The organism is Pseudomonas sp. ICMP 460, from assembly GCF_002723595.1.
Lineage (GTDB): Bacteria > Pseudomonadota > Gammaproteobacteria > Pseudomonadales > Pseudomonadaceae > Aquipseudomonas > Aquipseudomonas kitaguniensis.
In genome coordinates this window covers 1-57,671 of sequence record NZ_LKBR01000016.1, presented here as the reverse complement: position 1 = coordinate 57,671, position 57,671 = coordinate 1, and the positions used below count along the sequence as shown (strand labels likewise).

44 protein-coding genes, 2 tRNA genes and 1 pseudogene (1 of these 47 running past the window's edge) are annotated in these 57,671 nt (G+C 60.4%); 32 read left to right on the top strand and 15 right to left on the bottom strand.

Annotation, left to right across the window (positions count from 1 at the left end; genetic code table 11):
* Both parC and AO240_RS13605 read left to right on the top strand, forming a co-directional pair.
* Positions 1 to 820: the end of a DNA topoisomerase IV subunit A gene (gene parC, locus AO240_RS13610; RefSeq protein ID WP_099236923.1), read on the top strand. 1,445 nt of this gene lie to the left of the window's left edge; 820 of the gene's 2,265 nt are visible here — the last part of the coding sequence; its start codon lies off the left edge, out of view; it ends in the stop codon at positions 818 to 820.
* Positions 821 to 1,052: 232 nt separating this feature from the next.
* Positions 1,053 to 1,760, top strand: a complete 708-nt coding sequence (locus AO240_RS13605; protein WP_099236922.1) for a membrane integrity-associated transporter subunit PqiC — start codon at positions 1,053 to 1,055, stop codon at positions 1,758 to 1,760.
* 316 nt (positions 1,761 to 2,076) lie between these two features.
* On the opposite strand, the gene AO240_RS13600 is transcribed toward AO240_RS13605, so the two are convergent.
* Complete coding sequence (locus AO240_RS13600) at positions 2,077 to 3,609, bottom strand: AhpA/YtjB family protein (protein WP_099236921.1); 1,533 nt, start codon at positions 3,607 to 3,609, stop codon at positions 2,077 to 2,079.
* A gap of 133 nt (positions 3,610 to 3,742) precedes the next feature.
* Here AO240_RS13600 and serB point away from each other — a divergent pair, with 133 nt between their 5' ends.
* Entirely contained in the window at positions 3,743 to 4,957 is a 1,215-nt protein-coding gene (gene serB / locus AO240_RS13595) for a phosphoserine phosphatase SerB (RefSeq protein WP_099236920.1), read from the top strand.
* Positions 4,958 to 5,980: 1,023 nt separating this feature from the next.
* Here serB and asd read toward each other — a convergent pair.
* From asd to AO240_RS13575, 3 genes are read right to left on the bottom strand one after another with little or no spacing between them, the layout of a single operon-like run.
* Positions 5,981 to 6,841 (bottom strand): archaetidylserine decarboxylase, encoded by an 861-nt coding sequence (gene asd / locus AO240_RS13585; protein WP_099236919.1) that lies wholly within the window; start codon positions 6,839 to 6,841, stop codon positions 5,981 to 5,983.
* Positions 6,842 to 6,857: 16 nt separating this feature from the next.
* A complete protein-coding gene (locus AO240_RS13580) occupies positions 6,858 to 7,673 on the bottom strand; it encodes a rhodanese-like domain-containing protein (protein ID WP_099236918.1) in 816 nt (271 codons plus the stop codon).
* Positions 7,674 to 7,730: 57 nt separating this feature from the next.
* Complete coding sequence (locus AO240_RS13575; protein WP_099236917.1) at positions 7,731 to 9,266, bottom strand: HDOD domain-containing protein; 1,536 nt, start codon at positions 9,264 to 9,266, stop codon at positions 7,731 to 7,733.
* A 166-nt stretch (positions 9,267 to 9,432) separates the two neighbouring features.
* Between AO240_RS13575 and motA the strand changes: the two genes are divergently transcribed.
* Both motA and motB read left to right on the top strand, forming a co-directional pair.
* Positions 9,433 to 10,284 carry a flagellar motor stator protein MotA gene (motA, locus tag AO240_RS13570; RefSeq protein ID WP_058411353.1) on the top strand — a complete coding sequence of 284 codons (852 nt, stop codon included), beginning with the start codon at positions 9,433 to 9,435 and terminating at the stop codon, positions 10,282 to 10,284.
* Between the two features lie 3 nt (positions 10,285 to 10,287).
* A complete protein-coding gene (gene motB, locus AO240_RS13565) occupies positions 10,288 to 11,307 on the top strand; it encodes a flagellar motor protein MotB (protein WP_099236916.1) in 1,020 nt (339 codons plus the stop codon).
* Positions 11,308 to 11,359: 52 nt separating this feature from the next.
* Here the strand turns inward: motB and AO240_RS13560 are convergent, their stop codons facing one another.
* From AO240_RS13560 to rsgA, 4 genes are all read right to left on the bottom strand, one after another.
* Positions 11,360 to 11,845, bottom strand: a complete 486-nt coding sequence (locus AO240_RS13560) for a toll/interleukin-1 receptor domain-containing protein (protein WP_099236915.1) — start codon at positions 11,843 to 11,845, stop codon at positions 11,360 to 11,362.
* Entirely contained in the window at positions 11,845 to 12,804 is a 960-nt protein-coding gene (locus AO240_RS13555; RefSeq protein WP_099236914.1) for a caspase family protein, read from the bottom strand. Before AO240_RS13555 ends, AO240_RS13560 begins: the two co-directional genes overlap by 1 nt.
* A 3-nt stretch (positions 12,805 to 12,807) precedes the next feature.
* Positions 12,808 to 13,215, bottom strand: coding sequence for a TIR domain-containing protein (locus tag AO240_RS13550; RefSeq protein ID WP_099236913.1), 408 nt, complete (start codon positions 13,213 to 13,215; stop codon positions 12,808 to 12,810).
* A gap of 242 nt (positions 13,216 to 13,457) precedes the next feature.
* Positions 13,458 to 14,489, bottom strand: a complete 1,032-nt coding sequence (rsgA, locus tag AO240_RS13545; RefSeq protein ID WP_058411348.1) for a small ribosomal subunit biogenesis GTPase RsgA — start codon at positions 14,487 to 14,489, stop codon at positions 13,458 to 13,460.
* 108 nt (positions 14,490 to 14,597) lie between these two features.
* Between rsgA and orn the strand changes: the two genes are divergently transcribed.
* Positions 14,598 to 15,140 carry an oligoribonuclease gene (gene orn, locus AO240_RS13540; RefSeq protein WP_099236912.1) on the top strand — a complete coding sequence of 181 codons (543 nt, stop codon included), beginning with the start codon at positions 14,598 to 14,600 and terminating at the stop codon, positions 15,138 to 15,140.
* 181 nt (positions 15,141 to 15,321) lie between these two features.
* Positions 15,322 to 15,939 (top strand): trimeric intracellular cation channel family protein, encoded by a 618-nt coding sequence (locus AO240_RS13535; protein ID WP_177445822.1) that lies wholly within the window; start codon positions 15,322 to 15,324, stop codon positions 15,937 to 15,939.
* On the opposite strand, the pseudogene queG reads toward AO240_RS13535, so the two are convergent.
* A pseudogene (queG, locus tag AO240_RS13530) lies at positions 15,936 to 17,019 on the bottom strand (tRNA epoxyqueuosine(34) reductase QueG). The gene AO240_RS13535 and the pseudogene queG sit on opposite strands and share 4 nt — an antisense overlap.
* A gap of 44 nt (positions 17,020 to 17,063) precedes the next feature.
* Here queG and AO240_RS13525 point away from each other — a divergent pair.
* The 12 genes from AO240_RS13525 (at position 17,064) to AO240_RS13470 (ending at position 31,418) form a co-directional block, all read left to right on the top strand.
* Positions 17,064 to 17,924, top strand: a complete 861-nt coding sequence (locus tag AO240_RS13525; protein ID WP_099236909.1) for an NAD(P)H-hydrate dehydratase — start codon at positions 17,064 to 17,066, stop codon at positions 17,922 to 17,924.
* Complete coding sequence (gene tsaE / locus AO240_RS13520; protein ID WP_099236908.1) at positions 17,912 to 18,382, top strand: tRNA (adenosine(37)-N6)-threonylcarbamoyltransferase complex ATPase subunit type 1 TsaE; 471 nt, start codon at positions 17,912 to 17,914, stop codon at positions 18,380 to 18,382. Before AO240_RS13525 ends, tsaE begins: the two co-directional genes overlap by 13 nt.
* A 15-nt stretch (positions 18,383 to 18,397) precedes the next feature.
* Positions 18,398 to 19,819 carry an N-acetylmuramoyl-L-alanine amidase gene (locus tag AO240_RS13515; protein WP_099236907.1) on the top strand — a complete coding sequence of 474 codons (1,422 nt, stop codon included), beginning with the start codon at positions 18,398 to 18,400 and terminating at the stop codon, positions 19,817 to 19,819.
* The gene (mutL, locus tag AO240_RS13510; RefSeq protein WP_099236906.1) at positions 19,819 to 21,732 is read left to right on the top strand and encodes a DNA mismatch repair endonuclease MutL; all 1,914 of its coding nucleotides are present in this window, start codon (positions 19,819 to 19,821) and stop codon (positions 21,730 to 21,732) included. Before AO240_RS13515 ends, mutL begins: the two co-directional genes overlap by 1 nt.
* Positions 21,732 to 22,703: a tRNA (adenosine(37)-N6)-dimethylallyltransferase MiaA gene (gene miaA, locus AO240_RS13505; protein WP_099236905.1), complete on the top strand. Its 972-nt coding sequence runs from the start codon at positions 21,732 to 21,734 to the stop codon at positions 22,701 to 22,703. Before mutL ends, miaA begins: the two co-directional genes overlap by 1 nt.
* 93 nt (positions 22,704 to 22,796) lie before the next feature.
* A complete protein-coding gene (gene hfq / locus AO240_RS13500; protein WP_099236904.1) occupies positions 22,797 to 23,057 on the top strand; it encodes an RNA chaperone Hfq in 261 nt (86 codons plus the stop codon).
* A gap of 12 nt (positions 23,058 to 23,069) precedes the next feature.
* Positions 23,070 to 24,371, top strand: coding sequence for a ribosome rescue GTPase HflX (hflX, locus tag AO240_RS13495; protein ID WP_099236903.1), 1,302 nt, complete (start codon positions 23,070 to 23,072; stop codon positions 24,369 to 24,371).
* A 96-nt stretch (positions 24,372 to 24,467) separates the two neighbouring features.
* Positions 24,468 to 25,643, top strand: a complete 1,176-nt coding sequence (gene hflK, locus AO240_RS13490) for an FtsH protease activity modulator HflK (protein ID WP_099236902.1) — start codon at positions 24,468 to 24,470, stop codon at positions 25,641 to 25,643.
* The gene (gene hflC, locus AO240_RS13485; RefSeq protein WP_099236901.1) at positions 25,643 to 26,509 is read left to right on the top strand and encodes a protease modulator HflC; all 867 of its coding nucleotides are present in this window, start codon (positions 25,643 to 25,645) and stop codon (positions 26,507 to 26,509) included. Before hflK ends, hflC begins: the two co-directional genes overlap by 1 nt.
* A 303-nt stretch (positions 26,510 to 26,812) precedes the next feature.
* Positions 26,813 to 28,000, top strand: a complete 1,188-nt coding sequence (locus AO240_RS13480; protein ID WP_099236900.1) for an ATP phosphoribosyltransferase regulatory subunit — start codon at positions 26,813 to 26,815, stop codon at positions 27,998 to 28,000.
* Positions 28,001 to 28,054: 54 nt separating this feature from the next.
* Positions 28,055 to 29,344, top strand: a complete 1,290-nt coding sequence (locus tag AO240_RS13475; RefSeq protein WP_099236899.1) for an adenylosuccinate synthase — start codon at positions 28,055 to 28,057, stop codon at positions 29,342 to 29,344.
* A 139-nt stretch (positions 29,345 to 29,483) separates the two neighbouring features.
* The gene (locus AO240_RS13470; RefSeq protein WP_099236898.1) at positions 29,484 to 31,418 is read left to right on the top strand and encodes a methyl-accepting chemotaxis protein; all 1,935 of its coding nucleotides are present in this window, start codon (positions 29,484 to 29,486) and stop codon (positions 31,416 to 31,418) included.
* Positions 31,419 to 31,493: 75 nt separating this feature from the next.
* Here the strand turns inward: AO240_RS13470 and AO240_RS13465 are convergent.
* Together AO240_RS13465 and AO240_RS13460 are read right to left on the bottom strand one after the other, a co-directional pair.
* Positions 31,494 to 31,580 (bottom strand) — tRNA-Leu (locus AO240_RS13465).
* A gap of 152 nt (positions 31,581 to 31,732) precedes the next feature.
* Positions 31,733 to 31,819 (bottom strand) — tRNA-Leu (locus AO240_RS13460).
* Positions 31,820 to 32,043: 224 nt separating this feature from the next.
* Here AO240_RS13460 and rnr point away from each other — a divergent pair.
* From rnr to dnaB, 7 genes are all read left to right on the top strand, one after another.
* The gene (rnr, locus tag AO240_RS13455) at positions 32,044 to 34,677 is read left to right on the top strand and encodes a ribonuclease R (protein WP_099236897.1); all 2,634 of its coding nucleotides are present in this window, start codon (positions 32,044 to 32,046) and stop codon (positions 34,675 to 34,677) included.
* The gene (rlmB, locus tag AO240_RS13450) at positions 34,674 to 35,435 is read left to right on the top strand and encodes a 23S rRNA (guanosine(2251)-2'-O)-methyltransferase RlmB (protein ID WP_099236896.1); all 762 of its coding nucleotides are present in this window, start codon (positions 34,674 to 34,676) and stop codon (positions 35,433 to 35,435) included. Before rnr ends, rlmB begins: the two co-directional genes overlap by 4 nt.
* Before the next feature lie 314 nt (positions 35,436 to 35,749).
* Positions 35,750 to 36,172, top strand: coding sequence for a 30S ribosomal protein S6 (gene rpsF / locus AO240_RS13445; RefSeq protein ID WP_003217491.1), 423 nt, complete (start codon positions 35,750 to 35,752; stop codon positions 36,170 to 36,172).
* 28 nt (positions 36,173 to 36,200) lie between these two features.
* A complete protein-coding gene (rpsR, locus tag AO240_RS13440; protein WP_002551829.1) occupies positions 36,201 to 36,431 on the top strand; it encodes a 30S ribosomal protein S18 in 231 nt (76 codons plus the stop codon).
* Positions 36,432 to 36,467: 36 nt separating this feature from the next.
* Positions 36,468 to 37,361, top strand: a complete 894-nt coding sequence (locus AO240_RS13435) for a hypothetical protein (RefSeq protein WP_099236895.1) — start codon at positions 36,468 to 36,470, stop codon at positions 37,359 to 37,361.
* Positions 37,362 to 37,379: 18 nt separating this feature from the next.
* Positions 37,380 to 37,826 (top strand): 50S ribosomal protein L9, encoded by a 447-nt coding sequence (rplI, locus tag AO240_RS13430; protein ID WP_010563337.1) that lies wholly within the window; start codon positions 37,380 to 37,382, stop codon positions 37,824 to 37,826.
* 110 nt (positions 37,827 to 37,936) lie between these two features.
* Entirely contained in the window at positions 37,937 to 39,331 is a 1,395-nt protein-coding gene (gene dnaB, locus AO240_RS13425) for a replicative DNA helicase (protein ID WP_058411329.1), read from the top strand.
* A 3-nt stretch (positions 39,332 to 39,334) separates the two neighbouring features.
* Here dnaB and AO240_RS13420 read toward each other — a convergent pair whose 3' ends face one another.
* Positions 39,335 to 43,333, bottom strand: coding sequence for an SET domain-containing protein (locus AO240_RS13420; protein ID WP_256585947.1), 3,999 nt, complete (start codon positions 43,331 to 43,333; stop codon positions 39,335 to 39,337).
* A 216-nt stretch (positions 43,334 to 43,549) separates the two neighbouring features.
* Between AO240_RS13420 and AO240_RS13415 the strand changes: the two genes are divergently transcribed.
* The 5 genes from AO240_RS13415 (at position 43,550) to AO240_RS13395 (ending at position 53,514) form a co-directional block, all read left to right on the top strand.
* Complete coding sequence (locus AO240_RS13415; protein WP_058411388.1) at positions 43,550 to 45,853, top strand: YgiQ family radical SAM protein; 2,304 nt, start codon at positions 43,550 to 43,552, stop codon at positions 45,851 to 45,853.
* 259 nt (positions 45,854 to 46,112) lie between these two features.
* Positions 46,113 to 46,562 (top strand): hypothetical protein, encoded by a 450-nt coding sequence (locus tag AO240_RS13410; protein ID WP_099236893.1) that lies wholly within the window; start codon positions 46,113 to 46,115, stop codon positions 46,560 to 46,562.
* A gap of 187 nt (positions 46,563 to 46,749) precedes the next feature.
* Positions 46,750 to 50,040 carry a DUF2126 domain-containing protein gene (locus AO240_RS13405; protein WP_099236892.1) on the top strand — a complete coding sequence of 1,097 codons (3,291 nt, stop codon included), beginning with the start codon at positions 46,750 to 46,752 and terminating at the stop codon, positions 50,038 to 50,040.
* A 97-nt stretch (positions 50,041 to 50,137) separates the two neighbouring features.
* Positions 50,138 to 52,624, top strand: coding sequence for a circularly permuted type 2 ATP-grasp protein (locus AO240_RS13400; RefSeq protein ID WP_099236891.1), 2,487 nt, complete (start codon positions 50,138 to 50,140; stop codon positions 52,622 to 52,624).
* Positions 52,624 to 53,514 carry a transglutaminase family protein gene (locus tag AO240_RS13395; RefSeq protein ID WP_099236890.1) on the top strand — a complete coding sequence of 297 codons (891 nt, stop codon included), beginning with the start codon at positions 52,624 to 52,626 and terminating at the stop codon, positions 53,512 to 53,514. Before AO240_RS13400 ends, AO240_RS13395 begins: the two co-directional genes overlap by 1 nt.
* A gap of 141 nt (positions 53,515 to 53,655) precedes the next feature.
* On the opposite strand, the gene AO240_RS13390 is transcribed toward AO240_RS13395, so the two are convergent.
* Entirely contained in the window at positions 53,656 to 53,844 is a 189-nt protein-coding gene (locus AO240_RS13390) for a hypothetical protein (RefSeq protein WP_058411323.1), read from the bottom strand.
* Positions 53,845 to 54,177: 333 nt separating this feature from the next.
* On the opposite strand from AO240_RS13390, the gene azu reads away from it, so the two are divergent.
* Entirely contained in the window at positions 54,178 to 54,624 is a 447-nt protein-coding gene (gene azu, locus AO240_RS13385; RefSeq protein ID WP_099236889.1) for an azurin, read from the top strand.
* Between the two features lie 660 nt (positions 54,625 to 55,284).
* Here the strand turns inward: azu and nadE are convergent.
* A complete protein-coding gene (gene nadE / locus AO240_RS13380) occupies positions 55,285 to 56,112 on the bottom strand; it encodes an ammonia-dependent NAD(+) synthetase (RefSeq protein ID WP_058411321.1) in 828 nt (275 codons plus the stop codon).
* Between the two features lie 3 nt (positions 56,113 to 56,115).
* Positions 56,116 to 57,330 carry a nicotinate phosphoribosyltransferase gene (pncB, locus tag AO240_RS13375; protein WP_058411320.1) on the bottom strand — a complete coding sequence of 405 codons (1,215 nt, stop codon included), beginning with the start codon at positions 57,328 to 57,330 and terminating at the stop codon, positions 56,116 to 56,118.
* Positions 57,331 to 57,671 lie beyond the last annotated feature (341 nt).

Here is a 57,671-nt window from a genome sequence, read left to right as displayed (position 1 = left end):
TGATGACCGTCGTTCGCCTATCGTCGAGCGCGCTGAAGCGAAGGCTCTGACAGAAACCGAGCTGCTGCCTAACGAGAAAATTACCGTCGTTCTGTCGGAAAAGGGTTGGGTTCGTTCGGCCAAAGGGCATGATATCGACGCCACCGGCCTCTCGTACAAAGCCGGTGACGGCTTCAAGACCTCTGCGGCCGGGCGTTCCAACCAGTTTGCGGTGTTTATCGACTCTACCGGGCGTAGTTACTCTGTACCCGCTCACACCTTGCCATCCGCGCGCGGGCAGGGCGAGCCGCTGACCGGGCGACTCACGCCGCCACCGGGGGCGAATTTTGAGTGCGTGCTGTTGCCGGACGATGATTCGCTGTACGTGATCGCGTCCGACGCCGGTTACGGTTTTGTGGTCAAGGGTGAAGACCTGCAGGCCAAGAACAAGGCGGGCAAGGCCCTGTTGAGCTTGCCCAACAACGCCAAGGTGATTCTGCCGCGGACGGTGGACGACCGCGAGAGCAATTGGCTGGCGTCGGTGACCACTGAGGGGCGTTTGCTGGTGTTCAAGATCAGCGACTTGCCGCAGTTGGGCAAAGGCAAGGGCAACAAGATTATCGGGATACCTGGCGAGCGGGTGGCCAGTCGTGAAGAGTACGTGACCGACATTGCCGTGATCCCTGAAGGCTCGACGCTGGTGCTACAGGCCGGCAAACGCACGCTGTCGCTGCGCCCTGACGACCTTGAGCATTACAAGGGTGAGCGTGGCCGCCGCGGTAACAAACTGCCGCGAGGTTTTCAGCGAGTGGATGCTTTGTTGGTTGAAACGCCGGTTTAGGGTGTGAAGCAGCGTTCCCAGTGAGTTTGCCCGCCAGGGCGCAAATTCACTGAGAACGCCCCCTGGAGCCCTTGATCTACGATTTAACGCGTAGATCGACGCTTTGGCGCTGGAGTCATGGCGCATATTCACGGATGATATGGCCTTTCCAGCGCCGGCGTGGCCGAGCGTATTTAGGTTATTTTTAGTATTACATTGTGGTTCGCCTTGTGGCAGCCACCTGGATGGGATGATGACTGCTCCACGCCTTCCTCTATTTTTGATGCTCGCTGGCCTTTTGGGGTTGGCGGGTTGCAGCACGCACCAGCCGGTGTCGCTGTACCAGCTGGACAGCGGAAGTCCAGCTCAGCCAGCGCAAACCGCTGGCATGGCCGTATTATTGGGGCCGGTAGTCGTGGCGGATTACCTGCAACGCGAAACCCTGCTGCAACGTCAGAACGACGGCAGCCTGCAAGGTTCCACCGATGGTCGTTGGGCGGGCAGTTTATCGTCCGATATCAACCAGCTGATGTTGCGCCAGGTTGCGGGTCATCTCGACAGCCAGCGTGTGGTGCTTGCGCCCGCGCCAATGGGCTTTACCCCGGACGTGCAGGTGCTGCTGACCATTACCCGGCTCGACTCGGGTACTTCGCAGCCGGCGATCCTTGATGCGCAGTGGCGCTTGATCGACCGTCGTGGCCAAGTGCGCGATAACCGCATCGTGCACTTGCAGGAAGAACACACCGGCACCACCGCCTCTCAGGTTCAGGCCCAGGGCGTGTTATTGCAGCACTTGGCGGAGCAGTTGTCGGTGGCGCTCAAGCCACTGGCCAACCAGCCGCCCATCGCCGAGGCGCCGCGCAAGCAAGCCCCGGCTCAGGCCAAACCGGCAACACCGGAGAAGCCCAAGATGCCGATGGCATCGCCGATTCGCACGGACATGGAAGTGTTCAGGTTCTGACCTGATCGCAGACAAACAAAAGGCCCGCTGAGTAAGCGGGCCTTTTTGTTTGTTCGGGGTTTGAGCTGCGCGGCAGATTAGGTGTGCATCATTCCTGAGTGGTTGGGTCATGTGGGAGCGGGCTTGCTCGCGAATGCGCTGTATCAGTCGATACATCTGGCGACTGACACAATGCCTTCGCGAGCAAGCCCGCCCCCACACAAGCCCGCTCCCACACAAGCCAACTCCCACATAAGCCCGCTCCCACACAAGCCAACTCCCATACAAGCGGGCTCCCGCACACAAGCCTACTGCGCAGTGGGCTTGGCGGTGTTTCTCAGGGCTTGGTGCGGGTTTCGTGCATGCGCGCCAGTTGCCGCTCCAGCATCGACGGGTACGGTTCCATCAACCGTTCCACACAGCTCGCGCCTTCGGGGCTGGCTATCGGGCGGATGCGCGCGCGTTGGCGGATCAGCGTGTCTTCACTGATCTTGCGCTCCACCAGCAACAGGTTGCGGCTGTGTTGCGACAAGGCCAGTGCATCCTGTGCGATCTCGGTCAGCAGCAGATCAATCTGGCTCATGCCAAACAGATCATCACCCACGGTTAAACCCAGCTGTAGTTGCAGCGTGATACCGCTGTCAGCCACTTCGATTTGCAGCGCGTGGCCCAACGCGCGCAGCAGTTCGCCGCAGCAAATAGCGTTGGTCAGGTAGTCTTCGCCGCTGTCTTCGCTGTGGAACAGCATCAGCGTGCTGCCATCGTTCAGGGTGTGCAGTTCGCTCTGGTACAGCGAAGCAGCCTGGTCGAGGCAGTCGCGATAGCGTTCCAGCAACTCCGTCAGGCGCGCGCGGGGCAGGCGGCGCAGTTGGTCCTGAGCGCCCAGTTGCACCGCCAATACGGCGCTGTGCTGAGGCTCGGTGTTTTTTACCGGCACAGGCTTGGGCGTGACGGCAGGGGTGGCGGTCGAGGTGTCGCGCAAATCGGAGAAGGGGTCTTCGTCGTCCACTTCGTCTTCTTCGGCCTTGATCGCCTGACGTGTCGCAGGCTTGAGGCCCGCTACCGGGGTGCTTTCGTCAACGCCCGGGTCACGCAGGTCGCGCACTTCAAACTCAGGTTCGTCGTCGTAATCGGTGTCGTCGTACTCAGGCTCAGGTTCAACCTCGGGCACCACCGGTTCCGGGGCGAAGCTTGTGTGCAACTGGCGGGCGAGATCGCCGATTTCATCCTGACGGTCAGTGGCCGGGGTGTGTTCGTCTATGTCGCGCAGCCAGATGCGCAGTTGCATCAGCGGCGTCGAAATATGCCGGCCCAGGCGCAAGCTCAGCGCCAAGGCCAACGCCAACAGAATCGCGCTCAGAATACCCATGCTTTGCAGGCTGATGGTCATCGGCTGCTGGAATTGCTGCATGTCGAGGCTGATGCGCAGTTGCCCCGCCTTCACATCCTGAAAGGTAATGTTGCTCTGATACAGGCCTTCGGCTTCACCCAACAGGCCGTTTTTCGGGCGTTGCCCGGCTTCGGCCATGATCCGGTTGTCCACGCTGTAGATAGCGGCATGGGCCACCAGCGGGTTCTTGGTCAGGTTGTTGAGCAGCACGTTGAGGCTGAGGATGTCGTTGGACACCAGCAACTCGGTCGCCGACGTGGCGGTTTGAGTCGTCAAGCTCTCGCCTAGGGCGTCGGCTTGCTCGTGCATGGCCTGTTTGAACTGCAAACCCATCACGCAGGCGTAGATCACCAGGGCCAGGGCGACCAGGATCACGTTATGGCTGGCGATGCGTAATGCGATCGGTACACGGCGGTGGCGCAGTGCCCGGAAGATCAGCAGGAAGAAGTTATCGGTTTTTACTGGCGTGGGCCGGTTCACTTGCGCTCGGCTCTTGGTCCGTGAAGTTGACGCGCAGTATAGCGACAGGCCTAGAACCGGCAAAGCGCTGGCTGTGCCCGATGGTCACTGAAAGTGGGTAGAATGCGGTTTTTTTCCAGCCTGGGGGTGCGTCTTGCGCGAAATTGTCCTGATAAACATCACCGGTGAAGACCGCCCGGGTCTCACCGCAGCCATTACCGGTGTTCTGGCCCAGGGTGGTGTGAACATTCTCGACATCGGCCAGGCGGTGATCCACGACACCCTGTCATTCGCACTGTTGGTTGAAATACCGAGCATCGAGCAGGCGTCGTCGGTGCGCGAAGGCATCCTGTTTACGGCGCACAAGCTCGATCAACAGGTGCGTTTTACCCAAGTGTCCGAAGACGACTACCAACACTGGGTGGCCAGTGAGGGCGAAAAACGCCACATCGTCACGCTGCTGACGCGCAAGGTTACTGCCGAACAATTGCAGCGCGTCAGCTCGATCACCGCGCAGTACGGTTTGAATATCGAGCATATCGACCGTCTGTCGGGTCGCATGCCATTGGACGCGCCGTCCGACACGGGCAAGGGCTGCATCGAGTTCTCGGTGCGCGGCGAACCGGCTGATCCGCAGGCCCTGCGCGCCGAGTTCCTCAGCGTGGCGCACGCGCTGAATGTGGACATTGCCTTCCAGGAAGACTCGCTGTTCCGGCGCAATCGTCGCCTGGCCGTGTTCGATATGGACTCCACGCTGATCGAGGCTGAAGTCATCGACGAACTGGCCAAGGCCGCCGGTGTGGGCGAGCAGGTTTCCGCGATTACCGAGCGCGCCATGGCCGGTGAGCTGGATTTTCGTGCGAGCTTCAAGGAGCGCCTGGCGCTGCTCAAAGGCCTGGATGTGAGTGTGCTGGATTCGATCGGGGCGTCGCTGCGCCTGACCGAAGGCGCTGAAACGCTGTTTGCCGAACTCAAGCGCCTCGGTTACAAAACCGCGATTCTGTCGGGTGGTTTCACCTACTTTGCCAAGCAATTGCAGGTGAAGTTGGGTATCGACTATGTGTTCGCCAACGAGCTGGAAGTGGTGGATGGCAAGGTGACGGGTGTGGCGGTCGAGCCTATTGTCGACGCGCAGCGCAAGGCTGATCTGCTGAGAGAGCTGGCCCACAAGGAAGGTTTGCAGTTGGAGCAGACCATTGCGGTCGGCGACGGCGCGAATGATTTGCCGATGCTGGCGATTGCCGGGTTGGGTGTGGCGTTCCGCGCCAAGCCGCTGGTGCGGCAGTCGGCCAAACAGGCGATTTCGACGCTGGGGCTGGATGGGGTGTTGTATTTGCTGGGTTTGCGTGACCGCGATGGTCAGTCGTAGTCCGTTCTAACGGAAGCAGGGGCCACGGCATCTTTGATGTGGCGCTGTGGCGCGGGAAACGGGCTTGGGGTGTTCTTTGGGTTTTCGTGCATATCCGGTATTGAGTTTATGGCTTATATCGGTTTCGCTCTTACAGCGAGTCACTTTTGATAGAGCGCAAAAGTAACCAAAACGCTCTCGCCCCACCACTCGGTGCCTCGCTTAGGCTCGGCATGCCCGCACACAGGCTTGAATCCGTGGGCCGCCGCGATGGGCCATCCTTGGCCCAGCGCGGCTAACCCGGCGTCCTGCCGGGTTACCCACGGATTCAAGCCTGCGTGCGGCCATCGTGGTTAACGGGGCGCTTCTCAGATCAAGATCAAGAGCAAGAGCACGGCGGCCTGAAAGCCGACCTGAGTGGTTGAAGCAGATCAGAAGCAGATCAAAGGCGGGTCTTGCATCCACGGCAGATCTGCTTTTTTTTTGCTTTTTGTGGGAGGGGGCTTGCTCCCGATAGCAGTGTGTCAGTTGAAAAATATTTATCTGACACACTGCTATCGGGAGCAAGCCCCCCTCCCACAGTTGACCGGGTTCTGCTTGAGGGATGATCGTTCCCACGCTCTGCGTGGTAATGCCGCTCAGGACGCTCTGCGTCCCGCTTTTTCAGCCAAAGAATCTCCCACAGTTGACCGCATTCAGCATGTGAGATTGGGTCGGCTTTCAGGCCGCCTGCTTGTGATCTTGATCTAAGGCGCCCCGTTAAACCACGATGGCCGAACGCAGATATTACGGAGCGGGTAAACCGGCAGGACGCCGGTTTAGCCGCGCTGGGCCAAGGATGGCCCATCGCGGCGGCCCGCTCCGTAATATCGGAGGGAGGGCACACCGAGCCTAAGCGAGGTGCCGAGTGGTGGGGCAAGAGCGTTTTGGTTACTTTTGCGCTTTTCAAAAGTGACCCGCTGTAAGAGCGGAACCGATATAAGCCATAAACTCAATACCGGATATACACTCAAAACCCAATCCCACCCCCACAGCTGATTTGCGTCAGGCTTTAGGTGCAGCGATACCCTGGCCCATCTGCACCGGCGTACCTGCCACAAGCGCTTGCGACCACGTAACCTGGCCTGGCCCGAACAGCACAATCGCAGTCGAACCCAGCTTGAAGCGACCCAATTCAGCACCTTTTTCCAGGTGAATCGGCGCACGTGCAGCTTCGTCATAGCGGAAGGTTTTCAGCTCGCGCTTCGGCGGCGTCACCAAACCAGCCCATACGGTTTCAATCGACGCAACGATCATCGCACCGACCAACACCACCGCCATCGGGCCGCGTTCGGTGTCGAACAGGCAGACAACGCGCTCGTTACGTGCAAACAGCTCCGGCACGTTTTCGGCGGTGGTCTGGTTCACCGAAAAAATCCGCCCCGGTACGTAAACCATCTCACGCAGGGTCCCGGCCAGTGGCATGTGCACACGGTGATAGTCTTTGGGCGACAAGTAGATGGTGGCGAAATCGCCGCCCATGAACGGTGCAGCCACCGCCGCATCGCCGCCCAGCAGTTCCAGCACGCTGAAGCTGTGGCCTTTGGCCTGGAACACACGGCCATGCTCGATCGGGCCAAGCTGGCTGACCGCGCCATCGGCTGGGCTGAGTACCGCGCCCGGCGTTGGGTCCAGCGGGCGTACGCCGTCTTTCAAGGCGCGGGTGAAGAAGGCGTTGAAGTGCTCGTAAGCGGTCACGTCTTCCACCAGGGCCTGGGACATGTCCACTTGGTAGCGCTTGGCGAACCACTGGGTGAAGGCGTTTTTGAACCAGCTCACGCGGCACTCGGCAATGCAGCCGGCCAGGCGCGACAGCAAGTGGTGCGGCAGCAAGTATTGGCTGAGGATAAACAACTGCTTTTTCATTAAGTGTCCTTAAACCTTAAATCTCAACGGGGGTGTCGGGGTGGTTGCCCCATTCGCCCCAGGAACCGGCATAACCTTTGACTCGCGGATAACCGAGCGCCTTGGCCACCAGGTAGGTGAAGCCAGAGCGGTGGTGAGTCTGGCAGTGGGTGATGATTTCTTTGTCTTTGGTCAGCCCGAGGCCTTCGAGGATCTGCGGCATGTCGCGGCGGATGCGCAGGCTGCGCGCCTTGTCCATGCCGGCGGTCCATTCGAAGTTGACCGCGCCGGGGATGTGGCCGCCCTTGGCCGCGAGCACCTTTTCACCCGAGTATTCCAGCGGGCCGCGTGCGTCCCAGATGCCCAGGTCGGCAGCGCCCAGTCGGCTTTTCAGGTATTCGCGGGTGGCTGTGGGGCCGTCGTGCAGCGTGAGGCTGACCGGGCCAGCGGCGGCTGCGGGTACTTCGCTGGACAGCGGGTGTTTTTCGTCGATCCACGCCAGCAGGCCGCCGTCAAGGTAGTGGTATTTCTGGTGGCCGATCACGTCGAGCAACCAGATAAAACGCCCGGCCCAGCCGCCGCCTTCGTCGTCGTACACCACGTAGGTGGCGTCGGGCGTGTGGCCCAGCTCGCCGAAGAGTTTTTCAAGATCAGCCTTGTTGGGCAGCAGGCCGGGTGCTGGCGGCTGGCCCAATTGGGTGCGCTTGGGGTCAACGAAATGCGCGCCGGGGAGGTGCCCTTCGGCGTAGCGGGCAGCACTGGTGAGGTCTACCAGAATCAAGTGTTCGGCATCAAGGCGGCCGAGCAGGTCGCTGGGTTCGATCACCAGCGGCAAGCCAGAGAAGTCAGGCATGTGAGGTCTCCTGGGCACAAAGGTTGGCGATTAAGAGCGGCGATTGTAACGCAAGCATCAGGCGCTGCGGTTGGTAAAGCAGTGCAGGGCCTTTTCGATGCATTGGGCGGTTTTGCCGAAGGCTTGCACGGTGGTTTCCGAGAACGGCCCACCGCCCTGGTCGGCCACCATCAGCATCACCACGCGGCCGTTACAGCTCAACGAGCGCAGCAGCAGGTGTTCGCCGGTAAACAGGCGGCGCAGGGTTGGCGGCAACAGTGCCGCGAACTGTGCATGGTTGTCGGGGTTCAGGCGCACTTGCGCGGGCTTTTCGAGTAAACGCTGCAACAGCGTGCTGTTGACCACGTCCAGGCTCAAGTTGGCGGCGGCCTTGGGCAAGCCATCCGCTTGATGCACACGCAAGGTGCTCAAGGCGCGGTCCGCCATGAACAGCAACACCCGCTGCATGCCACTGGCGACCAAGGCTTCTTTGGCGCACGTCGTCAGGTGCATCGCGTTGGCAAAGCGGCTCGGCTCCACCAGCAACTCGGTGCAGCGTTTGCGCCACACGGCGAGAGCTTCGGCAGTCGGCGGGGCTGCCGGCAACAGGCCGCGATGCACCTTCTGCACATGCCACGGCCAGATCAGCGACAACGCCGGGTGCCAAAGGTCAGGCATCAGCGTGGTGCGCGCGCTGGTCACCGCTTGCTGGTGAACCTGTTGCTGCACTTCACTCAGCGGCTGTTGCAGGTACAGCGCGGTGAGGTATTGCCAGCGCTCGGTGTGCGGGCAGGCCCAAGATTCTTGCGCCGACATCGCCAGGCCGTTGGCCAGCAGTACGGTATTCGCCGGCTGGTTCAGCCAGCGGCGCAGGTTGGGTTCGGCGTCGAGCAACTGTTGGTGGCGCAGCGCGTCATCTTCACGGGCGATGTGCAGCGCCTTGACCAGCAAGCGCTGCTCGCTCAGCAGCAGGTTGTAGCCCTGGGAGACCCAAATCGGCAGGTGCCAGCTTTCGGTCAGGCCGATGCACAAGTCGAGCAGGCGCACGCCGAACAACTCCAGCTCGACCTTGCGCGCTGACTCACCTTTATGGATGACCCGCAGTTCCCATTCTTCCAGGAGCTTGGGGTAGGCGACAGCCATCGGCCACAGCGGTGACAAAAACAGCAGGCTGCCCCAATGAATGTCTTGCCACAAACGCGCCAGGCGGCTGGCGAACAAACCGCTGGCTTGCTGGGAGGCGTGCTGGCTTATCAGCAGCAGTTGGCGCAAGGCCACGGGGATGTCTTTTTCCGGCACCGACGGCAGGCGCGCGAGTAATTCCTCGGCGCGTTTGAGGCCAAGCCGGTTAAGCGCCACTTCGAGGTTTTCCGCAGGGTCTGCCAAGCTGCCGTGGGTGTGGCTGTTGGCCTCGCGCATCACGCTGAGCACCAGCGCCGGGCTGTTTTGCATCAGCTCGGCGATGTCGCGTAAGGAGCTTCGGCTATCGCGAATGGCTTTGCACACGCGCTCGTGGCTGGCTTGGGGAACGGGCAGCAGCACGTCGTCCAGGCGCTTGATCCAAGCGGCGATTGTGGTGGGTTTTGCAGTTGGGACTGTCGTTTCAATAGCCATGATTGGGGCGCGATCATCACTTGCGGTCAACACGCCCGTTACGGGCCGAACTGGCTTTTCGCCTTAACGGGCTATAGTCTGGCGCAGTTTTGCCGATAAGTAGAACAAGAGTTTTCAGTTCTTCCAAATATGTCCATGAACCCGACGGCGCAAGTACTCATCCCCTATGGCTAAAATTATCGGCATCATCGTCGTCATCGCAAGTGTGCTTGGTGGCTATGTTCTGTCCCACGGTAAAATTGCAGCGCTGATCCAGCCTTTCGAGGTGCTGATTATCGGCGGTGCCGCGTTTGGCGCATTCTTGCAGGCCAACCCCGGCTACATGACCATGCACGTGATCAAGAAGTCGCTGAGCATGTTCGGCTCGCGCTTCTCCCACACCTTCTATCTGGAAGTGTTGAGCCTGGTCTACGAGATCCTCAACAAGAGCCGCCGCGAAGGCATGATGGCCATTGAAGGCGACATCGAAGACGCCGCTGCCAGCCCGATTTTCACCAAATACCCGGCAGTGCTCAAAGACGAGCGCATGACCGCCTACATCTGTGACTACCTGCGCATCATGTCGTCCGGCAACATGGCCCCGCACGAGCTGGAAGGCCTGTTCGACATGGAGTTGTTCAGCTTGAAGGAAGAGCTGGAGCACCCCTCGCATGCGGTCACCGGTGTTGCCGACGGCATGCCGGGTTTCGGTATTGTTGCGGCGGTACTCGGTATCGTGGTCACCATGGCCTCCTTGGGGGAGGGCGATCAGGCCGCAATCGGCATGCACGTCGGTGCGGCCCTGGTGGGTACGTTCTTCGGTATTCTCGCGGCCTATGGCTTCTTCGGCCCATTGGCCACCTCCCTGGCGCATGACGCCAAGGAAGAAATCAACCTGTATGAGTCGATCAAAGCCAGCCTCGTCGCTTCGGCGTCCGGCGTGCCGCCCTCGCTGGCGGTAGAGTTTGGTCGCAAGGTTTTGTACCCCAAGCATCGCCCAAGCTTTGCCGAACTGGAACAAGCGGTTCGCGGTCGCTAAACCATGGAAAACAACCAGCCGATAATCATCAAGCGCGTCAAGCGCTTCGCTGCGGGGCACCATGGCGGTGCCTGGAAAATCGCCTTCGCCGACTTTGCGACGGCAATGATGGCGTTCTTCCTGGTGCTGTGGCTGATGTCTACCGCCACGCCTGAACAAAAGATCGCCATCGCCGGTTACTTCAAAGACCCGATTGGCTTCTCGGAAAGCGGCACGCCCTTTGTGATCGACCTCGGTGGCTCGCCGCAGCTGGCGCCTGAGCGCACCATCAACCCGCAGGTCGAGACCGACTCACCGCAGAAGAAAATCCCGGTCGAGCGCGACACTGTCGAGGCCATGGCCGAGCAAGTCGAGCAGGAACGTCTGGAGTTGCTGCTGAAGGAATTGCAGACCAAGGTTGAGGAAAATCCGCAGCTGCTGAAGTTCAAGGACCAGATTTCCTTCGAAATCACCCCGGAAGGCTTGCGCATTCAGATCACCGACGCCGCTAACCGGCCGATGTTCGACTCCGGCAGCGCGCGCCTGAAGCCGTACTTTGAAGACATCCTGCTGGCCATGGCCGACACCATCAAAGCGGTGCCTAACAAAATCAGCATCAGCGGCCACACCGACGCCAAGCCATATGCCGGCCAGGGCGACTTCGGTAACTGGGAACTCTCGGCCAACCGCGCCAACGCCGCCCGGCGTGCGCTGGTAGCGGGTAGCTATCCGGACCCGCAAGTAGCCCGCGTGGTCGGTTTTGCCTCTTCGCAGCTGTTTGATCCCAAAGAGCCGTTCAACCCGATCAACCGTCGCATCGATATTGTTGTGCTGACAAAAAAGGCTCAGCACGCGATAGAAGGCGACCAAGGCGCCGCCCCGCCAGCCGCCCAAGGCAGCGGTGCGCCAGGCGAAGTGCCAGTCGACCCCAACGCCATCCCGCCAGGCCAGGAGCCGCTGCCAGCCCACGAGCTGCGGCAGAAACTCAACCTGTTTGATGATGGCGGCGTGAAAGACCCCACGGCGCCCGCGCCGAAGCCGTAAGCCACCTGCAAAAAGGCCGCGATCATCGCGGCCTTTTTGCAGGTGGGTGTTATTAGTATCCGCGACGAACTCGACTTTTGAGCTGGCTGTGAAAGAGTTCGGCGTTCTGCTTATAGACGCTGCGCGTGGATTCGTTGACCGAGTCCAATATCACTGAGCGCTTGGTAGTTGCCTCTTCGCGATAGGCCTCGATAAAAAAATTAACGTCGTTCTCACTGGTTAGCTTAGGCCATTTATCCAAGTACAGAGGCAGTTCACTGGCGCCGGTCTTGAAAGAGCAAATTCGTCGATTGCTGATCGTAGCCTCACCAATTTCAAACGGCACCCACCAGGATCGCGCGGTGTGTTCAGACACTACCGCCAGAAGATGAGTGCACTCGGTAATGCGTCGAGTGATGACGTTGGTAATGTCGTCGGTGGTATGTGACTCAGCATCGAGTACATCAAGATAAGTCTTGATATTGGCCCGTGATAATTGTGCATTAATGGCGATGGCTTGCGCACGGTCGGTGTGACGGTAGCTGATGAATACTGGCATCAGAAGTGTCCTTTGATGGCGAGTTCGCGGTAGTAGGCGCCCAGGGCTGTGAGGCGGCAGCCGGTCGAATTGATAGCTGCGTAATACATATGCTCGGCGTCGACAGGCTCGATCAGGCTGTGGCGATTGCACTTTTGTAGTTGCGAAAAAATTTCCCCATTGTCAGGGTCGAACTCATCGCTGGTGGGTTCGTAGCTGGGATCAAGGGGGAATACGTGACTGGCGTCTGAGAACCAATCCTTGAGTTTGCGGAGCGTCTCTTCCGCTATCAGCGGGGCGACTTCACGTAACGGAACAAACTGCGAGACATTGGTCTTGAAGACGGGGCGCTGTTCCCAGGCTCCGAGTGCGTTGTCTACGAACGAATAAACGCTGCCCGGCGTGACCTTGCCTAGAACGTTTGCTGCTCCGCCGTGCAGTGCCTGAAGTAACAGGCCGGTAAAGACGCCATGGTCGCCAGTTTCCAGCGCCGACTGTTGTTGCTTGCAAGCAGTGAGAATGGTAACGCCCTCACCGAGTACGCTAGTGCCGGCGCGCAGGCCTCGCATGGCACCGGCGGCACCTGCCTGGCAGCAGTCGAGAATGATAATTTTGTTTTTTATCCGTGAGGCCTCAGATGCCCAGTTCAAAATATCGCTGATACGAATCCCTTCGCCACCCGGTTCGAAATCTTGAGGGATTAATAGACCTTCATCGATACTTGTATCGAACTGGCCATGCCCGGCAAAATAAAGAAGTGCAATCTCGCAGTCGTCGGAAAACAAACTTTTGATCTGCTGTTTCATTGTCGCAAGGGTGAGATTGCTTTCCGCAGAAGTCAGAACTTTGTTGCTGAAGTTCGGCCTGCCGCTCGCGTGGCGCTCCAATAGAGAGGCCATCGCGATCGCGTCATTATTACAGCCTGAGAGGGCTGAGACATGGCGGTAGTTGTTGATGCCTATAAACAGTCCTTTGCGCATGGTTTAGGCGTCCGTGTGCAGGCGAATGGCACTGACGATACTATTAGTGTTCCATGCACACTCAGCGGTGGCTGCTTCGCGAACGACGGTAGAAATACGCTCAGCGCCAAACGGTTTGATCGCGATAATAATCTTGCCCATGCGCTGGGCTATTGCGATTTCCTTGTTGATCCACTTGCTGTAAGCGGAATACATCCCCGCCATAATCAACACTGCTGAACAGGGTCGAATCTTGTTTTCGATAGCGGCTTCAAGCTCCTTGTCCGTGCGTGCACCGATGATAGGGTTGTGCGGGGGCACAGAAAAATTCTTAAAATTGAATGTCGGGTGAGCGGTCAGCAAGGTTATCAGTTTGTCGTGGGCGTCTGAGTAGTTCCAGGAGTGGCTGATAAATAGATGATAAGTTTGCATGGCGTTCCCTTTGCTAAGTCATTTCGCGCAGAACCTGTGCGGCATCGTTTGATGGCACCAAGAGTGCGAAATGTAAGGGAAGAAACGCCTAATAAAACCGTGACTAAAATAAAGAGAAGTTTCTCTCGTTAGTTGAGTTTTATGTCCTACAGAAAATGCTTTATAGGCAGGGTAATCGTCATGTAGGACGAATGGCCATGCGGAGTTCCCCGGCACCAGGGCCGGGGCGACTATCGCAATGTTTAATAACTGCTCTCAGGCAAGCTCGCAATAATCGAGCGATAGCTGTTCATCCGCTGTTGCTGCACACGGCCATCTTCCAGCGCCTTGAGCAGCGCACAACCCGGCTCGCGGTCGTGTTTGCAGTCGCGGAAGCGGCAAGTGCCGATCAGATCGTTGAATTCGATAAAGCCCGCTTCCACATCGCTGCGGCTGACATGGCCGAGGCCGAATTCACGAATGCCCGGGGAGTCGATCAGTTCACCGCCGCCTGGGAAGTGGAACAACCGCGCGGTGGTGGTGGTGTGGGTGCCCTGGCCGGACAGCTCCGACAGCGGGCCTACGCGGGTGTCGACTTCCGGCAGCAGGCTGTTGACCAGCGATGACTTGCCCACGCCCGACTGGCCGACAAACACGCTGATGCGCCCGTCCAACTGCTGTTGCAGTTGTTCCATGCCATTGCCGTGATGCGCCGACACTTCCAGCACCGGGTAACCCAGCGTGCGGTACACCGCCAGCAACGCATTCAACGCCGGGGCGTTCTGTTCGTCGATCAGGTCATATTTGTTCAGCAGCAACAGCGGGCGAATGCCGGCGTGCTCGGCTGCGACCAGATAGCGGTCGATCAGGTTGGCATGCGGCTCGGGCAGCGGTGCGAACACGATTACGATCATGTCGACGTTGGCCGCCACCGGCTTGAGCTGGCCACGGCTGTCGGGGCGGCGCAGTTCGGTGGTGCGCGGCAACTGGGCGACGATTACGCCGATACCCTGGTTGCCGGCACGCCACACCACTTTGTCGCCGGTGACCAGCGCAGGCAGGTTGGCGCGCAAGTGGCAACGCGAGACCGAGCCTGCCAGTTCGCCTTCCAGCGCCTCGACTTCGACCTGCACACCAAAGTGCGCGATCACCAGGCCGGTTTGTTCAGGGCCGAGGTCGCCGCCCTCGAGCGCTTCTACGGCGGAGGATTCACGTTTGGCGGCGCGCGCGGCGCGTTCACCTTGAATCTTTTCGATGCGCCAGTTTTGGCGACGATTGAGCTGGCGTTTGGCCATTGGTGTTCCGTGTCGATAATGCAAAGGTTAGGTAAAACGGTCGCGAGTCTAGCACGCCCCTGCCTGCTAAACTGCGCAGCTACGCCAAGGTGCCAAGAGAATCAAGCCATGCAAAACCCACAGAACCTGATTTGGATCGATCTGGAAATGACCGGTCTGAACCCCGACACCGACGTCATCATCGAGATGGCCACGATTGTCACCGACAGCAACCTCAACACCTTGGCTGAAGGCCCGGTGATCGCCATTCACCACAGCGACGCCGTGCTCGCCACCATGGACGAGTGGAACACCCGCACCCACGGCAACTCCGGCCTGACCCAGCGCGTGCGCGACAGCCGCGTGAGCATGGCCGAAGCTGAAGCAGAGACCATCGCCTTCCTGGAACAGTGGGTGCCCAAGGGCAAGTCGCCGATCTGCGGCAACAGCATCTGCCAGGACCGGCGCTTCCTTTATACCCACATGAAAGCGCTGGAAAGTTACTTCCACTACCGCAACCTCGACGTGTCGACGCTTAAAGAGCTGGCCGCGCGCTGGGCGCCGGAAGTCAAAGACAGCTTCCATAAAGGCAGCACACACCTGGCGCTGGACGATATTCGCGAATCCATCGCCGAGCTGCAGCATTACCGCAAGCACTTCATCAAGGCTTGAAGGCTCGGCGTCTGTTCTGACGCTATCGCAGGCAAGCCAGCTCCCACACGTTGATGTGTGAACCCATTCAACTGTGGGAGCTGGCTTGCCTGCGATGCGCGCGACTCGGTCTTTCGCCAGGCGCCCCCTTTTGGTGCCATCGCCAAATGATTAGACTGCCGGCCTAATCGCAAGGATCGCCATCATGCTGCTGATGCTCTACCTCATCGCCATCACCGCCGAAGCCATGACCGGTGCGCTGTCTGCCGGGCGGCGCGGCATGGATTGGTTTGGTGTGGTGTTGATCGCCTGCGTGACGGCGTTGGGCGGCGGCTCGGGGCGCGATGTACTGCTCGGGCATTACCCGCTGACGTGGGTGAAGCACCCGGAATACCTGGTGCTGACCTCCATCGCCGCACTCGTGACGATTTTTATCGCGCCGCTGATGCGCCATCTGCGTTCGCTGTTTCTGGCGTTGGACGCCGTGGGGTTGGTCGCCTTCACCCTGATCGGCTGCATGACCGCCCTGGAGATGGGCCACGGCATGCTGGTGGCGGTGGTCAGCGGGGTGATCACTGGCGTATTTGGCGGCATCTTGCGCGATATTTTCTGTAACGACATTCCGCTGATCTTCCGCCGCGAGCTGTACGCCAGCGTCTCGTTCCTCGCCGCGTGGTTCTACATGCTCTGCCTTTACCTGGAGCTGCCGAGCGAGCAATCGATTCTGCTGACGCTGTTCAGCGGTTTTCTACTGCGCCTGCTGGCGATCCGGTTTCACTGGGAAATGCCCAAGTTCGTCTACAACGATGACGTGCACTAGCGCGCAGCGTGTTGGCGCAGCGCCCACTCCACGTGTTCGCGCACCAGCTCTGATGGGTATTCGCGGCGCGCTTTCAGGGCTTCCAGTACCGGAATGCTCGACGGCGCATTGCCCAGGCCCACCGCCAAGTTGCGCAGCCAGCGCTCATAACCGGCGCGGCGCAGCGGCGAGCCTTCGGTATTGCCGAGAAATTTTTCCTCGTCCCACATAAACAATTCGGCCAGTTCGGCGTTGTCGAGGTTATGCCGTGGCTTGAAATCGCTCTCGGTGGTTGCGCGCGCGAAACGATTCCACGGGCAAACGATCTGACAGTCATCGCAGCCGAACACGCGGTTGCCGATCAGCGGGCGCAAGTCTTCGGGTATTGCCGTCTTGAGTTCGATGGTCAGGTAGGAAATGCAGCGTCGGGCGTCCAGCACGTAAGGGCCGACGAAGGCATTGGTGGGGCAGATGTCCAGGCACGCGGTGCAGCGGCCGCAATGCTCGGTGGTGTGAGGTGGGTCTACCGGCAGCGGTAAATCAACAAACAGCTCGCTGAGGAAAAAATAACTGCCGGCTTTGCGATTGAGCACCAGGGTGTTTTTACCGATCCAGCCAAGGCCAGCTTGTTCGGCGATGGCTTTTTCCAGCACCGGCGCGCTGTCGACAAACGCGCGAAAGCCAAACGGGCCGATCTGCGCCTGAATGCGTTCGGCCAGTTGTTGCACACGCTTGCGGATCAGCTTGTGGTAGTCGCGGCCCAAGGCGTAGCGCGATACGTAGGCTTTTTCTGGCTTTGCCAGCAGTTGCGCCATTTGGGTGTCGCCTGGCAGATAATCCATGCGCAGCGAGACCACGCGCAACGTGCCGGGCACCAGTTCATCGGGGTGCGAGCGTTTGCTGCCATGCGCGCCCATGTATTCCATCTGGCCGTGGTAGCCCGCGTCGAGCCAGCGTTGCAGGTGTTGTTCATGCTCAGCCAGGTCCAGGCCGCTGATGCCGACTTGTTGAAAGCCCAGCTCGCGGCCCCAGTCTTTGATCGATTGGGCGAGGGCGGGCAGGTCGTGGGTAATGGCAGGCATGAGACAAGGGAAACCGCAGGTTAGATAGGTATAATTCTGCCAGACATCGGAGCTTGAAGACGCATGCCGCAGACAAAACACGCAATATCCGACGTTCAGCCGCTGTTGCACGGCCATTTGCCGCAACTGGCTGCACGTTCCCCAGACGCCCATAAGGGCCAGTTCGGCCACTTGCTGGTCATTGGCGGCGACCGTGGCGTGGGTGGCGCTGCGCTGCTCAGTGCAGAAAGCGCCTTGCGCAGTGGCGCGGGCATGGTCTCGCTGGCGACCCGCCCGGAGCACGTGCCGGCCGCGCTGACGCGCTTGCCGGAGGTCATGAGCGTGGGTATCAGCTCAGCCAACCAGGTGATGGGCTTGCTCGAAAAAATCTCGGTCATCGTGATCGGCCCCGGCCTCGGTGCTGCCGCCTGGGGCAAAAGCCTGTTGTCCGTTGCCGCGAATGCCAAGCTGCCGCAAGTGTGGGACGCGGACGCCTTGAACCAGTTGGCGACGGGCAGTTTCACCCTGCCAGCCAACTCGGTGATCACGCCGCACCCTGGCGAGGCGGCGCGTTTGCTCGGCATTACTACGGCCGAGGTTCAGGCCGATCGCCTGAAAGCCGCGCGCGCGTTGAGCCAAAAATTCAATGCAGTGGCTATTCTCAAGGGTGCTGGCAGTTTGATTGCCAGCCCACACGGGAGTGTTTCGCGGTGTGACCAAGGCCATCCAGCGATGGCCACGGCAGGGCTGGGTGATGTGTTGGCCGGTTTGGTCGGCGCGCTGTTGGCGCAGGGCATGCCGGCTTATGAAGCCAGCTGCCTGGCGGTGTGGTTGCACGCGACGGCGGGGGATCGCCAAGGCACCTTCGGTCGGGGCCTGGCCGCCAGCGACCTGATACCTGCCATTCGTCAATTGCTTGAGGAACAGTCGCCGTGTCTGAAGTAAGCCTTTTTTTGCCCGACGAAGACGCCATGGTCGCGTTCGGTCATCGTATCGCCCAAGTGACGGGCGGCGCGGGCCTGATCTTTCTTGAAGGTGACTTGGGCGCGGGCAAAACCACGCTGTCGCGCGGCATTATTCGCGGGTTGGGCCACACGGGCGCGGTAAAAAGCCCGACGTTCACCCTGGTCGAACCCTACGAGACAGGTGCGGTGCGCGCCTTCCACTTTGACCTTTATCGGCTGGTAGACCCGGAAGAGTTGGAGTACATGGGCATTCGTGATTACTTCGACGAAGAAGCGTTGTGCCTGATCGAATGGCCAGATAAAGGCACAGGCTTTTTGCCAAAGCCGGACCTGACCATTACCATTACGCCGCATGCTCACGGACGTCAGCTGAAGTTGTTGCCCCAAAGCGCGCGCGGGCAGTCGTGGTGCGCCGCTTTGGCATTGGAATTTAAATAATTGGTGGGGTTAGGTATGCGCTTTCGCGCGATGGTTGCTGTCGTAGGGGTATTGCTTGCGGCAATGACTTTCAATGCTCTGGCTGCTTCACAGGTGAAAAGTGTTCGCCTGTGGCGAGCGCCGGATAACACGCGACTGGTGTTTGACCTGTCTGGCCCGGTCCAGCACAGCGTCTTTACCCTCACGGCGCCGGATCGCCTGGTGATCGACATCAATGGCGCGACCTTGGGTGCGCCGCTGAAAGTGTCCACCGCGAATACGCCGATTACCTCAATGCGCTCGGCCCAGCGTACGCCGACCGACCTGCGCGTGGTTATCGACCTGAAAAAGGCCGTGACCCCGAAAAGTTTTGTGTTGGCGCCGAACGCCCAATACGGTAACCGGCTGGTGGTCGACTTGTTCGACAACGCCGCCGATGCCGCGCCGCCGCCTGCGCCAACGCCTGCGGTTGCGACCGTACCGGCGGTGCCGGTCAACCCGTCGCAGCCGCAAGTCAAATTGCCACCGCCGCCGCCTGCGCCTGCGGGCAAGCGCGACGTTATTGTGGTGATCGACGCCGGCCACGGCGGTGAAGACCCCGGCGCATCCGGTTCGCGCGGCCAGCATGAAAAAGACGTGGTATTGGCCATCGCCCGTGAACTGCAGCGTCAGGTCAATGGCATGAAGGGCTATCGCGCCGAGCTGACGCGTACCGGCGACTACTTCATTCCGCTGCGCGGCCGTACCGAAATCGCGCGTAAAAAGGGCGCCGACCTGTTTGTGTCGATCCACGCCGACGCTGCACCTTCGGCCGCCGCCTTTGGCGCCTCGGTGTTCGCCCTGTCAGACCGTGGCGCCACCTCGGAGACTGCACGTTGGCTGGCCGACAGTGAAAACCGTTCCGACTTGATCGGCGGCACCGGCAACGTGTCCCTTGATGACAAAGACAAAATGCTCGCAGGCGTGCTGCTTGATCTGTCGATGACCGCTTCGCTGACCTCCAGCCTGAACGTCGGCCAGAAGGTGCTGAGCAACATCGGTCGGGTCACGTCCTTGCACAAACAACGTGTGGAGCAGGCCGGGTTCATGGTGCTGAAGTCGCCGGACATTCCGTCGATCCTGGTGGAAACCGGGTTTATCTCCAATTCCAACGAAGCCTCGAAACTTGCCAGCGCCAGCCACCAACAGGCACTGGCGCGCTCGATCAGCGCGGGTATTCGGCAGTTCTTCCAGCAAAACCCGCCGCCGGGCAGCTATATCGCCTGGCTGCGCGACTCCGGCAAAATTGTTCAGGGCCCGCGTGATCATCGTGTGCAGCCCGGCGATACCCTGGCCATGCTGGCCGTGCGTTTTCAAGTGTCGGCTGCGACTTTGCGCAACGCCAATAACCTGAAAACCGACGAGTTGAAAGTGGGTCAGGTGCTGACCATCCCCGGCACAGAACTGGCGGCGCAGTAATGAGTGAATCAGTCCTCAACAGCGGCTCGCGCATCGAACTGCTCAGCCCGCGCCTGGCGAACCAGATTGCTGCGGGCGAGGTGGTTGAGCGCCCGGCATCGGTGATCAAGGAGCTGCTGGAGAACAGCATCGACTCCGGCGCCAAGCGCATCGATGTCGACGTGGAGCAGGGCGGCGTCAAGCTGCTGCGGGTGCGCGATGACGGCAGTGGCATCTCTTCCGATGACCTGCCGCTGGCCCTCGCGCGTCACGCTACCAGCAAAATTCGCGACCTCGAAGACCTGGAGCGGGTCATGAGCCTCGGCTTTCGCGGTGAGGCGCTGGCCTCGATCAGCTCCGTGGCCCGCCTGACATTGACCTCACGCACGCGTGACGCCGAGCAGGCCTGGCAAGTTGAGACCGAAGGCCGCGATATGGCGCCACGCGTCCAGCCGGCGGCGCACCCGGTGGGTACCTCGGTTGAGGTGCGCGACCTGTTCTTCAACACGCCGGCGCGGCGCAAATTTCTCAAGGCCGAAAAAACCGAATTCGATCACCTGCAAGAAGTCATCAAACGCCTGGCCCTGGCGCGTTTTGACGTGGCATTCCACTTGCGCCACAACGGCAAAACCATCCTCAGCCTGCACGAGGCCCATGACGATGCGGCCCGTGCGCGACGTGTGTCGGCGATCTGCGGCGCGGGGTTTCTGGAGCAGGCGCTGCCGATTGAAATCGAGCGCAATGGCCTGCACTTGTGGGGTTGGGTGGGCTTGCCGACCTTCTCGCGTAGCCAGGCGGACCTGCAATATTTCTTTGTAAATGGCCGCGCGGTACGCGACAAGCTGGTGGCCCACGCGGTGCGCCAAGCGTATCGGGATGTGCTGTTCAACGGGCGGCACCCGACGTTTGTGCTGTTCTTTGAGGTCGACCCGTCGGTGGTCGACGTCAACGTGCACCCGACCAAGCACGAAGTGCGTTTCCGTGACGGGCGCATGGTGCACGACTTCCTCTATGGCACCCTGCACCGCGCCTTGGGCGATGTGCGTCCGGATGACCAGTTATCCGCACCGATTGTGACCGCAGTGGTACGCCCGTCGGGTCCCGAGGCCGGCGAGTTCGGCCCTCAGGGCGAAATGAGCCTGGCGGCCAACTTGCTGCAATCGCCGCAGCCGCAGCCTGCGTATACGGCGCCTGGCGCGGGCGCGGGTGCGGGTTATCAGTACCAATACACGCCGCGCCCACAGTCGGCGGTGCAGGTGGCCGAGGCCCAGGCGGCCTATCGCGAGTTTTTTGCGCCGTTGCCAGGTGCCGAGGCGGGCGCTGTTGCATTGCCGGAAGGCGGCGGGGACATTCCGCCGCTGGGTTATGCGCTGGCGCAGCTCAAGGGTATCTATATCCTCGCGGAAAACGCCCATGGTCTGGTGTTGGTGGACATGCACGCCGCTCACGAGCGGATCATGTACGAGCGCCTGAAGATCGCCATGGCCAGCGAAGGCCTCAGCGGCCAGCCGCTGCTGGTGCCGGAATCCCTGGCCGTCAGCCAGCGTGAGGCCGATTGCGCCGAAGAACACCACAGCGTGTTCCAGAAGCTCGGCTTTGAATTACAACGCCTCGGCCCGGAAACTCTGGCGATTCGCCAGATTCCCGCGCTGCTCAAGCAGGCCGAAGCCAACCGGTTGGTCGCTGACGTGCTGGCAGACCTGATGGAATACGGCACCAGTGACCGCATTCAGGCGCACATCAACGAACTGCTCGGCACCATGGCCTGCCACGGCGCCATTCGCGCCAACCGCCGCCTGGCCTTGCCGGAAATGAACGGCCTGCTGCGCGACATGGAAAACACCGAGCGCAGCGGGCAATGCAACCACGGCCGACCGACCTGGACCCAAATGGGCCTGGACGATCTGGACAAACTGTTCTTGCGCGGCCGTTGATGAGTGCCTTGCCCCCCGCGATTTTCCTGATGGGCCCCACGGCCGCCGGCAAGACCGACCTCGCCATCGAGCTGAGCAAGGTGCTGCCGTGTGAACTGATCAGCGTCGACTCTGCCCTGGTTTACCGGGACATGGACATTGGCACGGCCAAGCCGTCAAAAGCGCTGCTGGCCGAGTACCCGCACCAGTTGATCGACATCATCGACCCGTCGCAAAGCTACTCGGCTGCCGATTTTCGTCGCGACGCGCTGGCCGCGATGGCCGCGATCACCGCGCGGGGTAATATTCCGCTGCTGGTCGGCGGCACAATGCTCTACTACAAGGCTTTGCAGGAAGGGCTGGCCGACATGCCGCCCGCCGACGCCTGCGTGCGTGCCGAGCTTGAGGACGAGGCTGCACGCCTTGGCTGGCAAGCCCTGCACGACCAGTTGGCGGCGGTCGACCCGGTTTCCGCTGCGCGCATTCACCCCAACGACCCCCAGCGCCTTACTCGCGCCCTGGAAGTCTGGCGGGTCAGCGGGCAGACCATGACTGAACATCGGCTGAAACAAACTGCGCAAAGTGCTGAAGCAGGCGCTTCTGGTCAGTCACAATTACCCTATACTGTGGCGAATCTGGCCATCGCTCCGGCAAATCGCCAGGTGCTGCATGAACGAATTGCACAAAGATTCACAATTATGTTGGAACAGGGGTTCGTCGACGAGGTCGTAGCACTGCGTTCCAGAGGTGACCTGCATTCAGGGTTGCCTTCGATACGTGCTGTAGGCTACCGCCAAGTCTGGGATCATCTGGATGGCAAGCTGACGTCAACCGACATGCAGGAGCGCGGCATCATTGCCACGCGCCAATTGGCGAAACGCCAGTTCACCTGGTTGCGCAGCTGGAGCGATTTGCACTGGTTGGACAGCCTGGACAGCGACAATCTGTCACGCGCCTTGAAATACTTGGGCACGGTCTCCATATTGAGCTGAGTCCTTGCAATTGCCGTCTATCCTTGGGGGTGTGGCGGCCATAAGCTATCTATTTTCCGAATTTTATTATTGATCCTTAAAGGAGTGCGGCACATGTCAAAAGGGCATTCGCTACAAGACCCTTACTTGAATACTTTACGTAAAGAGAAAGTTGGGGTTTCCATCTATCTGGTCAACGGTATCAAGCTGCAAGGCACGATCGAGTCGTTCGACCAGTTCGTGATCCTGCTGAAAAACACCGTCAGCCAGATGGTTTACAAGCATGCTATCTCGACAGTCGTTCCTGTTCGTCCAATTCGTCTGCCTAGCGCAGCTGATGGCGAGCAAGTGGACGCTGAGCCAGGTAACGCCTGATAGGAGTCTCCTTTGTTCTTTGAGCGCCACGGTGGTGGTGAGCGAGTAATCCTCGTTCACTTGGATGGACAGGACCCTGAGGCGCGCGAAGATCCGCAGGAGTTTCAGGAGTTGGCAAATTCGGCCGGCGCCGAGACCGTTGCGTTTTTTAACGTACCGCGTCATCGGCCAACCGCCAAATTCCTGATTGGCAGCGGCAAGGTCGAGGAACTGCGCGACCTGGTGCATGCCGAAAAGGCCGATCTGGTGATCTTCAATCACATCCTCACGCCCAGTCAGGAACGTAACCTCGAACGTGTGTTCGAGTGCCGCGTGATCGACCGCACGGGTCTGATTCTCGATATTTTCGCCCAACGCGCCCGTACCCATGAAGGCAAGCTCCAGGTTGAACTGGCCCAGCTTGACCACATGAGCACGCGGCTGGTGCGTGGCTGGACTCACCTTGAGCGTCAAGGTGGTGGTATCGGCATGCGTGGCCCGGGTGAAACCCAGTTGGAAACCGACCGGCGCTTGCTGCGGGTTCGTCTGCGACAGATCAAGGGCCGCCTCGAAAAAGTACGCAGCCAGCGCGAGCAGTCGCGTCGCGGGCGTATGCGTGCCGATATTCCTACGGTTTCCCTGGTGGGCTACACCAACGCCGGCAAATCGACCCTGTTCAACAACGTAACCAAATCCGACGTCTACGCCGCCGACCAACTGTTCGCCACCCTCGACCCGACCTTGCGCCGTCTCGAACTGGACGACTTGGGGCCGATCGTGTTGGCCGACACCGTGGGGTTCATTCGTCACTTGCCGCACAAGCTGGTCGAGGCATTCAGGTCTACGCTCGAAGAGTCGAGCAACTCCGACCTGCTGTTGCACGTGATCGATGCGGCTGAGCCGGATCGCATGTTGCAGATCGAACAGGTAATGGTGGTGCTGGGCGAGATTGGCGCCCAAGACTTGCCGATCCTTGAGGTCTATAACAAACTCGATTTGCTTGAGGGCGTTGAGCCGCAAATTCAGCGCGACGAAGATGGCAAGCCCCAGCGGGTTTGGGTGTCGGCGCGCGATGGCGCTGGCCTGGATTTGCTCGAACAAGCGATTGCCGAGTTGCTCGGGGGTGATTTGTTCGTCGGCACCTTGCGCTTGCCTCAGCGTTTTGCTCGACTGCGTGCACAGTTTTTCGAGCTGGGCGCGGTACAGAAAGAAGAACACGACGAAGAAGGTGTCAGCTTGCTGGCCGTTCGATTGCCGCGCGCAGAGCTGAATCGGCTGGTTAGTCGTGAAGGCGAGGTGCCGACGGAGTTTATCGAACAACACACTTTGCAATAAAAGCCTCCGAAAGCGGTTGTGCCGCAGTAGCAGGCATTCTGTAGCATTGGTCGGCGCGCCGTGGGTGCGTCTTTGCTTTATCAGATGGAGAGCGCTATGGCTTGGAATGAGCCGGGTGGCAACTCGAATAATCAGGATCCTTGGGGTGGTAAACGCCGCAATAATGGCGACCGCAAGGGGCCACCAGATCTCGACGAGGCCTTCCGAAAGCTGCAGGAAAGCCTGAATGGGTTGTTCGGTGGCGGTAAAAAACGCGGTGGTGACGACGGTGGTCGCACCAGCAAGGGCGGCGGCTATGGCCTGCTGGGCCTGGGCCTTGTCGTGCTCGCGGCCGTGTGGCTGTACAGCGCCGTCTACGTGGTCGACGAGCAGGAGCAAGCTGTGGTGCTGCGCTTCGGCAAGTACTACGAGACCGTCGGCCCGGGCCTGAACATCTATTTCCCGCCGATCGACAAAAAGTACATGGAGAACGTCACGCGTGAGCGTGCCTACACCAAGCAGGGCCAGATGCTGACCGAAGACGAGAACATCGTCGAAGTGCCGCTGACCGTGCAGTACAAGATCACCAACCTGCAGGACTTCGTGCTGAACGTTGACCAGCCGGAAATCAGCCTGCAACACGCAACCGAAAGCGCCCTGCGCCATGTGGTGGGTTCCACCGCCATGGACCAGGTGCTGACCGAAGGCCGTGAATTGATGGCCAGCGAGATCAAGGAGCGCCTGCAACGGTTCCTCGATACCTATCGCACCGGTATCACCGTCACCCAGGTGAACGTACAGAGCGCAGCGGCACCGCGCGAAGTGCAGGAAGCCTTTGATGACGTGATTCGCGCCCGTGAAGACGAGCAGCGTTCGCGCAACCAGGCTGAAACCTACGCCAACGGCGTCGTGCCGGAAGCCCGTGGTCAGGCCCAGCGCATCCTTGAAGATGCCAACGGTTACCGCGACGAAGTGGTTTCGCGCGCCAAGGGTGAAGCGGACCGCTTCACCAAACTGGTTGCCGAGTACCGCAAGGCCCCGGAAGTCACGCGTGAGCGTCTGTACCTCGACACCATGCAGGAAGTTTTCAGCAACACCAGCAAGGTGCTCGTGACCGGCAGCAAAGGTGGGCAGAACAACCTGCTTTACCTGCCGCTGGACAAGATGATCGAAGGCGGTCGTAGCAGCACCAGCGCACCGTCCAACGGTTCGACCGCTGCTGCCAATGAAGCGAGCGCCCGTGCGGCCGCTGACTTGTTGCAACAGCAAACACGTACCAGGGAGAGTCGTTGATGAACAATAAATCGCTGACCGCCCTGATTGTAGGGGTTGTCGTGGTCATCGCTGCCTGGAACTGCTTCTACATCGTGTCTCAGACCGAGCGCGCGGTGTTGCTGCAATTCGGTCGTGTGGTGCAGGCGGATGTCCAGCCTGGCTTGCATGTGAAAGTCCCCTACGTGAACCAGGTGCGCAAGTTTGACGGCCGCCTGATGACCCTGGATGCACCGACACAACGCTTCCTGACCCTGGAAAAGAAAGCCGTAATGGTTGATGCCTACGCCAAGTGGCGCGTCAAGGATGCCGAGCGTTTCTACACCGCGACATCCGGCCTCAAGCAAATTGCCGACGAGCGTTTGTCGCGCCGTCTGGAATCGGGCCTGCGTGACCAGTTTGGTAAGCGCACCCTGCACGAGGTGGTCTCGGGTGAACGTGATGCGTTGATGGCTGACATCACGCGTTCGTTGAACAGCATGGCCGAAAAAGAACTGGGTATCGAAGTTGTCGATGTCCGGGTCAAGGCCATCGACCTGCCCAAGGAAGTTAACCGCAGCGTGTTCGAACGTATGAGCACCGAGCGTGAGCGTGAAGCCCGTGAGCATCGCGCCAAAGGTAACGAGCTGGCTGAAGGTATCCGTGCGGATGCCGATCGTCAGCGCCGTGTACTGCTGGCCGAAGCTTATCGCGAGTCTGAAGAGGCCCGCGGTGATGGTGATGCTCAGGCCGCGTCGATCTACTCCAAGGCTTATGGCCAGGACCAGGAGTTCTACGCGTTCTACCGCAGCCTGCGCGCTTACCGTGAAAGCTTTGCGAACAAAACCGACGTCATGGTGCTGGACCCAAGCAGCGATTTCTTCCGCTACCTGGAAAAGTCCAAGTAACAGCCCTGTGATTCTGTAGGCTCACTCCCGCCTGGCGGCTAAAACGTCTGGCGGGGTGATCCTTTCAGAAAACGGGTGTATGATGCGGCAGCCGGGAAATTCCCGGCTTTTTTGCGTCTGCATGTTTGATTGTTGTGGGCTGCGCAGACGCCACAGTTTTTTCGAGGAAAGTGCCCGACGAGGCCGCATGCAGGCCATTCGTCACGTCGTTCTTGCGCGTTGTTTATGCGGGGGCCGGGTATTTTCTGCTTCACTCAGGGCTCGGCCGAGGGTTGGCTGCCCGGATCATAGGGGAATGGCGTAATGGCAACGGTAGACCGCTGGCTGCTGCCAGATGGCATCGAAGAAGTACTGCCACCGGAAGCTGCGCGCATTGAAGTAGCGCGTCGCCAGGTGTTGGATCTGTTCCAGAGCTGGGGGTACGAGTTTGTCGTGACCCCGCATATCGAGTACCTGGAATCGCTGCTGACCGGCGCGGGCCAGGACCTGGATCTGCGCACCTTCAAAGTCATCGACCCGCAATCGGGCCGGCAAATGGGTTTTCGTGCCGACATCACGCCGCAAGTGGCGCGCATCGATGCGCACACCCTGCGCCGCGAAGGCCCGAGCCGCCTGTGCTACGCCGGCAGTGTGCTGCACGCGCAGCCGCGTGCCTTGTCGTCTTCCCGTAGCCCGATCCAGTTGGGCGCCGAGCTGTACGGTGATGCCAGCCCGAGCAGCGACGTTGAAGTGATCAGCCTGATGCTGGCGATGCTGCAACTGGCTGATGTGCCGGATGTACACATGGACCTCGGCCACGTCGGTATTTACCGTGGCCTGGCGCGTGCCGCCGGGTTGTCCGGTGAAGCGGAGCAACAATTGTTCGATGCCCTGCAACGCAAGGCTATCGATGAAGTGATCGCGCTCACCGAAGCTGTGCCGGCTGACCTCGCCGGCATGCTGCGCGCACTGGTTGACCTGTGTGGCGGCCGTGAAGTGCTGGTGGCTGCGCGTGAGCGCCTGGCCAACGCACCGGCGCCCGTGTTGGCGGCGCTGGACGACGTGCTGGCGATTGCCGAGCGGTTGTCGGCGCGCTTCCCGCAGTTGCCGCTGTATTTTGACCTGGGCGAGTTGCGCGGCTACCACTACCACACCGGTGTGGTGTTCGCCGTGTTTGTGCCGGGTGTTGGCCAGGCCATTGCGCAGGGCGGTCGTTACGACGACATCGGCGCCGACTTCGGTCGCGCGCGGCCAGCGACTGGCTTTTCTACCGATTTGAAAACCCTGGTGACCCTGGGGCGTGCTGAGGTCGAGCTGCCGTCTGGTGGCATCTGGATGCCCGACAGTACGGACGCAGCACTCTGGCAGCAGGTTTGCCAGTTGCGCAGTGAGGGTCAGCGTGTTGTCCAGGCTTTGCCTGGGCAGCCATTGGGCGCCGCCCGTGAAGCGGACTGCGACCGGCAATTGATTCTGCAGAACGGGCTTTGGCAAGTATCGCCACTGGCTTCTTGAGTTTTCCTGCCGGCCATCGCCGGCACCAAGTTTGCGCGAATGAGGACAAGTGTTATGGGTAAGAATGTCGTAGTCCTGGGCACCCAATGGGGTGATGAGGGCAAAGGCAAGATCGTTGATCTGCTGACCGAACATGCTGCCGCCGTAGTGCGCTACCAAGGTGGCCACAACGCTGGCCACACGCTGGTCATCGATGGCGAAAAAACCGTTTTGCACCTGATCCCGTCGGGCGTACTGCGCGAAGGCGTGCAGTGCCTGATCGGCAACGGCGTGGTGGTTGCACCGGACGCCCTGCTGCGTGAGATCACCAAGCTGGAAGAGAAAGGCGTGCCGGTGCGCGAGCGCCTGCGTATCAGCCCGTCTTGCCCGCTGATCCTGTCCTATCACGTTGCGCTGGACCAAGCCCGTGAAAAAGCGCGTGGCGAGCTGAAGATCGGTACGACCGGTCGCGGCATCGGCCCGGCCTATGAAGACAAGGTCGCTCGTCGTGGCCTGCGTGTTGGCGACCTGCTCAACATGCCGCGCTTTGCCGACAAGCTGCGTGAACTGGTGGATTACCACAACTTCATGCTGGTGGGTTACTACAAAGAGCCGGCCATCGACTACGACAAAACGCTGGCCGAGTGCAAAGAATACGCCGAGCTGCTCAAGCCGCTGATGCTGGACGTGACTGCCGAGCTTCACGACCTGCGTCGCGCCGGCAAAGACATCATGTTCGAAGGCGCCCAGGGTTCGTTGCTCGACATCGACCACGGCACCTACCCGTACGTGACCAGCTCTAACACCACCGCGGGCGGCGTTGCTACCGGCTCCGGGGTTGGCCCGATGTTCCTGGATTACATCCTGGGCATCACCAAGGCTTACACCACGCGTGTGGGTTCGGGTCCATTCCCGACTGAGCTGTTCGACGACGTCGGTGCGCACCTTGCCAAACAAGGTCACGAGTTTGGCGCAACCACCGGCCGTGCACGTCGTTGCGGCTGGTTCGATGCAGTTATCCTGCGTCGCGCTATCGATGTGAACAGCATCTCGGGCATTTGCCTGACCAAGCTGGACGTACTCGACGGTCTGGAAACCATCAACATCTGTGTCGGCTACAAAGACGCAGAGGGTAACGATGTAGCGCCGACTGATGCAGACAGCTATCTGGGTCTGCAGCCGGTGTACGAAGAAGTGCCGGGCTGGACCGAGTCGACCGTGGGCGCGAAAACCCTGGAAGAGCTGCCGGCCAACGCCCGTGCCTACATCAAGCGTGTTGAAGCGCTGATTGGTGCACCGATCGACATTATTTCGACTGGCCCGGACCGCAACGAGACCATCGTTCTGCGTCACCCGTTTGGCTAACAAGCTGTTGATGTAAAAAGCAAAGGGCTCCTTCGGGAGCCCTTTGTCGTTTGCGCGGTTTAAACGGCACGACCCTTGCTGTGGTTATCTCTTTCGCGGTGCTATCAAATTAATGGCACCCGTGGTGGAGGGATTCCCAGTGTCTGCCGTTCTTTCGTTGTTACAAAGCCGGCTGTTGCGGCCGGTGTTCGTTACCCTAGGTATCGCTCTTTTGGTGCAAGTGCTGGTCGCCGTCGCTCTTGCGCGGAGCACGGTGACTGCGCTGGAAGCTGATTTGGGCACTCGCTTGGGCATCGACAGCCAAAAACTCTCGGGCGAGCTGGCCCAGGCCGGCAAAGAAGTGACCTCAAGCCTGGACAGCTTGTCTTCCAGCACCCGCCAGCGTCTCACCACCGGTTTGTCTTCGCGCTTGCAGGACGAGCAGAAGCAATTGCGTGCGACCCTGGAAAAAGACCTGAAAGACTCCGCTAACGATATGGCGCTACTGCTTGCCTCGGTGGCGCCGCGCGCCATGTGGGACAACGATGTGCCAACCTTGTCGGAGTTTGCCCGGCGCGCCCAGCGCAACCCTAACGTGTTGTTCGTGGTGTATGACGACGCCGCAGGGGAACACCTGACGCGCTACCTGAACCGCGACAACCCGATCAACCTGGCACTGCTGGAGAAAGGCCAGGGCGAGCGCGCGTTGGACAAAGTCTTGAGTGCCGCCAAGAACGATCCTGCGGTGTACTACGTCGAGTCGCCGATCAGCCCTAACGGCGTGGAAATCGGCAAAGTCATCATGGGCGTCTCGACGGCGTCGGTAGAGACCGACCTGGCGGCGCTGGACAAGCGGTTCGCCGCACTGATCGCCAGCAGTGACCAGTTGGTGGGTGACAGCCTCAAGGGGGCGGCGGCGGACAGCGCAGCGGCCATGGGCGCTCGCTTGCAGTCGGCGCAAGCCACCGCCACTCAGATGACCGCCAACACCACCAGCACCGTACAGGACGCCGCCGGCACGCTGCGCTGGCGTATCGGCATGGGGCTCGCGCTGGTGGGCTTCGGCGTGCTGTTGCTGATCGCCATCGTCTTGGGGCGCCGCGTGGTCAACCGCTTGAAGTTGTTGATTGCGGCCATGGATGACCTGGCGGCGGGTGAGGGCGACCTCACCAAGCGCGTGCAGATCAGCAGCAAGGATGAGATTGGCGACATGGCCTCTGCGGTCAATCGTTTTGTCGATAAGTTACAGCCCATCGTGCGCGAGGCGGGCGATGTGGCCCAGCGCACCGGCGTCGAAATCGGCGCCATGACCTTGCGCAATGCCGGCGCCGATGCGGCGGCCGGTTTGCAGCGTGACGAGGTGGCCGAGAGCTTGCGCGCATTGTCGCAAATGGCCGATGAGGCGCAGGCCGAAAGCCACGCCATGCAAGCGGCGTTGCGCCAAGTGGTGGATATTCGCCAGGCCACCGATGAAAACTCGCGCACCTCGGCAGAGGTCGGCAGTTTGATCGAGGCCTTGGCCGGGCAGGTGCAGGCTGGCTCGCAGGTTATTGAGCGGCTGGCGCAGCAAAGTCAGCAGATCGAAGTGGTGTTGACGGTGATTCACGGCATCGCCGAGCAGACCAACCTGTTGGCGCTCAATGCGGCTATCGAAGCGGCGCGTGCCGGCGAAACCGGGCGCGGCTTTGCGGTGGTGGCGGACGAGGTGCGTGCGCTGGCGAGCAAAACTCAAAGCTCCACCGGTGACATTCAGGCGCATATCGTGGCGTTGCAACAAGGCGCGCGTGAGGCGGTGGAAACCATCGGCAAGGCTGGCCGTCAGGCCAACGAAGGTTTGCTGGTGCTGCGTGACAGCGTGCGCTTGCAGCAGACGGTGCAGGCTTCGGTGGAGCAGGTGCACGCCGCGATTGGCTTGGCGACGCGCGCGGCTGAGCATCAGGCGCAGGGTGCGCATGCGGTGCGTGGTCGGGTAGAGGTGATTCATGCGCAGGCTGAGCGAGCAGCGCAAGCGGTGGTAGAAACCACGGCCAGCGGCAAAGTGCTGGATGGCTTGGCGGCGCAGTTGAAAGCGAGCCTGGGGCAGTTCCGCGCCTAGTGTTGTTGTGTTCTGGGGGGAGATTTTCAAACCCCAGACATGAAAAAACCCGCTTTCGCGGGTTTGATCTGAATTTGGTGCCCAGGAGAAGACTCGAACTTCCACGACCTTGCGATCACCAGCACCTGAAGCTGGCGTGTCTACCAATTTCACCACCTGGGCATTATCAGCAACGCTTGCGCTGTTGATGGGGCGAACTATACGGAGGGCTTTTTGATCTGTAAACCCCTGATTCAAAAATATAAATCAAGATTATTGTTAAAAATCAAAGGGCTGAAACGAAAAAACCCGCTTTCGCGGGTTTGATCTGAATTTGGTGCCCAGGAGAAGACTCGAACTTCCACGACCTTGCGATCACCAGCACCTGAAGCTGGCGTGTCTACCAATTTCACCACCTGGGCAGCATCAACAACGTTGCCGTCGTCGATGGCGCGCACTATACGCAGCGTAGTTTTCGCTGTAAACCCCTGCTATGAAAAAAGCCTGGAAAATTCCGCCAATGGTCGTGCATGCTGTTTTTCGAGGGTAGTAAAAGCCTTTAAAACGCTTGTTCCTACCTGAAATTTCCCGTTTCAATACGCGTATGCCAAACTAACCCGCATATAGACAAGGTGAAAACTCTCTAATGGCCGATTGGCAGTCCCTCGATCCCGAGGCCGCTCGTGAAGCGGAAAAATACGAAAACCCTATTCCTAGCCGCGAACTGATCCTGGCGCATCTCGCCGATCGAGGTTCGCCTGCTAGCCGCGAGCAGTTGGTTGAAGAATTCGGTCTGACCACCGAAGACCAGCTCGAAGCCCTGCGCCGCCGTTTGCGTGCCATGGAGCGCGACGCTCAACTGATCTATACCCGTCGCGGCACCTACGCGCCGGTGGACAAGCTAGACCTGATCCTCGGTCGCATTGCCGGCCACCGTGATGGCTTCGGCTTCCTGATCCCGGACGACGGCAGCGACGACCTGTTCATGAGCCCCGCGCAAATGCGCCTGGTGTTCGATGGCGACCGTGCGCTGGCGCGTGTTTCCGGCCTCGACCGTCGCGGTCGCCGCGAAGGCGTGATCGTCGAAGTGGTGTCGCGTGCCCACGAGTCCATCGTCGGCCGTTACTTCGAAGAAGGCGGTATCGGCTTTGTGGTGCCGGATAACCCGAAGGTCCAGCAAGAAGTGCTGATTACCCCGGGCCGTAATGGCGCCGCCAAGGTCGGCCAGTTCGTCGAGGTGAAAATCACCCACTGGCCCACTGCGCGCTTCCAGCCGCAGGGCGATATTGTGGAAGTGGTCGGCAACTACATGGCGCCGGGCATGGAAATCGACGTGGCGCTGCGCACCTACGATATTCCTCACGTCTGGCCCGAGGCTGTGCTGAAAGAAGCCGCCAAGCTCAAGCCGGAAGTTGAAGACAAAGACAAAGAAAAACGCATCGACCTGCGCGACCTGCCGTTCGTCACCATCGACGGCGAAGACGCTCGCGACTTCGACGATGCGGTTTATTGCGAAGCCAGGCCTGGCAAGCTGCGCCTGTTCTCCGGTGGCTGGAAGTTGTACGTGGCGATTGCCGACGTTTCCAGCTACGTGAAGATCGGCTCGGCGCTGGACAACGAAGCTCAGGTGCGCGGCAACTCCGTGTACTTCCCTGAGCGCGTGATTCCGATGTTGCCAGAGCAACTGTCCAACGGCCTGTGCTCCCTGAACCCGAAAGTCGACCGTTTGGCCATGGTGTGCGAGATGACCATCTCGAAAACCGGCGAAATGACCGATTACCAGTTCTACGAGGCGGTGATCCACTCCCAGGCGCGCCTGACCTACAACAAGGTCAGCACCATCCTGGAAACGCCGAAGACCAGCGAAGCCAAGGCCCTGCGCACTGAATACGCAGGCGTCGTGCCGCATCTCAAGCAGCTTTACGCCTTGTACAAAGTGTTGTTGGGCGCTCGTCATGTGCGTGGCGCGATTGATTTTGAAACTCAGGAAACCCGAATTGTCTTCGGTTCCGAGCGCAAGATCGCCGCCATCACCCCGACCACCCGCAACGATGCGCACAAGTTGATCGAGGAATGCATGCTGGCGGCCAACGTGGCCACCGCTGAATTCCTCAAAAAGCACGAAATTCCTGCGCTTTACCGGGTGCACGACGGCCCGCCGCCGGAGCGTCTTGAAAAACTCCGCGCGTTCCTTGGCGAGCTCGGCCTGTCCCTGCACAAAGGCAAGGACGGCCCAACGCCGAAGGATTACCAGGCACTGCTGGCCGGCATCAAGGACCGTCCGGATTTCCATGTGATCCAGACCGTCATGCTGCGCTCCCTCAGCCAAGCGGTGTACAGCGCTGACAACCAGGGCCACTTCGGCCTGAATTACGAGGCGTACACGCACTTCACGTCGCCGATCCGCCGTTATCCCGACCTGCTCACGCACCGGGCTATCCGCAGCGTGATCCACTCCAAGCAGAACACCCCGCACGTCAAGCGCGCCGGTGCCATGACCATTCCGAAGGCGCGGATCTATCCGTACGACGAAGCGGCCCTGGAACAGCTGGGCGAGCAGTGCTCGATGAGCGAGCGCCGTGCCGACGAAGCCACGCGTGACGTGGTGAACTGGCTCAAGTGCGAGTTCATGAAGGACCGCGTGGGCGAGTCGTTCCCGGGTGTGATTACCGCCGTGACCGGTTTTGGTCTGTTCGTCGAGCTGACGGACATCTACGTCGAGGGCCTGGTGCACGTCACCGCCTTGCCGGGTGACTACTACCACTTCGACCCTGTGCATCACCGCCTGGCGGGCGAGCGCACCGGTCGCAGCTTCCGTTTGGGCGACACCGTGGAAGTGCAGGTCATGCGCGTCGATCTCGACGAGCGCAAGATCGATTTCGGTATGCCTGACAAACCCGCCGAAGCGCCGGGTAGCCGTAAAAAGCGTGGCAGCGAACCGACCGCGCCAGCCAGCAAAGGCAAGGGCGCCCCTGCGAAAGCCGCCGCTGAGCCTGCGCCAGCCAAGGCCGGTCGTCGTTCGTCTGCCAAGGACAAGGCCCCTGAAGCCTACCGCCCAAGCGACGCCGCGGCGAAAAACGCCGAGCTGCGCAAAAGCCGCGAGTTGAAGCAACAGTTGCTCAGCGAAGCCAAAAGCGGTGGTAAAGCGGCGTCTGGGGGAAAGTCCCAGGGCGCGGAAAAGCCGTCGAGCAAGCCGAGTAAACACCGTAAAGGCCCGCCAAAAGCGGGTTCGGCCCCCGCTAAAAGCGGCGGGTCGCGCAAACCTAAGGCCAAGTCATGAGTCTGGAAAAAATCTACGGCGTGCACGCCGTAGAAGCCCTGCTGCGTCACCACCCTAAACGCGTCAAGCAAGTGTGGTTGGCCGAAGGCCGCAGCGAGCCGCGTGTACAAGCGCTGGTCGAGCTGGCGAACCAAAACAAAGTCGCCATCGGCCAGGCCGAGCGCCGTGAAATGGACGTGTGGGTCGAAGGCGTTCACCAGGGCGTGGTGGCGGACGTGAGCCCGAGCCAGGTGTGGGGCGAAGCGATGCTCGACGAGCTGCTCGACCGTACCGAAGGCGCGCCGCTGTTGCTGGTGCTGGACGGCGTGACCGACCCGCACAACCTCGGCGCCTGCCTGCGTTCGGCAGACGCTGCCGGCGCATTGGCGGTAATTGTGCCCAAAGACAAGTCGGCTACCTTGACGCCGGTCGTGCGTAAAGTTGCCTGCGGCGCGGCGGAAGTGATTCCGTTGGTGGCGGTCACCAACCTGGCGCGCACCCTGGAGAAACTCCAGCAGCGCGGCCTGTGGGTGGTGGGTACGGCGGGCGAGGCAGAGGTCAGTATCTATGACCAGGACCTCACCGGCCCGACCATTCTGATCATGGGTGCTGAAGGCAAGGGCATGCGCCGCCTGACCCGCGAGCATTGCGACTACCTGGTGAACCTGCCGATGGCCGGCAGCGTCAGCAGCCTGAACGTCTCGGTTGCCACCGGCGTGTGCCTGTTTGAAGCCCAGCGCCAGCGCGGCGTCAAGGCCAAAGCCAAAGCCAAGAAATAAGGCTTGAGAGCGACGCAAGACCCTGTGGGAGCCGGGCTTGCCCGCGATGACGGTGTGTCAGTCAGCAGAGATGTTGCCTGTGCCCTTGTCATCGCAGGCAAGCCAGCTCCCACATTTGCTTTGTGTTTGCCTTGATTGTGCGTTGTTCAAATAATCACCAATCACCTTGCGCCGTTTCTCCCCCTTCTCTACAATTGCGCCCCTTGCCTCCCTGGCAGGCATTTACGTGCCTCCCTGTGGCAAGGTCCATAAGTGTCATTCACTCCTTGTCTGACCGTTTTTGAGCGGCAGGCTACAACCCGTAAGGAGCATTCATGCGTCATTACGAAATCATCTTTTTGGTCCACCCGGATCAAAGCGAGCAAGTCGGCGGCATGGTAGAGCGTTACACCAAGCTGATCGAAGAAGACGGCGGCAAAATCCACCGTCTGGAAGATTGGGGCCGTCGTCAACTGGCCTACGCAATCAACAATGTTCACAAGGCTCACTACGTGATGCTGAACGTTGAATGCACTGGCAAGGCCTTGGCCGAGCTGGAAGACAACTTCCGCTACAACGATGCAGTGATCCGTAACCTGGTCATCCGTCGCGAAGAAGCCGTTACCGGCCAATCCGAGATGCTCAAGGCTGAAGAAAACCGCAGTGAGCGCCGTGAGCGTCGCGACCGTCCTGAGCACGAAGGCGCCGAAAGCGCTGATAGTGATGACAGCGACAACAGCGATAACGCTGACGAGTAATCCACGGACCTTTTAAGGAGCCTATCAAATGGCACGTTTCTTCCGTCGTCGTAAATTCTGCCGCTTCACCGCTGAAGACGTGAAAGAGATCGATTACAAAGATCTCAACACTCTGAAAGCCTACGTATCCGAGACCGGCAAAATCGTTCCAAGCCGTATCACCGGTACTAAAGCACGTTATCAGCGTCAGCTGGCCACCGCTATCAAGCGCGCCCGCTTCCTGGCCCTGCTGGCCTACACCGACAGCCACGGCCGCTGAGACCGGGCAGTCGATACGTAGTAAGGGATTGAATGCATGCGCGCCTTAGCTGAGTTCATCATGCGCGGTCGCGTGCAGGCCACTCTGGTAGTGGCTGGATGTGCGGCATTGCCGCTGCTTTATTGGTTGGGTGCTGCTGCAGGTTGCCTTGTGCTACTGCGGCGCGGTTTGAAGGATGCCCTTGGCGTTCTTGCCCTGGGATTGTTGCCGGCCTTGATCTGGTGGCTGCAATTTGGTGATCCACGCGTACTTCTGGTACTGCTGGGGTCATCGAGCCTTGCGTTGGTTTTACGCGCAAGTGAGTCCTGGGTCCGCACGCTGCTGGTCAGCGTGGCATTGGGGTTGGTGTATTCAGTGATGCTTGGCGCGGCTTTCCACCCGCAAATCGAGGCGCTGGCGCAGGAGATCATCAAGATCCTGCCGCGGGCTCTCGGGGATCTCTACCAGCAATTGTCGGTAGATGAGCGAGCGCGGTTTGCGTCACTGATTGCACCGGTCCTGACCGGCCTGATAGCGGCGTTGTTGCAGATCGTCAGCGTGCTGAGCCTGATTCTTGGGCGTTATTGGCAGGCGTTGTTGTACAACCCGGGTGGTTTTGGTCGCGAGTTTCGCAGTATCAGAATTCCCGCGGGGCTGGCGATGTTGCTGCTGGCGTGCATGGTTGTCGGGCCGAACTTCGGCCCACAGATGGCCTTGTTGGCGCCGATTTGCAGCGTACCGCTGGTGTTTGCCGGGGCGGCCCTGATTCATGGGCTGGTTGCGCGAAAGCGCCTGGCCAGGTTCTGGCTGGTGGGGTTGTACGTAACGCTGTTGCTGTTCATGCAGCTGATCTATCCGTTACTCGTGGTCTTGGCCATTGTCGACAGCCTGATTGATTTTCGCGGTCGTCTCGCGTCGAAAGACGCCGATAACGCGAACGGTGAAGGTTAAAAGTTAGAGGATTTTCACATGCAACTGATCCTTCTGGAAAAAGTCGCCAACCTGGGCAACCTGGGCGACAAAGTGAACGTTAAGGCCGGCTACGGTCGTAACTACCTGCTGCCATACGGCAAAGCAACCGCTGCAACCGCTGCCAACCTGGCTGCGTTTGAAGAGCGTCGTGCCGAGCTGGAAAAAGCAGCAGCAGACAAAAAAGCTTCGGCCGAAACTCGCGCTGCCCAACTGGCTGAGCTGGAAGTGACTATCACTGCCACCGCCGGTGACGAAGGCAAGCTGTTCGGTTCGATCGGCACCCACGACATCGCTGACGCACTGACCGCCTCCGGCGTTGAAGTGGCGAAAAGCGAAGTTCGTCTGCCGAACGGCACCATCCGCAACGTAGGCGAATTCGACGTAGCCGTGCACCTGCACGCCGAAGTTGAAGCCACCGTACGCGTTGTAGTGGTAGCAGCTTAAGTCGCACCTAACTGACTGGCACCTCGTGTGCCAGGCGGTTAACATCGGGCACGATCCTGTTTACAGGTCGTGCCTTTTGTTTTTCTACACTCCCCTAATTCCAAGTGGCCATGAACGATATTTCAGCTCCTGAGCAATACGATCTGCAAACCGCTGCCCTGAAGGTGCCGCCGCATTCCATCGAGGCCGAACAGGCCGTGCTCGGTGGTTTGATGCTGGACAACAACGCCTGGGAACGCGTGCTGGATCAAGTCTCGGACGGTGACTTCTATCGCCATGACCACCGCCTGATTTTCCGCGCCATCGCCAAGCTGGCCGACTTGAACTCGCCGATCGACGTTGTGACCCTGGCCGAGCAATTGGACAAGGAAGGTCAAACCTCGCAAGTCGGCGGTCTCGGTTACCTCGGCGAACTGGCGAAAAACACCCCGTCGGTCGCCAACATCAAAGCCTATGCGCAGATCGTGCGTGCGCGGGCGACGTTGCGCCAGCTGATCGGTATCGCCACTGAAATCGCCGACAGCGCTTTCAACCCGGAAGGGCGTACGGCCGAAGAAATCCTCGATGAAGCCGAGCGGCAGATCTTTCAGATCGCCGAAGCGCGCCCTAAGACCGGCGGCCCGGTCAGCGTCAACGACTTGCTGACCAAGGCCATCGACCGCATCGATACGCTGTTCAACACCGACAACGCGATTACCGGCTTGTCGACCGGTTACACCGACCTCGATGGCATGACCAGTGGCCTGCAGCCGTCCGACTTGATCATTGTGGCGGGTCGTCCGTCGATGGGTAAAACCACCTTCGCCATGAACCTGGTGGAAAACGCCGTACTGCGCAGCGAAAAAGCCGTACTGGTTTATTCGCTCGAGATGCCAGGTGAATCGCTGATCATGCGGATGCTCTCGTCGCTCGGGCGTATCGACCAGACCAAAGTGCGTGCCGGTCGCCTGGAAGACGACGATTGGCCGCGCCTGACCTCGGCGGTCAACCTGCTCAACGACCGTAAGCTGTTTATCGATGACACTGCCGGTATCAGCCCTTCGGAAATGCGCGCGCGTACCCGTCGCCTGGTGCGTGAACACGGCGATGTTGGCCTGATCATGATCGACTACCTGCAATTGATGCAGATTCCGGGCTCCGGCGGCGACAACCGTACCAACGAGATTTCCGAGATCTCGCGGTCGTTGAAGGCGCTCGCCAAGGAATTCAATTGCCCGGTGGTGGCGCTGTCCCAGCTCAACCGCTCCCTGGAGCAACGGCCGAACAAACGCCCGATCAACTCCGACTTGCGTGAATCCGGAGCGATCGAGCAGGATGCCGACGTCATCATGTTCGTGTACCGGGACGAGGTGTATCACCCGGAAACCGAACACAAGGGCATCGCCGAGATCATCATCGGCAAGCAGCGTAACGGCCCGATCGGTACGACGCGCCTGGCGTTTATCGGCAAATACACGCGTTTTGAAAACCTTGCGCCGGGCAGTTACAACTTCGACGACGAATAGGTTTCAGCGCAGCGGTCCAAACAAAGCGTTGATCGTGGCGTCGTTGTACTGGTAGTTCCAGCGCAACTCGGCCCCGGCAGGAATGTCCTCACTGGCAAAAAACGCTGACAGCGCCGCGAGCTTCCGAGGTTCGCTGTCGACTTGGGTTTCTACCTCAAAGCGCGCGACTTCAACGTTGTACCCGGTTGAAGCTTGCCTGACGGGTTGCCCGCCTTCGTATTCGAAAATCGTATTTATCCTCGACAGTACGTTGTCCCCCGAAAGGCTTGGCAGGTCGTTGCCAGGCCTTGAAGACATTGGCTGGATGTCCAACAGGTAAGGGTCCTTTCGATAAGCCGCTATCGGGTTGGGGATCAACTCTCCACCATAAACACCGAGCGCCTCGCCTTGTTTAATCGGCTTTCTGCTGATGACGGTCGCTTGGCCGATCAGCACAGATTCCTCGGGGCGTTTTTGATGGGCCGCGTTGAATGGGGTGACTTCGAGTTTGTCCTCATAGAGCCGCGCAACACGCTCAAAGCCTTCCCACTGAATATAGGGTTTCACCCCGTCACTGCTGAAGGTTGCATTGGTGGTGAGGGATTTACTGCGGGTCTGCAGGCTTTTGATGCGCATCGCACGGCCCTTCAGGTCGCGCAACGGATACCGGCCATTGTTGGCGCGATCAAACATGCGTCGATAGTTCTGGCTGTATTGATAGCTGCGCTGGGCGCGCATGTTGCTGAGTTCCTGCGCGGTGAACAGCGCGGTCACAGTGCCCTCATCCGCGGAATCGTAGTCGCTGGAAGACTGCGCCGACTCGAACTCGTCACTCGATTCCATATGGACCAGCAGCGGCACTTGCGACGATTGCATGCCTCCTGGCAGCGGGCCTTTGGTTTGATCAATTTCCCAGCGTCCTGACGCTGATCTGCGCAAGTAAGGCTTATAGGGCCTGAAGGGGCTGCGTGCGTCGATCAATTGCCATCCCAAGGCACCGAGTTTGATGGGGTAGTAGTTCGCGTTGTCCTCTACGTAGTACCGATAGCGGCCATCAGGCAGCGCAGGCGCTTGATAGATGGCGTCTTCGCGCAGTATCAGGCCTGCCGGCGTGCCCGCTTCGGCTGACAACGGGTCGAGTGGCAGGCCGGCAGCGTTCGACACTGCGCGCCGCAAGACCCTGGCCCGAATGGCCGGAGGGCTGGCCGCGTGCGATACGCTGATGTGTTGAATGGCCTGTTTGAGGGCGTTGGCGCCTGACTGTTCAAGCAGCGCAGCGCGTTCGGCGGCGGAAAGCGTTTGTTCCAGGGCGCCCGGCAGATCGTTGAGCGAGCCCCAGGGTTGCCCTCTGGCATTCACGCGCGTGTACAGCTCGCCCTGACGTAACAACGTCTGTTGAACCCGCGCGTCTGCGGGACCGATGCGGCCCAGCAGCTCGCCTTCACGGCTGCCGTCGTACACCTCGACCCTGCGTGAACCCGGCCAGCCGGGCAGACGTTCGATGCTGTACAGCGTCAGTTGCACGCTTTCCCGATCGCTCATCGAATCGAGGAAAACCCCTGACTGGGCACGTGATTCGCGGGCCGCCGCCGCGTATTGCTCCGCCTCCCAGCGCGGCAACGGCGCCAAACGGTTGTCTCGATGCAGGCTTTGCTGTTCTGTTGGCGACAGGCAGGCCTCCATTTCCTCAAGATGGCTTTTGGAAAGCTGCGGCATCAGCGCACGAATGCGCATTTCGGTGGGCGTGACGGCTTTTTCGCCGGGCGCGGTGAGCAGGCAAAGCAGCTGTTGTTTGTGTTGTTGCGCCTGTTTTTCCAAACGCAGGGCGAGATTTTCGACCTTGGTGAAATAGTCGGCATACCCATCGGGCAGCAGTGTGTTGAAGGTAGCCGGTGGCATCTGTTCTTCGAGGGCATGCAACAGCTCACCCTTTCTGAATCGCGCTTCACTGATCTTGATTTCAACGGTGCCTGCACCGTGGTTCATCACCACGTGTTGATGCTCGTCGATAATCTTCAACACATGGTTGGCGGGCCATTCGGGGAGCGAGGTGAGCAGGTGGAACTGAATCAGCGGCGATTGGGCGGTTACCGAAGTACCTTCGGCGCGCTCCAGGTTGAAGTCATTGAGTTCCTGCTCCAGGTTGAAGTGCTTGAGCGTGTCACGCAGCAACGGCGGAGGGCGCAGCATCTCCTGGTGGACTTCGCGCAGGCCGGCCTGGTCCACGCCACCGAGCAGCAGGATCGGTTCCACCTGCGGTTGGGTGACAGTGGCCGCGTCCGGCCCGAGACGCTTGATCAGTTTAAGCGCGTCCCAGCCCTCAGGGGCTTCATGTGTTTGGCGCCAACTGCCGACGCCATTGCTCAGGAGTGGCGGGCAATAAGCGTCTTTTACGCGTGGGTGTGACAGTTCCCATTGCTTGCCATCGGGGGCGCGTTGCACCGCATGCGGGTGATCATCAAGCTTTAGATAATGCCGTTGCGCATGCGTGTAAATCCCCTGGCTGTCGGCCACCCAGTGGCTGGGCAATGGGTCGGAATGGCGGTACGGCGCAAGGTCCGGGTTCCATAAACGCCAGCCTTTGCCGCGCACCCGAACTTTCACCAGCCTGGCGCCGAAGCCGACTGCGCGGATGGCGCCGGCAGTGGCTACCGCCTGCGCGGCGGTGTCCAACACGTCGAGCAAGTCATTGAGGGCTTGATCGCTGTCGCCGCGACTCCAGGCCGCCAAACCTTCATACACGGTGTTGAGTACTTGGGCTGCGGTGACTACCAGCAGGACTTCTCCCACTATCGGGATAAATGAGGCGGCGAAAAACAGCGCGGACTTGCCCAGGTCTATGTACGCCTGCAGGCGTTTCTGGCGGCTCATCAGGTTCGCGTCAGCCGTGGGTACGGCCACGCAGCGCGCGTCATTTTTGATCTGAGTAATTCGCTGGCGCGCAATCGCCTGGAACAGGTCTGCCTTAATCGCGGTCAGGCTGACCTCTGCGTCCAGCCTGGCGGGGTAGGTTCTACGGTTGGTTATCAGCTCGGGCGCGCCTACCAAAGCCGGGGTCGCGCTCAACAGGTTGCCTTGGTGTTGCAGCGGCACAAGGTGCTTGAAGAAGGCCAGGTAATCGGCCGTTAGCAGGCGCTCTGCGAGTTTTTGTTGAAGCTCTTGCAGGCTGGTGTGTTGGCGAAATGCGCTGCTTGGGTCTTCGGGCGTGTAGAGCATCAGCGGGATGCCGATGCTGGCTGCGTTGATCACCAGTACGTTGGGCAGCACCACGTTATTCAGCGTCAGGTGGCTGCAGGTTATTTCAAGGTGGGCGCCCGAGCGCTGCAGGCTGTGCAATTGCAAATGTTGCCGGGGCGTCAGTTGCTCACGCATACAGGCACTGTGCAGCGCGACGCCAAAGGCGTGCTGCGCCTGCGCCCTGAACATTCTGAGCACGTGCGCGGCAGTACGCCCGGTGGCGGTAGCCGTGGCGGGTTCGAGCACGTTACCGATGTGTTTCAGGTATTGGCTGCCCAAGTCCAGCTCACGACAGGCGCGGGCGAACGAGGTCGCAAGGATGTCACAGGGCACCTCGCCAGCCTGGGTGACATTGATAATGGCCGTGCCGGTTTCCATGCCGTCAATCTGCGCTTCCGACGCCTCGAAGTTCTGCAGGGCGGCTTCCAATAGCGTTTGGCGGGTGGTTTTGGCGTGGTTCTTGATCAGGCCCAGTAGGTGATGATTTTTCCATTCGCGCGACAAAATCGCGTTCTCGTCCTCGATAAAGCCAAAGAACCAGGTGCGCAGTGTCTTGCGCAGCAAGGGGCGCGCAAACGTCTCGGGGCTTTGCAGTTCGTCCAATAGCGCCTTGAGGTCATGTCTGGCTTGATGGCTGCTGATCAGGCTACTGCGAAAATCGGCGCGCAATGACGCGGGCGCCTGGCTCAGCCAGGCCGGCAACTGCTCGTTGATCAAGGCCTGGTGGTGAAACAGCGGCGATGCCGACGGCGTGTAGTCGGTCAGTTCAGATGTGTGTGGGGTCATTGATCGGGCCATGCGGTGTCAGGGTTAATCACCCCAGCCTACGCAGGCTGTTTTCGGTAAAGTATTAGCGCAATAGCCCCGCGCGGCGGCAGCGACAGGTATGCCAGACCACCTGTCGAACGCGCGGCGTTAAAGCCGACCATTACCGTCGGAATTGGTCAAAATTTGTGCTATATTCCGCGCCCGCGATTTTTCATCTCAACACCGGTCACCGTCATGCAAACAGCCAAGCCGTTATTTGACTATCCCAAGTACTGGGCCGAATGTTTCGGTCCTGCGCCATTCCTGCCGATGAGCAGGGAGGAGATGGATCAGCTTGGCTGGGATTCCTGCGACATCATCATCGTCACCGGTGATGCGTACGTGGATCACCCCTCGTTCGGCATGGCAATTATCGGCCGGCTGCTCGAGTCGCAGGGCTTTCGCGTCGGGATCATTGCCCAGCCGAACTGGCAGTCCAAAGACGACTTCATGAAGCTCGGCGAGCCGAACCTGTTCTTTGGCGTCGCGGCCGGCAACATGGACTCGATGATCAACCGCTACACCGCCGACAAAAAAATCCGTTCCGACGACGCCTACACCCCAGGCGGCATGGCCGGCAAACGCCCGGACCGCGCGAGCCTGGTGTACAGCCAGCGTTGCAAGGAAGCCTACAAGAACGTGCCGATCGTGCTCGGTGGCATCGAAGCCTCGCTGCGCCGCATCGCCCACTACGACTACTGGCAGGACCGTGTGCGTAACTCGATCCTGATCGACGCCACCGCCGATATCCTGCTGTACGGCAACGCCGAGCGGGCCATCGTCGAAGTCGCCCAGCGCTTGTCGTGGGGCCACAAGATCGAAGACATCACCGACGTGCGCGGCACCGCGTTCATTCGCCGTGACACGCCAGCCGGCTGGTACGAAGTGGACTCCACGCGTATCGACCGCCCGGGCAAGGTCGACAAGATCATCAACCCGTACGTGAATACGCAAGACACCCAGGCCTGCGCGATCGAGCAGGAGAAAGGGCCGGTTGATGACCCGGAAGAAGCCAAGGTCGTACAGATCCTGGCCAGCCCGCGCATGACCCGCGACAAGACCGTAATCCGCCTGCCTTCGGTAGAAAAAGTCCGTGGCGACGCGGTGCTGTATGCCCACGCCAACCGCGTGTTGCACCTGGAAACCAACCCAGGCAACGCCCGCGCCCTGGTGCAGAAGCACGGTGAAGTGGACGTGTGGTTCAACCCGCCGCCCATCCCGATGACCACCGAAGAAATGGACTACGTGTTTGGCATGCCTTACGCACGTGTTCCACACCCGGTGTACGGCAAGGAAAAGATTCCGGCCTACGACATGATTCGCTTCTCGGTGAACATCATGCGTGGCTGCTTCGGCGGCTGCACCTTCTGCTCGATTACCGAGCACGAAGGTCGCATCATCCAGAACCGTTCCGAAGAATCGATCATTCGCGAGATCGAAGAGATCCGCGACAAGGTGCCAGGCTTCACCGGCGTGATCTCCGACCTCGGCGGCCCGACTGCGAACATGTACCGCATCGCGTGCAAGAGCCCGGAAATCGAATCCGCGTGCCGCAAGCCGTCGTGCGTGTTCCCTGGCATCTGCCCGAACCTGAACACCGACCATTCGTCGTTGATCCAGCTGTACCGCAGTGCCCGTGCATTGCCGGGCGTGAAAAAAATTCTGATCGCTTCCGGCCTGCGCTACGACTTGGCCGTTGAGTCGCCGGAATACGTCAAAGAGCTGGTCACCCACCACGTTGGTGGTTACCTCAAGATCGCCCCGGAACACACCGAGGAAGGTCCGCTCAACCAGATGATGAAGCCGGGCATTGGCAGCTATGACAAGTTCAAGCGCATGTTCGAGAAGTACACCAAGGAAGCGGGCAAAGAGCAGTACCTGATCCCGTACTTCATCGCCGCCCACCCGGGCACCACCGATGAAGACATGATGAACCTGGCCCTGTGGCTCAAGGGCAACGGCTTCCGCGCCGACCAGGTGCAGGCGTTCTACCCGTCGCCGATGGCCACCGCCACCGCGATGTACCACTCGGGCAAGAACCCGCTGCGCAAGGTCACCTACAAGAGCGACGCGGTCACCATCGTCAAGAGCGAAGAGCAGCGCCGTTTGCACAAGGCGTTCCTGCGCTACCACGACCCGAAAGGCTGGCCGATGCTGCGCGAAGCCTTGACCCGCATGGGTCGCGCCGACCTGATCGGGCCGGGCAAGGAGCAGTTGATTCCGCTGCACCAGCCAGCCACCGACAGCTACCAGAGCGCGCGTCGCAAAAATTCGACGCCTGCCGGCAGCCACAAGGTCGCCAAGGAAACCACCACCAAAATCCTCACCCAGCACACCGGTTTGCCACCGCGCGGCAGCGACGGCAGCAACCCGTGGGACAAACGCGAGCAAGCCAAGGCCGCCGCAATGGTACGCAACAAGCAGGCGGCCAAGGAACGCACCGACGCGGCCAAGGGCAAAGGCAAGAAGCCAGCTCGCAAGCCTGTGGTGCCGCGTTGATCGTAGCCTGAACATGCCAAACGCCAGCCTCGCGCTGGCGTTTGGCTTTGCAGGCATTGCCTTTGCCACAACCTGTGGGAGGCACTGTCGCGCGGCGGGTCTGGAGTACACAGCAGATTGGCTTTCACAGTTGACTGCATCGTGCTTGAGAGATTGGGTCGGCTTTCGGGGCGCCGCCACAACCGCAAAGGCTGCACCACCTGAGGCTTGCTCGCGCGGCGTCAGTTCAATCACCGCATTTCAAGGAAGATCACCCCCAATGAATGAGCTGCCCGGCATTCGCAGTTTTCTGGCGATGTATTTCCCGGTGTTCATCGGGGCGATCCTGGCGTCGGTGTTTACCCTGGCAACGGCGGTGCCGTTGTTTTTCGACAGTTACTTTCAACACCTCCCGTTGGCCGACAGCGCCAAATATTCGTTTTTCGGTGGGCTGGCGCTCACGCTGGTCGTTGTGCAGTGTAATTTCATGATCGCGCGCGGGTATCCGACCTGGGTGAGGCCACTGGTGGCGCTATTGGCGCTGTGTGTTGTGGGCGTAGTGCCCACCCTCACGCAGGGTGCAAGCCCTCTGGTGTATGCCGTGACCTTGCTGTTTCCGCTGCTGGCGCTGCTACTGCTCAACAGCAAACGCCACCGCGAAATGCGCCGCAAACTGCTCGAAGTACGCCACCTGCGCCAGGCCATAATCGCCGCGCACAAAGCCGGTTGACTGGGTAGATTCGCCACCCGGCCTCACACGTGCGCCACAAATATGTGCAAGGCTTGCACCATTGCCGCAGCCATGGCGCCGTTTTGGTGCTGTACTGCAGCGTGACCTACGTTAAAGCACAATGAGCGCCGCTCTGGCATAAGTCTTGCGCGCGTTGTTTTCATGCCCTGGCTCGCAGGAGGCCGCCGTGTCGATTCATGTCGCGTTGCACCACGTTACGCATTACCGCTACGACCGCGCTGTCGAACTCGGCCCACAGATCGTGCGTTTGCGCCCGGCGGCGCATAGCCGCACGCGCATTCTGTCTTACGCGCTGAAAGTGCTGCCCGAGCAGCACTTCATCAATTGGCAGCAAGACCCGCAGGGCAACTACCTCGCGCGTCTGGTGTTCCCGGAAAAGACCGACCAACTGCGCATTGAGGTCGACCTGGTCGCCGAGATGGCGGTGTTCAACCCGTTCGATTTTTTCCTCGAACCCTATGCCGAAAACATCCCGTTCAGCTACGCCGCCGATGAGCAGCGCGAGCTGGCGCCGTACCTCGAAACCCTGCCGCTGACGCCGAAGTTTGCCGCCTACCTGGCCGGTATTGATCGCACGCCGTTGCCGGCGGTGGACTTTTTGGTGGGCCTCAACCAACGCTTGGCGGCTGATATTGGCTACCTGATCCGCATGGAACCGGGCGTGCAAACCCCGGAATTCACCCTGGAAAACGCCTCGGGCTCCTGCCGTGATTCGGCGTGGTTGCTGGTGCAGCTGCTGCGCAACCTGGGGTTGGCGGCGCGTTTTGTGTCCGGCTACCTGATCCAGTTGACCGCCGACGTCAAAGCCCTCGACGGCCCGTCCGGCACTGAGGTGGACTTCACCGACCTGCACGCCTGGTGCGAAGTGTATTTGCCCGGCGCAGGTTGGATCGGCCTGGACGCCACGTCCGGTCTGTTCGCCGGTGAAGGGCACATCCCGTTGGCGTGTAGCCCCGACCCCTCGTCTGCCGCACCGATCAGTGGGCTGGTGGAGCCGTGCGGGTGCGAATTTACCCACGAAATGTCGGTTGAGCGCATTTGGGAAGCGCCACGGGTGACCAAGCCTTACACCGAAGACCAGTGGCTGGCGATTCAGGCCTTGGGCCGGCAGATCGACAGCGACCTGCTCAAAAATGATGTGCGCCTGACCATGGGCGGCGAGCCGACCTTCGTTTCGATTGACGACCCTGACGGCGCCGAATGGAACACGGCCGCGCTGGGGCCGGATAAACGTCGGCTGTCCGCCGAGCTGTTCCAGCGCATGCGCCAGCACTACGCGCCCCAAGGCCTGGTGCATTTTGGCCAGGGCAAGTGGTACCCCGGCGAGCAATTGCCGCGCTGGTCGTTGAACTGCTACTGGCGCCGCGACGGCGTGCCGATCTGGCACAACAGCGCGCTGATCGCTGATGAACAACAGGATTACGGCGCCGACGGCGAGTTGGCCGGGCGCTTTTTGGCCAGCGTTGCCGAGCGCTTGAAGCTGCCGGCGCGCTTTGTATTTCCGGCCTTCGAAGACAACTTTTACTACCTGTGGCGCGAAGGCGCACTGCCGCTGAACGTCAGCGCCCAAGACCCGCGCTTGAGCGATGAACTGGAGCGCGAACGCCTGCGCAAAGTGTTCGCGCAGGGCCTGGATAAAGTCATCGGCCAGGTGCTGCCGCTGGCGCGCACCGCCGCCAATGACCGCTGGCAGAGTGGCCGCTGGTACTTGCGCGATAACCACTGCCGCCTGGTGCCGGGCGACTCGCCGTTGGGCTATCGCCTGCCGTTGGCCTCGCAGCCGTGGGTGACGGCGGCGGAGTACCCGTTTGTGCACCCCACCGACCCGAACCAGGACCAGCCGCCACTGCCGGGCACCGCGCAACTGCAAAGGCATGGCGAACCCGCGCCGAGCGATGAGCGCAGGCCAACGCTGGACGAGTCCGCCGACTGGCTGACGCGCACCGCGTTGTGCGCCGAAGCTCGCGAAGGGCGCCTGTACGTGTTTATGCCGCCGCTGGAACGCGTCGAGGATTACCTCGAACTGGTCGCCGCCATCGAGGCAACCGCCGAAGAGCTGCACTGCCCGTTGCTGCTGGAAGGCTACGAGCCGCCCGCCGACACGCGCCTGAGCAACTTCCGGGTGACGCCCGACCCGGGCGTGATCGAGGTGAACGTGCAGCCGTCCGCCACGTGGGACGAGTTGGTGGAACGCACCGAATTCCTCTACGAAGAAGCGCGGCAAACCCGCCTGACCACTGAAAAATTCATGATCGACGGCCGCCACACCGGCACCGGCGGCGGTAACCACTTTGTGCTGGGCGGCGCCACACCCAAGGACTCGCCGTTCTTGCGACGCCCCGACCTGCTGCGCAGTTTGATCAGCTACTGGCATAACCACCCGTCACTCTCGTACCTGTTTTCCGGGCTGTTTATCGGCCCCACGTCGCAGGCGCCGCGCGTGGACGAAGCGCGTAACGACGCGCTGTATGAGCTGGAGATCGCCTTCGCGCAAATGCCCGCGCCGGGCGAGGAATGCCCGCCGTGGTTGGTAGACCGCTTGTTGCGCAATTTGCTGATCGACGTGACGGGCAACACGCACCGCGCCGAATTTTGCGTCGACAAACTCTACTCGCCCGACGGTGCGACCGGTCGCTTGGGCCTGCTGGAACTGCGCGCGTTTGAAATGCCGCCGCATGCGCGCATGAGCCTGACCCAGCAATTGCTGCTGCGCGCCTTGGTCGCACGCTTTTGGCGCGAGCCGTACGCACCGCCGAAACTGGCGCGCTGGGGCACCGAGCTGCACGACCGCTTTTTGTTGCCGCACTTTATCGAGCAGGACTTCGCCGATGTGATCACCGAACTCAACGGCGCTGGCTACCCGCTGCGCGCCGAATGGTTTGCCGCGCATTTGGAATTCCGCTTCCCCAAGGTCGGCGATTACGCCGTCAGCGGTATCGAACTGGAGCTGCGCCAAGCGCTGGAGCCTTGGCACGTACTGGGCGAGGAGGGCGCGGTGGGCGGCACGGTGCGCTATGTGGATTCGTCGCTGGAGCGCTTGCAGGTGAAACTCAGCGGGCTGCCGCCGCAGCGTTATCTGCTGACCTGCAACGGCATCCCGGTGCCGCTGCACGCCACCGGCCGGGTGGGGGAGTTTGTCGCCGGCGTGCGTTACCGCGCCTGGCAACCGGCGAACTGCCTGCAGCCGACGATCGAGGTGCACGCGCCGTTGGTGTTCGATGTGCTTGATACCTGGATGCAACGCTCGCTGGGCGGCTGCCAATACCACGTGGCCCATCCGGGCGGGCGCAATTACGACAGCTTGCCGGTGAACGCCAACGAAGCCGAAAGTCGGCGCATGGCGCGGTTTTTCCGTGTCGGCCACACGCCCGGCAAGCTCAGCGTTCCCACTGTGGTGATTAACGATGAATTGCCGATGACCCTGGATTTGCGGCGTTTTCCCAATAAAAATGACTAAACACAATCCAAAATGTGGGAGCAGGCAAGCCTTCTCCCACATTAGATTGCAGTGAATTTGAATTACACTGAGCCCCTTTGCCCCCGCCGAGCGTTCCATGCCCGACTTGCTCGACCAATACCCGCTGACCGCGGGCACTTATCACGAATTGCTGGACGACAGCGGCGCGGTGCGTGCTCATTGGCAGCGCCTGCTTGATCACCTGCAACGCAGCACGCCCGCGCAGTTGGCCCAACGCCAGGCGCTGCTGACCCGGCAGATCCAGGAAAACGGCGTGACCTACAACGTCTACGCCGACCCCAAAGGCGCCGACCGCCCGTGGGAGCTGGATTTGCTGCCGCATGTGCTGGCCTTTGAAGAGTGGCAGCACCTGTCGGCGGGCATCGCCCAGCGTGCGCGCCTGCTGAATGCGGTATTGGCCGACCTGTATGGCCCGCAGCGCTTGATCAAAGCGGGCTTGCTGCCGGCTGAATTGGTGTTCGGGCATAACAACTTTTTGTGGCCATGCCAGGGTATTCAGCCGCCTGACGGTGCGTTCCTGCACCTGTATGCGGTGGACCTTGCGCGCACGCCGGATGGCCGTTGGTGGGTCACCGCCGACCGTACTCAGGCGCCGTCGGGCGCCGGCTATGCGCTGGAAAACCGCACCATCGTGTCGCGCGCGTTCCCGGATTTGTACCGCGATTTGCAGGTGCAGCACCTCACCGGGTTCTTCCGCACGCTGCAGGAAACCCTCGCCCGTCAGGCGCCCGGCGACGACCAGACGCCGCTGATCGTGCTGCTCACCCCGGGGCGTTTCAACGAAAGCTATTTTGAACACTTGTACCTCGCGCGCCAGCTCGGTTACCCGTTGGTCGAAGGCGGCGACCTGACCGTGCGCGACAGCACCGTGTTCCTCAAAACCCTGAGCGGTTTGCGCCGGGTGCACGCGATCATGCGGCGCCTGGACGACGATTTTTGCGACCCGCTGGAGTTGCGCACCGACTCTGCCCTCGGCGTGCCGGGCCTGCTCGACGCCGTGCGCCAAGGCAATGTGCTGGTGGCGAATGCCTTGGGCAGTGGCGTGCTGGAATCCCCCGGGTTGCTCGGCTTTTTGCCGAAGATCAACCAGTTCCTGTTCGGCGAAGAGTTGATTCTGCCGTCGATCGCAACCTGGTGGTGTGGCGAGGCGCCGGTGCTTGCCGAGGCCTTGGAAAAGCTGCCGGAGTTATTGATCAAACCGGCCTTTTCGTCGCAAAGCTTTACGCCGGTATTCGGCCGTGACTTGAACCACGAGCAGCGCCAGGCGCTGGCCGAGCGCATGCGCGCGCGGCCTTATGCGTATGTCGCCCAAGAGCTGGCGCAATTGTCGCAGGCGCCGGTGTGGCACACCGTCGATGACCATTTGCAACACCGCGCCATCGGCATGCGGGTGTACGCGGTGGCCAGTGACCAGGGCTACCGCGTACTGCCCGGCGGCTTGACCCGCGTGGCGGCCGAGGCGGATGCCGAAGTGGTGTCGATGCAGCGCGGCGGCGCGAGCAAAGACACGTGGGTGCTCGGCGAGCGCGCCGCCGCCGGTGAGCAGTGGCGCGCGCAGCGGCCGATTGGCGCGCATGACCTGGTGCGCCGCGACCCGTACCTGCCGTCGCGCGTGGTCGAGAACCTGTTTTGGTTTGGCCGTTACTGCGAGCGCTGCGATGACAGCGCGCGCTGGCTGCGCATCGTGCTGGCGCGGTATGTCGACGGTGACGACCCGCTGGCGTTGCAGGCCGCTGTCGAACTGGGTGAAAACCTGCGCTTGCTGCCCGAGGAGGGCGCGTTACCCGAGCGCCTGCTCGCCGCTTTGCTGGGGGATGACTGGCCGTCGAGCCTGCGCGCCAACCTGCAACGTTTGCAGTGGGCGGCGTCGCAGGTACGCGGCAAGTTATCCCGCGAAAACTGGCAGGCCTTGGTCGAGCTGCAGCGCGAGGCCCTGGAACTGGAACGCGAAACCGCCGATTTCGGCGAGCTGTTGGATTTTCTCAACCGCTTGGTGATGTCCCTGGCTGCGCTGTCCGGGTTCGCCCTCGACGACATGACCCGCGACGAAGGCTGGCGCTTTTTGATGATGGGCCGGCGTATCGAGCGCCTGCAATTTCTCAGCAGCAGCCTCGCGGCGTTCCTGCGTGGCGTGGCCGTGTTTGATCAGGCCGGGCTTGAGTGGTTGCTCGAATTGGGCAACAGCAGCATCACCTATCGCTCGCGTTACCTGGCCGTGCCGCAGTTGATTCCAGTGCTCGACTTGTTGTTGCTGGATGAACAGAACCCGCACGCGGTGCTGTTCCAGTTGAAACTGGTGAGCCGCACGCTGCGTCGCCTCAACGACGATTTTAGCGTGCCTCGGGAAACCGGCCTGGCACCGTTGGTGGAGCGTTTGGCACGGTTTGATCTGAGCTGCCTGGAGAACTCGCTGTTTGGCGAGCCCAGCGTGCGTGCCGCGCTGGATGGCCTGGCTGACCTGCTGCAAGCGGTCGCCAATGAGAGTGGGCAAGTTTCGGATCGCTTGGCGTTGCGCCACTTTGCCCATGTGGATGATGTCAGCCAGCAAACGGTGTCGCTGTGATGAGTGCGCGTTACCAGATTTTCCACGACACCCATTACCACTACGACAGCCCGGTGTCGCTGGCGCAGCAACTGGCGCACCTGTGGCCGCGGCCCTGCGCCTGGCAGCGGTGCACGTCGCAGCAGTTGCAGATCAGCCCGCAGCCGTCTTCGCGGCGTGATGAACTGGATGTGTTCGGCAACCCGATCACCCGCCTGGCGTTCGAGCGGCCGCATGATGAATTGTTGGTCAACGCCGGGCTGACCGTCGAAGTGCTGGCGCGGCCTGCCCTGGATTTTCGCCAGTCACCGCCTTGGGACCAGACGCGCGACAGCCTCACCTACAGTAGCCAGCCACTCTCGGCGGAGCTGATCGAAGCGTGCCGCTATCGCTTCGAATCGCCCTACGTGCACCTGAAACAAATCTTCGTCGAATTTTCCGAAAGTTGTTTTCCACCCGGCGCGCCGCTGTTGCTGGGCGTGCAGGCATTGATGCAGAAAATTTTCAGCGAATTCACCTTCGATGCCGAAGCCACCCAAGTCGCCACGCCACTGGTGGAAGTGCTGGAGCGCCGACGCGGCGTGTGCCAGGACTTCGCCCACCTGATGCTCGCATGTGTGCGTTCACGCGGCCTGGCGGCACGCTATATCAGTGGTTACTTGCTGACCCAGCCACCGCCCGGCCAGCCACGGCTGATCGGTGCCGATGCGTCCCACGCGTGGGTCTCGGTGTATTGCCCGGTGTCGGGCTGGGTGGATTTTGACCCGACGAACAATGTGCAGCCGGCACTCGAACACATCACCCTGGCCTGGGGCCGGGATTTCTCGGATGTTTCGCCCTTGCGCGGGGTGATTCTGGGAGGCGGCAACCATGACCCGGAAGTGCGGGTAACGGTGATGCCACTGGAATAACACAAGGATCGTTCCCACGCGCTGCGTGGGAATGCCTGCTGTGACGCTCTGCGTCACTAATGCGCAGGCTTCGAACCTTTCTGTGCGCCGTGACGCGAAGCGTGCGCGGCGGCATTCCCACAGGGCGTGGGAACCCTCAAATTATTCGGCCGGGGTTTTCGGTGTTTCGGTGTCGTCAGATGCCACTTCACCTTCACCCTCTGCATCCGGGTTCAGTGCGCCGGTTTCTTCATCCACAGCGGCTTTTTTGCGTTGCAGTTTTTCCTCTTTCTTCTGTTCCTTGGCCAAGTCTCTCTGACGTTTGGCGAAGGAGTAATTAGGTTTGGCCATGGGCGATCCTCTAGGGTCGAAGGTGAGGGTGGGCGGCGCGCAGCTGCCTTGGGTCGCTATGGTAGCAGCTTAGCAAGGCACTTGGGCCTCACTTACCGCACGCGTAGGCAGCCAGCAGGCCGTTGAACAGTTGGTTAAGGTGCATGGCAGACGCTCCGGTGGGTGACGCGCTGAGCATAAGCGGGTCGCCGAAGGTTGGCTGGTAGATTGTGTTGATCAGTCTGATAGCCTAAAGTTGTATACAATCTGTTGATACAGATCATAAGAATTCAAGCCTGCTTGAGGCAACCTCATCACACTACGTTATTTTTAAACCCTGCCTTGGAGATTCACATGTTTGCCAAACTCGTTGCTGTTTCCCTGCTGACTCTGGCGAGCGGCCAGTTGCTTGCCGCAGAGTGCACGGTCACCGTCGACTCCACCGACCAAATGTCCTTTAACACCAAGGCCATTGAAATCGACAAAAGCTGCAAGACCTTCACCGTTGAGTTGACTCATTCCGGCAGCTTGCCGAAAAACGTCATGGGCCATAACTGGGTGCTGAGCACCGCCGCCGACATGCCTGGCATCGCCAGCGACGGTATGGCTGCGGGTATCGACAAGAGCTACCTGAAAGACGGCGACAGCCGCATCATTGCGCGCACCAAAATCATTGGTGCGGGTGAGAAAGATTCCGTGACCTTTGATGTGTCGAAGCTGGTTGCGGGGACGGATTACGCGTTCTTCTGCTCGTTCCCGGGGCATATCTCGATGATGAAGGGCACGGTGACCGTTAAGTAACACCGCGTTATCGTTCATCGCGAGCAAGCCCGCTCCCACATTTTGACCGCATTCCTGCAGGGGAACCGGGCCACCTGTGTGGGGGGCTTGCTCCCACATTTTGACCGCATTCCTGCAGGGGAACCGGGCCAAACGTGGGAGGGGGCTTGCTCCCACATTTTGATCGCATTCCTGCAGAGGAACCGGGCCACCTGTGTGTGGGGGGCTTGCTCCCACATTTTGACCGCATTCCTGCAGGAGAACCGGGCCAAATGTGGGAGGGGGCTTGCTCCCACATTTTGATCGCATTCCTGCAGAGGAACCGGGCCACCTGTGTGTGGGGGGCTTGCTCCCACATTTTGACCGCATTCCTGCAGGAGAACCGGGCCAAATGTGGGAGGGGGCTTGCTCCCACATTTTGATCGCATTCCTGCAGAGGAACCGGGCCACCTGTGTGTGGGGGGCTTGCTCCCACATTTTGACCGCATTCCTGCAGGAGAACCGGGCCAAATGTGGGAGGGGGCTTGCTCCCACATTTTGATCGCATTCCTGCAGAGGAACCGGGCCACCTGTGTGTGGGGGGCTTGCTCCCACATTTTGACCGCATTCCTGCAGGGGAACCTGGTCAAATGTGGGAGGGGGCTTGCTCCCGATAGCAATCTACCCGTCACCCTGCTCAGCTCAGGGGGCGAACGGCATCAGTCGCTTGTGCTCGGTCTTGCGGTAAGTCTCACAAATAATCCTGAACGCTTCCTCGCGCACCGGCTGACCGTGCAAGAAGGCATCGATCTCGGCGTAGGTTACGCCGTGGGAGGCTTCGTCGGGCTTGCCCGGTGACAGGTCTTCGAGGTCCGCTGTCGGCACCTTTTCTACCAGCGATTCCGGCGCACCAAAGTGTCGGGCAATCGAGCGCACCTGGTTTTTCACCAGCCCGCTCAACGGCGCCAGGTCGCAGGCGCCGTCACCGAACTTGGTGAAAAATCCCATCACGGCTTCCGCCGCATGGTCAGTGCCAACCACCAAACCACCGGCAGCCCCTGCGATGGTGTACTGCGCCACCATGCGCATGCGCGCCTTGGTATTGCCCAGCACGAAATCACGCGACACCGCCGCCTTGCCCTCAAACGCCGACACTTCATTGGCCAGGGCTTTTACCGCCGGGCCGATGTTCACGGTGTGGCGCTCGTCCGGCTCGATAAAGTCCACCGACGCCTGGGCATCAATTTCATCGAGCTGGGTTTGGTAAGGCAAACGCACGGCAATAAAGCGGTAGGCCTCATCGCCGGTACTGGCGCGCAATTCTTGCATCGCACGTTGTGCCAGCAGGCCGGCGGTCAGCGAGTCGACGCCGCCGCTGATGCCCAGCACCAAGGTCTTGAGCCCGGAATTACGCAGGCAGTCCTGAATAAATGCCACGCGGCGAGCAACCTCTGCCTCAAGGTCCGCCTGGTCGTTGAACGGTGCTTGCACCTTGAGCTGCTGCGCAATCTCACGCTGTACGGCTTGCATGATTCACTCCTTGCTGGAAAGGGCAGGTACTTTAAAAACGTGGCGCAAATAGGCGACAAAATTCGGGTCGGTGCAATGGGTCTTGCCCGCCTCATCGGAGATTTTCGCCACCGGCTGGCCATTGCAGGCCGTCATTTTAAGCACGATGCTCATCGGTTCAACACCTGGAATGTCACAGGTCAGGTTGGTGCCGATGCCGAAGCTCACATTGATCCGACCACGCAGCGCGCGGAAAATCTCCAGGGCCTTGGGCAGCGACAGGCTGTCGGAGAACACCAGGGTCTTGCTCATCGGCTCGATACCGAGCTTGTGGTAGTGCGCGATGGCTTTTTCGGCCCACTGTATCGGGTCACCGGAGTCGTGGCGCAGGCCATCGAACAGCTTGGCGAAGTACAAATCGAAGTCGCCCAAAAAGGCGTCGGTGGTGATGCAATCGGTCAGGGCGATGCCCAGCAGGCCGCGGTATTCGCGCACCCAGCAATCGAGGGCGGCGATTTGGCTGTCGATCAGGCGCGGGCCAAGTTGCTGGTGGGCCATGATCCATTCATGCGCCATGGTACCCAGCGGCTTCATATCGAACTCGCGGGCCAGGTGCACGTTGCTGGTGCCGACAAAGCGCCCGGGGAAGTCGTGCTTGAGCACGCTCACCACCTCTTCCTGCACCCGGTACGAGAAGCGCCGGCGCGTGCCGAAATCGGCCACTTGCAGCTCAGAGAGCTCATCGCTACTGGCGTTTGCGGTCAGCCAGTCAAACTTGCGATACAACTGCTCGCGGGCTTGTTCAAGGATCACGGTCTGGTAGCGGTAGCGGTTACGCACTTCGCTGACGATGGCCAGCATCGGCACTTCAAACAGGATCACATGCAGCCACGGCCCGCGCAGGCGGATAAACAGCTCGCCGTTTTCGATGCCGGTTTGCACATAACGCAGGTTGAAGCGAAACAGCCCGAGGAAGCGCAGAAAATCCGGCTTCATAAAGCTGATGCGTTCGAGGAAATTCAGTTGGTCCGGGCTCAGGCTCAGCTCGGCAAGGCGCTCGATCTGGTAGCGGATCTCCGCCAGGTACGGGCGCAGGTCCTCACTGTTGCGGCAACGAAACTCCCATTCAACCTCCACGTTCGGGTAGTTGTGCAGCACCGCCTGCATCATGGTCAGCTTGTAGAAGTCGGTGTCGAGCAGGTTCTGCACGATGCGATCGGCAAACACACTCTCGCTCATAACGGGAATCTCCAGACGGGTCAGCGATGGGCGCCGACCTTTACGCACAATTAAGGAATGGCGCTAGTGGCGCATAGACCTATGGGGTTTTGCCAGTGATTTTTTATTTTGGGATTTTTGCTGTGGCCACTGAAGCCATCGGGAGCAAGCCCCCTCCCACATTTTGGGTTGTGAACACATTCAAACTATGGGAGCAAGCCCCTCCCACATTTTGGTTTGTGAACACATTCAAACTGTGGGAGCAAGCCCCTCCCATATTTTGGTTTGTGAACACATTCAAACTGTGGGAGCAAGCCCCTCCCACATTTTGGTTTGTGAACACATTCAAACTGTGGGAGCAA

Coding starts and splice junctions, on each gene's coding strand:
- rplI (WP_010563337.1), top strand. CDS start 37,380: ATGCAACTGATCCTTCTGGAAAAAGTCGCCAACCTGGGCAACCTGGGC.
- asd (WP_099236919.1), bottom strand. CDS start 6,841: ATGAAAAAGCAGTTGTTTATCCTCAGCCAATACTTGCTGCCGCACCAC.
- hfq (WP_099236904.1), top strand. CDS start 22,797: ATGTCAAAAGGGCATTCGCTACAAGACCCTTACTTGAATACTTTACGT.
- AO240_RS13515 (WP_099236907.1), top strand. CDS start 18,398: ATGCGCTTTCGCGCGATGGTTGCTGTCGTAGGGGTATTGCTTGCGGCA.
- motB (WP_099236916.1), top strand. CDS start 10,288: ATGGAAAACAACCAGCCGATAATCATCAAGCGCGTCAAGCGCTTCGCT.
- miaA (WP_099236905.1), top strand. CDS start 21,732: ATGAGTGCCTTGCCCCCCGCGATTTTCCTGATGGGCCCCACGGCCGCC.
- AO240_RS13410 (WP_099236893.1), top strand. CDS start 46,113: ATGAATGAGCTGCCCGGCATTCGCAGTTTTCTGGCGATGTATTTCCCG.
- dnaB (WP_058411329.1), top strand. CDS start 37,937: ATGAACGATATTTCAGCTCCTGAGCAATACGATCTGCAAACCGCTGCC.
- AO240_RS13480 (WP_099236900.1), top strand. CDS start 26,813: ATGGCAACGGTAGACCGCTGGCTGCTGCCAGATGGCATCGAAGAAGTA.
- AO240_RS13605 (WP_099236922.1), top strand. CDS start 1,053: ATGACTGCTCCACGCCTTCCTCTATTTTTGATGCTCGCTGGCCTTTTG.
- rlmB (WP_099236896.1), top strand. CDS start 34,674: ATGAGTCTGGAAAAAATCTACGGCGTGCACGCCGTAGAAGCCCTGCTG.
- rsgA (WP_058411348.1), bottom strand. CDS start 14,489: ATGGCCAAACGCCAGCTCAATCGTCGCCAAAACTGGCGCATCGAAAAG.
- AO240_RS13560 (WP_099236915.1), bottom strand. CDS start 11,845: ATGCCAGTATTCATCAGCTACCGTCACACCGACCGTGCGCAAGCCATC.
- motA (WP_058411353.1), top strand. CDS start 9,433: ATGGCTAAAATTATCGGCATCATCGTCGTCATCGCAAGTGTGCTTGGT.
- AO240_RS13475 (WP_099236899.1), top strand. CDS start 28,055: ATGGGTAAGAATGTCGTAGTCCTGGGCACCCAATGGGGTGATGAGGGC.
- AO240_RS13575 (WP_099236917.1), bottom strand. CDS start 9,266: ATGGCTATTGAAACGACAGTCCCAACTGCAAAACCCACCACAATCGCC.
- AO240_RS13435 (WP_099236895.1), top strand. CDS start 36,468: ATGCGCGCCTTAGCTGAGTTCATCATGCGCGGTCGCGTGCAGGCCACT.
- AO240_RS13390 (WP_058411323.1), bottom strand. CDS start 53,844: ATGGCCAAACCTAATTACTCCTTCGCCAAACGTCAGAGAGACTTGGCC.
- rpsR (WP_002551829.1), top strand. CDS start 36,201: ATGGCACGTTTCTTCCGTCGTCGTAAATTCTGCCGCTTCACCGCTGAA.
- nadE (WP_058411321.1), bottom strand. CDS start 56,112: ATGCAAGCCGTACAGCGTGAGATTGCGCAGCAGCTCAAGGTGCAAGCA.
- AO240_RS13420 (WP_256585947.1), bottom strand. CDS start 43,333: ATGACCCCACACACATCTGAACTGACCGACTACACGCCGTCGGCATCG.
- mutL (WP_099236906.1), top strand. CDS start 19,819: ATGAGTGAATCAGTCCTCAACAGCGGCTCGCGCATCGAACTGCTCAGC.
- pncB (WP_058411320.1), bottom strand. CDS start 57,330: ATGAGCGAGAGTGTGTTTGCCGATCGCATCGTGCAGAACCTGCTCGAC.
- hflC (WP_099236901.1), top strand. CDS start 25,643: ATGAACAATAAATCGCTGACCGCCCTGATTGTAGGGGTTGTCGTGGTC.
- AO240_RS13400 (WP_099236891.1), top strand. CDS start 50,138: ATGCCCGACTTGCTCGACCAATACCCGCTGACCGCGGGCACTTATCAC.
- orn (WP_099236912.1), top strand. CDS start 14,598: ATGCAAAACCCACAGAACCTGATTTGGATCGATCTGGAAATGACCGGT.
- AO240_RS13550 (WP_099236913.1), bottom strand. CDS start 13,215: ATGCAAACTTATCATCTATTTATCAGCCACTCCTGGAACTACTCAGAC.
- hflK (WP_099236902.1), top strand. CDS start 24,468: ATGGCTTGGAATGAGCCGGGTGGCAACTCGAATAATCAGGATCCTTGG.
- AO240_RS13525 (WP_099236909.1), top strand. CDS start 17,064: ATGCCGCAGACAAAACACGCAATATCCGACGTTCAGCCGCTGTTGCAC.
- AO240_RS13555 (WP_099236914.1), bottom strand. CDS start 12,804: ATGCGCAAAGGACTGTTTATAGGCATCAACAACTACCGCCATGTCTCA.
- AO240_RS13415 (WP_058411388.1), top strand. CDS start 43,550: ATGCAAACAGCCAAGCCGTTATTTGACTATCCCAAGTACTGGGCCGAA.
- AO240_RS13395 (WP_099236890.1), top strand. CDS start 52,624: ATGAGTGCGCGTTACCAGATTTTCCACGACACCCATTACCACTACGAC.
- azu (WP_099236889.1), top strand. CDS start 54,178: ATGTTTGCCAAACTCGTTGCTGTTTCCCTGCTGACTCTGGCGAGCGGC.
- rpsF (WP_003217491.1), top strand. CDS start 35,750: ATGCGTCATTACGAAATCATCTTTTTGGTCCACCCGGATCAAAGCGAG.
- rnr (WP_099236897.1), top strand. CDS start 32,044: ATGGCCGATTGGCAGTCCCTCGATCCCGAGGCCGCTCGTGAAGCGGAA.
- AO240_RS13580 (WP_099236918.1), bottom strand. CDS start 7,673: ATGCCTGACTTCTCTGGCTTGCCGCTGGTGATCGAACCCAGCGACCTG.